A 48,302-nucleotide genomic window follows, 5' to 3' on the forward strand; every position below is an offset into this window, starting at 1 on the left:
CTACATCCGCGAGGACTTCTCCCCGCTCCGCGCGGAGTACGACGCCTACTGCCGCTGGGTCGCGGACCAGCTCGACACCCTGCGGTGGGGCCGCCGCGTCACGAGCGTCGACGAGCAGCCCGACGGGACGTACGTCGTGACCTCGCGACGCGGTGCCGACGGGGCCGTCGAGACCTGGCACGCCCGTCACGTCGTGCTGGGGGTGGGTACAGAGCCGCGCCTCCCCGAGCCGCTGCAGCAGCTCGCCGGCCCGGGCGACGCCCGGGGTCCGGTCGTGCACAGCGCCGACTACCTGGCGGCCCGCGCCCGCCTGCGCGCCGCCGACTCGGTGACGATCGTCGGCAGCGGGCAGTCGGCCGCCGAGATCTACCGCGACCTGCTCGACACGACCCGCGTCGGTGACCGCCCCGGGCACCGGCTCGACTGGGTCACCCGCTCGCCTCGGTTCTTCCCGATGGAGTACACGAAGCTCACGCTCGAGCTCACGAGCCCCGAGTACACCGACCACTTCCACTCGCTGCCGCGCGAGACCCGCGACCGGCTGGGCCGCGAGCAGCGCAGCCTCTACAAGGGCATCAGCGGCGACCTCGTCGACGACGTGTACGACACGCTCTACCGGCTGAGCGTCGACGGGCCGGTCGACTCGACCCTGCTGACCGAGACCGAGCTCGTCGACGCCCGGTGGGTCGACGCCGACGGGCAGATCGAGCTGACGGTGCGGCACGCGCAGCTCGGGACCACGGCCACCCGCCGCACGGACGCGCTCGTCGTCGCGACGGGCTACGTCGCCCGGGTGCCGTCCTTCCTCGACGCGCTCGGCGACCGCGTCGACCGTGACGACCTCGGCCGCCTGGCCGTGGCGCGGGACTACTCGATCGACGGCGGCCGGGGGCGGCTGTTCGTCCAGAACGCCGAGGAGCACACCCACGGCCTCACCGCCCCCGACCTCGGCTTCGGCGCCTGGCGGAACTCGAGCATCATCGCCTCGATCACCGGCCGCGAGCCCTACCCGCTCGAGCGCCGCATCGCCTTCCAGACCTTCGGCCAGCCGACGCCTGCCCCCGCCCCGACGCCGACCTCCGTCCCGGCCTCCGCCCCCGCCCCCGCCCCCGGCTGTGCAATTCGCGACGAGTCCGGCGCGCAGGACTCCTCCGGAGCGGAAGTGAGCGGCGTGTCGCCCCGCGACGGTCGGGATTTGCACGCCCCGGACCGGGACGGCGGTCGGGTTCGGCCCGGCAGCCGCCCGCCCGAACCGAGACCGGCACCGGCACCGACACCGACACCGACCGAGGAGGCGCGGGTCACCCGATGAGCACCACCCACGACCCCGAGGCGCTCGCGCCCGCAGCAGAGCCCGCAGCCCCGCCCGCCCCCGGCCACCCCGGCCACCCTGACAAAGCGACGGACGTGGCGTTCTCGCGCCGCGCCTCCTGCGGTCTCGTCACGATCGAGCCGTTCGCCGCCGACCCCTACGCCGTCTGCCTGCGTCGATGGCTGGCGCACCCGGCGTCGGCCGCCTGGCAGATGGCGGGCCTGAGCACCGACGAGGTGCGCGCGTACCTGGCCGCGATCGACGCCGACCCGCACCAGCAGGCCTGGCTCGGGCGGGTCGACGGCGAGCCGACGTTCTTCGTCGAGACCTACGACCCGGCCGAGATGCTGCTCACCGAGGTGCACGACGCCGAGCCGGGCGACGTGGGCATGCACCTGCTCGTCGCCCCGCCGCGGGGGCAGCGGGTGCACGGGCTGACCAGCGCGGTCATGGCGAGCGTCGTCGACTTCGTCTTCGAGATCGAGCAGGCCCGGCGGATCGTCGTCGAGCCCGACGTGGCCAACGACCGCATCGCGGCGAAGAACGACGAGGTGGGGTTCCGGGCGCTCGGCGAGGTCGAGCTGCCCGACAAGACGGCTCGACTCTCGGTGCTGACGCGACACGACCGGGCCGCGTCGCACCTCGCCCCCGGCCCGATGGTGTGGGCGCATCACCACCTCGTGGCCAAGGCGCTGAGCGAGTTCGCCCACGAGCGGCTGATCGCCCCGGTGGCCGACGGCACCGCCCCCGACCACGCCGCCGCTGACGACGAGACCGCCGCGACCGACGCCCCCTGGCGGGTCGAGCTCGACCACGACGGCCACCGGGTCGACTACCGCTTCGTCGCGCGCCGACAGGCCCTCGAGCACTGGGCGATCGACGAGACGACGGTCACGCGCACGGTCGACGGCAATCCCGAGCCCCTCGACGCCCTCGCGCTGATCGTCGAGCTCGACGACCTGCTCGGCATCCCCGAGTCGCTCCTCGCCACCTACCTCGAGGAGGTCTCGTCGACCCTGGCGAGCGCCGCCTACAAGCGTCACCGGGGCGGTCCGACCGCCGAGCAGTTGACCACCGCGGACTTCCAGACCGTCGAGGCCGCGATGACCGAGGGGCACCCGGGCTTCGTCGCGAACAACGGGCGCATCGGTCTCGGACTCGACGAGTTCCACGCCTTCGCCCCCGAGGCCGCGGCACCCGTGCGACTGGTCTGGCTCGCCGCCCGGCGGTCGGCGACCCACCTGGCGCTCGGCGCGGGACTCGACGAGCGATCGCTGTGGCAGGCCGAGCTGGGCCCCGAGACCGTCGCCCGGTTCGACGCGACCCTCGCAGCGAAGGGCCTCGACCCGGCCGGGTTCCACTACCTGCCGGTCCACCCGTGGCAGTGGCAGCACCGCGTCGCGATCTCGTTCGCTCCGGACGTCGCCCGGCGCGACCTCGTGCTGCTCGGCGAGGGCGACGACACGTACCAGGCGCAGCAGTCGATCCGCACCTTCGCGAACCGCAGCCGGCCCGACCGGCACTACGTCAAGACGGCGCTGGCGATCCAGAACATGGGCTTCGTCCGCGGTCTGTCGCCGGCCTACATGAGGCCGACGACCGCGATCAACGACTGGGTGCACGACCTCGTGCGCACCGACGCGACCCTGCAGGAGGCGCGGTTCCGGGTCCTGAGGGAGCGCGCCTCCGTCGGCTACACCGGTGACGTCTACCACCGGACGACGACCTCGTCGCCGCACCGCAAGATGATCGCGGCGCTCTGGCGCGAGAGCCCGGTGCCGCTGGTCGGACCGGGCGAGCGGCTCGCCACCATGGCGGCGCTGCTGCACCGCGACGGTGCCGGCGACGCCCTCGCCTCGGCCCTCGTGAAGGCCTCCGGGGCATCGGCCGAGGCCTGGCTGCGGTCGTACCTGCACGCGTACCTGCGCCCGGTCGTGCACTGCCTGCGGGCGCACGACCTGGCGTTCATGCCGCACGGCGAGAACGTCATCCTCGTGCTCGAGGGCTGCGTGCCGGCGGCGGCGTTCATGAAGGACATCGGCGAGGAGATCGTCGTCGTCGCCCCGCGCGAGGTGCCCGAGGCCGTCCGGCGGACCGTGCACCCGGTCGACGACCGCGAGAAGGCGTTGGCGGTGTTCACCGACGTGTTCGACGGGGTGTTCCGCCATCTGGCCGCCATCCTCGACGGCGACGGCGTGCTGCCCGCGGCCCGGTTCTGGGCGCTCGTGGCCGAGTGCGTCGACCGGCACGCCGACGAACACCCGGACCTGCCGGGGGCGGTCGACCTGCGGGCGGCGCGCTTCGACCACTCGTGCCTCAACCGACTGCAGCTTCGGGACACCCGGCAGATGGTCGACCTCGCGGCGCAGTCGTCGTCGCTGATCTACGCCGGGACGCTGGCGAACCCGATCGCACGATAGCGCGGCGGCGTCCCCGGGGCGGAAGCGGTCGGGCCGCCTCCGCCCCTGGGAGGGGGTGGTGGCCGTTTCACGGTCGGCCACCACCCGAGGCCGCGTCGAGCCACGGGCCGCGCGGGGCCGCCGCCGGTCACAGGGGGGAACCACCGGCAGCGGGTCGAGCCGCTCGACCGACGGTACCGCCGTCGAGTTGCTCTGATGTCAAGATACTCGTCGAGCAAGGGGATGGCAACGAGAACTGGCTGGGCATTCGCTGCGCATCACCGGGTGATGCTGTCGCTGCGCATCACCGGGTGATTCGAACCTCGTACAACTCACTCGGCGAGGTATCCTGGACGTCCGCGGCGTCCTCCGCCGCGCCTCCTCGTCTTCGCTCCGTCCTCGCGTCGCCGTCCCGCCAGCAGAGAGCCCGCCATGTCCGACGTCTCGCCCCAGCCGCCCGCCGGTTCCCCTCCGCCCCTCGACGACGAGGGCCAGCTCGACGTGACCCTCGTGCTCACGGCCTACGCGTCGCTGCAACGACAGGGCGAGCGCGTGCAGAAGGTCGTCGCCGACCACTTCGGCATGGGCACCACCGACCTCCGCTGCCTGACCTTCATCGCGACCGACCACGACACGACCCCCAAGCGCGCCGCCGAGTTCCTCGAGCTGTCGACCGGGGCGACCACGAGCCTGGTCGACCGTCTCGAGAGCGGCGGGTACATCACGCGCCAGCCGCACCCCTCCGACCGACGGAGCGTGCTGCTCGAACTGGCCCCGGCCGGCCGTGAGGCGATCGACCAGATCCACGACTTCTACCGCCGCGCGTTCCGCGACGCGGTCGACCCGAACCACCTCGACTTCCTCGCCGCGGCGATGCGGGCGATCGGCGACTCGCTGACGCGCGCCGCGGCCGGCGACGACGTCGTCGCCTGAGCGACCACCACCGGGGCGGACCAGCACCGGGTCGAACCACCGCCAGATCGAACCACCGATGGGGCGTCGAACCACGCATGTCGGTGGTTCGACGCCACTTCGGTGGTTCGGCGCCGCTTGGATGATCCGCGCGACCCGCACAGGCGCCAGCGGCCGGTCGTAGGGTGGGCCGATGACCCCCTCGGACGTCCTCGTCGAAGCCTTCTCGCGCCTCCCCGCCATCGCTGTCCGGGCGGTGGCTGACCTCTCGGTCGACGACCTCGCCTGGCGCCCCGACGACGAGGCGAACACGATCGCCTGGCTCGTCTGGCACACCGCCCGCGGGCAGGACGTCCAGATCGCCGACCTCGCCGCCTCCGACCAGGTCTGGACGGCCGACGGCTGGGCCGAGTCGTTCGCGCTGCCGTTCTCGCCTGCCGAGATGGGCTACGGCATGTCGCCGGCCGACGTGGCCGCGGTGCGGGTCGACGCCGAGCTGTTGATCGGCTACCTCGAGGCCGTCACGCTGCGGACGCGCGGCTATCTGGACGACCTCGACGGGGCCTCGTACGACGACGTGGTCGACGAGGCGTGGGACCCTCCCGTCACGGCCGGAGCCCGCCTCGTCAGCATCCTGAACGACTGCGTGCAGCACCTCGGCCAGGCCTCCTACGTGCGCGGCCTGCTCGACCGCCGCTGACCTCGCCTGCTGCTGCCGCCCGCCGCGCCGAAACCCCAGGAACTCGCCCAGACCCCCGTGCGCGCATGGGTGTCTCGGCGACTTCCTGGGGTCTCACGAGCGCAGGAGGCGCGGGTTCAGTCCTCGAGGGACGGCGGCAAGTCGGCCGGCACCGCGAAACCGAGCCGCGCGGCCAGCTCGTCGAGTTCGGCCCGGCGGGCCTCGTACTCGGCGGCGAAGATCGGGCCGACGACGGCGTTCGCGTGTGCCCAGCTGCCGTCGGACGTCGCCTCGCTCGACAACTCGATCGACGTGAGCGCGGATCGCGTCGCCACGCAGGCTCTGGCGAGGTCCACGACGTCCGCCACGGGGGCCTGCCCGGCTCGCGCCCACCGCCGCACCTCGCTGGGTACGTACTCGAGGGCGCCGCGAGCCGAGGCTCGCGAGAGGCGACCGGCTCGGATCTTCCCTCGACGCCCGCGCCCTCCGATCCACCGGACGAGCACACGGATGCCCGCGTACGCCGCCGAACCCGCCGCCGCGCCACCGAGTGCCGGCGCGACGAAGGACGGGGGCTCCCGCCAGCCCACCACGCTCCAGGAGAGCCACACCGCGACGTTGGCCGCGAGCGCGACGGCGAGCCCGAGGGCTGCACGCCGGCCCGTCGACCGGTCCGAGACGAATGCCCGGCGACGCACGATCTCGGCGGCGACGTCAGCGGGGATCATGGGGTCGACGATGAGGTAGTGACTCTCCTGTGCCCCTCGGACGACGCTCACGAACTCCATCACGCCGTGACCACCCTCTCGAGCACGGAATCGGGGTCGAAGCCGAGAGGATCGGCGACGACCCGGAGGGCGTCGACGGCCTCGCGCATAGCCTCGTCGAGTGCGACGAGGGCGCGGCCGTCCCCCCGTCGATCGAGTGGCAGATCACGCATCGGATCGGCCTCTCCGCGATGTTGCAACTCGCCGTCGAGGTCGACCCACCCCTCGAGGAGGTCCTCGACGGTCCACGAGGCCGTCAACAGCTCGACGTACAGAGACACCGCCTCGTTCAACCGCCACACATCGTCGACAGGCGTATCGTCGGTCGCCCAGGTCAGCACGGCGGCGTCCACCTCGACGACGCCGACGGTCGTGACCGACACCGGCAGGTCGGGGGTCGTCACCGTCCCGACACCCCAGGCCGCGAACCCCGCGACGACGAGCAGGGCGACCCCACCGACGACGAAGACGGTCCCTTCCGCCAACGGCTCGGTCAGCCCGGCCGCCTCGAGGACGACGACGAGCCCCCCTGTCCCCGCCAGGACCACGAACACGAACGCGAACAGCGGCGCGTACCGGACCACCCTTCGCACCGGCCCCACGTTCGTCCCCGCGTTCCGCCGCCGCAGCTCGGCCACCGCCGCGTCGGCCGCCGCCGCGTCGAGCGACGGGTCGACCACGTGCCACCGCCACCGGTTCTCCAGGCGCACGCGCATCAAGCCGGGGCGGTCACGGGTCGGGGGCACATCGAGAGACTAGGGGGCGCGAGGCCTACAAGCCGCCTCCCCGTCCACGCGACGTCCGCGGCCGGCCGGCACCGCGCCTCCTCGCCTCGCCTGCCTGCCTGCCTGGCACGGCGGCCGCACGACGAAGAACCCCGTTCCGAACGATGAACCCAGAGTTGCGGGGTTCTTCGTTCGGAACGGGGTTCGAGACCAGGAGGCGCGGTGCGCGCCCCGGGGAGCGCTCGCTACGCCTGCACGCCCGCGAGCTCGTCGATCAGGCGGTCGCCCGAGCGGGCCTCGATCATCTCGGCGTCGATCTCGGCGCGGTCGAGCAGCTCTTCCATGCGACGGCGGCGCTGGCGCGTGATGAGCGTGACGACGGTGCCCTCCTTGCCGGCGCGGCCGGTGCGGCCTGAGCGGTGCATGTAGGTCTTGTACTCGTCGGGCATGTCGGCCTGGACGACGAGCTCGATGTCGTCGACGTGGATGCCGCGGGCGGCGACGTCGGTGGCGACGAGCACGTTGACCTTGCCGCTGGTGAGCAGCTGCAGGTTGCGCGTGCGGCGGGCCTGGTTCAGGTCGCCGTGCAGGCTCGTCGAGCGGATGCCGGCGTCCTCGAGCTGGTCGGCGAGCTGCTCGGCGAAGGCGCGGGTGCGGGCGAAGACCAGGGTCTTGCCACCGCCCGAGGCGAGCTGCTCGATGACCGCGGTCTTGTCGCGCTGCTCGATCAGCAGCACGCGGTGGTCGATCGTGGCGCTGGCCTGGTCCTCGCCGGCGACCTCGTGCACGGCCGGGTCGACCAGGAACTCGTCGACGAGCTTCGCCACGCCCTTGTCGAGGGTCGCGCTGAAGAGCAGCTTCTGGGCGCGGGCGCCGTCCGGGCGGACCGTGGCGGTCTCGCGGATGATGCGCTGCACCGGCTCGAGGAACCCGAGGTCGCACATGTGGTCGGCCTCGTCGAGCACGGTCACGACGACCTCGCTGAGGTCGAGACGACCCTGGTCGATGAGGTCCTCGATGCGGCCGGGGGTGCCGATCACGATGTCGACGCCGCGGTTGAGCGCACCGACCTGACGCTGCTGGGGCACGCCGCCGTAGACCTGCGTGGTGAACAGGCCGACCGAACGGGCGATGGGCTGCACGGTGCGGTCGATCTGCATCGCGAGCTCACGGGTCGGGGCGAGGATCAGCGCGCGGGGCTTGCGGCCCATCTTGCGGTTCTTCGCGCCGTTGTTCTCCATCAGCTTCTCGACCAGCGGGGCGCCGAAGGCGATCGTCTTGCCCGAGCCCGTGCGGCCACGGCCGAGCACGTCGCGACCGGCGAGCACGTCGGGGATCGTCGCCGCCTGGATCGCGAACGGAGCCGCGGCACCCATCGAGGCCAGCTGGCGCTCGATGTTGTCACCGAGGCCCAGGTCGCCGAAGCTCACGCCCTCGACGTCGGCCGCGGTGACGACCTCGGCCTTGAGCTTCTCGAGCTTGACGTCGTCCTCGGGCGAGTAGTGCGTCGCCGCGTCGCGCTTCGGGTAGAAGTCGCTCGACCGGTCGCCGACACGGGCCGGGCGGTCGCCGCGGTCGTTGCGGTCGAAGCTGCGCGGGGCGCGGTCGTCACGAGCGGGGCGGTCGCTGCGGTCGAAGCTGCGTGCCGGGCGGGCGTCGCGGTCGAAACCACCGGAGGCGCGGCCACCGCGCTCGGGACGGTCACCGTACGAGCGCTGGGGGCGGTCGTCACGCGAGCGGTCGTCACGGGCCGGACGGGCGTCGCGGTCGTACGAACGCGGGGCGCGGTCGTCGCGAGCCGGGCGGTCGCTGCGGTCGTAGCTGCGGGGAGCGCGGTCGTCGCGAGCCGGGCGGTCGGAGCGGTCGTACGAACGGGGAGCACGATCGTCACGGGCCGGACGGTCGGAGCGGTCGTAGCTGCGAGGGCCGCGGTCGTCGCTGCGGGGGGCGCGGTCGTCGCGGGCGGGGCGGTCCGAACGGTCCCACGAGCGGGGTCCGCGGTCGGAGCCACGGGCGGCGTCGCGGCCACCGTCACGGCCGTATCCCCGGGCGGCCTCACGGCCACCGTCGCGGCCGAAACGGGGCGCCGCGTCGCGGCCACGCTCGCCGTTGCGGCTGTCGAAGTCGCGGTTGCCGAAGCGGTTGCCACCGGCCGGCTTCTCGCGGGGCTCCCAGTTGGGGCGACGGTCCTCGGAACGGGCGGCGCCGGGGGCACGGTTGCCACCGCCGTCGCGGGTGCCGAACTCGCGGCGTCCGCGGTCGGCACGCTCGCTGGCGTCCCAGCGCTTCTTGGCGGCCGGGGCTCCGACCTCGTCGGCGCGGTGGCCGCGGTGCTTGGGGCTCTTCGATCCGGCCTTGGGTGCACCACCGGTGCGGTCGGTGCGCGGGCGTGAGTTGTCGTAAGGAGACATGGAGGAGTTCTTTCCGGGCTTGTCAGAGATGACGCGAAGAAATACCCGGGCAGCCATTGACCAGGACCGTTCACAATCGTGAATTCATCCCGTCGTGACTCGACGGGAATCCGGCCCACAAGACTTACAAACCCTCGTGCTGTTCAAAGCTGTGCACATCGGCACCCGCAGGTGCCGATGTGCTCGCGCCACAGGCGCGGTGTCTTGAGCCGACCCACCCACGATACCCGAGCCTCCCCCGAACCGGAAGCCCCGCCTCCTCGGGTCGATCGGTGACCGGAGCCCCGCCGCCCCGGCTCGATCGGTGAGCGAAGCCTGCGCTACACGGCAGCACGGCAGCACGGCAGCACGGCAGCACGGGCGAGTTCGTGCCGGACGGGCCGGCGCGTCGGCCCGTCGAGCACGGACTCGCCCGCCTTCCGACACGTGTCGACGCCGAATCCGGCACGCGGGCCGTCGTCACACCCGGGTGGCAGCCTGCTCGGCAGCCTCCGCCGCCCGCCGGTCGGCCCGACGTTCGCCGATGCGCTCGAACAGGTAGTAGATGACCGGCAAGACCACGAGCGTCAGCAGGGTGGACGACACGAGCCCGCCGATGACGACGATGGCGAGTGGCTGCGAGATGAAGCCGCCGTGCCCGGTCACGCCGAGCGCCATCGGGGTGAGCGCGAAGATCGTGGCCGCCGCCGTCATGAGGATCGGCCGCAACCGGCGCGACGCCCCCTCGAGCAGGGCCTCGCGCACCCTCAGCCCCTTCTCGCGGTACTGGTTGACCAGGTCGATCAGCACGATGGCGTTGGTCACGACGATGCCGACGAGCATGAGCACGCCGATCAGCGACGCGACGCCGAGGGGCACGCCCGAGGCCAGCTGCAGCAGGATCGCCCCGGTCGCGGCGAACGGGATCGACACGAGCAGCAGCAACGGCTGGATCAGGCTGCGGAACGTCGCCACCATGACGATGTAGACGATCAGGATGGCGATCAGCACGGCGAGACCGAGCTGCGAGAACGCGTTGGCCTGGTCGGCCGTCGCCCCGCCGATCGTGGCGTCGGTGCCGTCGGGCAGCTCGACCGCGGCCACGGCGTCCGACACCTCGGTGCCCGCGGCCGAGAGGTCGTCGCCCGACGGCGTGATCGTCACGGTCGCCGAACGCACCGCGTCGGTCGTCGTGACCGAGGTCGGGCCGGTCGTCTGCTCGACCGTGGCGATGGAGTCGAGTCGCACGGGTCCGGTCGGGCTCGGCAGCTCGAGGGCCTTGAGCTCGTCGAGGGTCGCCGGCGGCGTCGGGTCGACCGTGTAGACGTCGACCGAGCTGTCGTCGATCTCGAGCGACCCCACCCGGAAGGGCTGGATCGCCTGCGACACGATGCCGCCCACGGCGACCTCGCTGTAGCCGAGCGCCGCGGCGGCGGCACGGTCGACCTGCACGCCGATGACCGGCTGGGCCGCCTGCAGGTTCGAGCTGGCCTCGGCGGTGCCGGGAAGTCCCTGCACCTTCTTCAGCACCGCATCCGTCGCGGTCTGCAGACTGTCGGGGTCGGGTGCCGTGACGTCGACGGTGATGTCGTTGCTCGTGCCGAACCCGCTCGACGCCGAGACCTCGATCTCGCCGGCATCGGTGACGTCGTCCAGCTGCGAGCGGACGTCGGCCTGCAGGGCGTCCTGGTCGGCGCTCTCGTCGGTCGTGATCGAGTAGGTGACCGTGCTGTCGCCCGAGCCGCCGAGGAAGCTCGCGATCGACGTGCCGCTCGAGCCGATGGTCAGCTGCACCGTCTCGATGCCGTCGACGCCCTCGAGCACCTGCTCGACCCGGTCGGCGGCGTCGGACTGCGTCTGCAGGCTCGACGCGGGCGGCAGGGTCTGCGTGACGGTGAACGTGTTCTGCCCGCTAGCCCCGAGGAAGTTCGTCTTCATGAAGGGGATGACGGCGCCCGTGCCCACCAGGATCAGCAGTGCCACGAGGATCGTCACGACCGGACGCTTCAGGGTGCCCCGCAGCACGGGGACGTAGGCGCGACGCAGGCGGTCGAGCGGCCGGGTGTCGGACGGGTCGGAGGCGCGGGTCGTCAACGACTCGGTCGTCGCCCCCTCGACGGCGGCGGCCTCGCCGCCCGGAGCGTGCTTGTGGGCCTTCGGCGCCCGGAGGAACCAGTAGGCCAGCACCGGCACGATCGTGAGCGCGACGAACAACGACGCGACGAGCGCGATGGTCACCGTCAGGGCGAACGGCCGGAACAGCTCGCCGGTGATGTTGCCGACGAACGCCAGCGGGAGGAACACCACGACGGTCGTGACCGTCGAGGCGGTGATGGCGCCCGCCACCTCGCGCACGCCGACCTTGATCGCCTCGAGCCGGTCGACGCCCGCGGTGAGGTGCCGCTTGATGTTCTCGATGACGACGATCGAGTCGTCGACCACGCGGCCGATGGCGATCGTCAACGCGCCCAGGGTCAGGATGTTGAGCGTGTAGTTCGCGGCCTGGAGCCCGATGAACGTGATCAGCACGCTCGTCGGGATGCTGATCGCCGTGACGATGGTCGACCGGATCGACAGCAGGAAGATCAGGATGACGATCACGGCGAACACGAGGCCGAGCAGCCCCTCTTCGGCGAGCGCGTCGATCGACTGCTGGATGAACGGCGCCTGGTCGAACACCACCGTGAGCTCCACGCCGTCACCCAGGTCGGAGGCGAGGCTCGGGATGGCGTCGCGGACGGTCTGCGAGACGTCGACGGTGTTGGCGTCGAGGGTCTTGGTGATGGCGACCGTCAGGGCGTCCTGCCCGTCGACCCGGCTGATCGAGGTGACAGGGGCACCGGTCAGCTGCACGTCGGCGACGTCGCCGATCGTGGCGGCCGAGGTGCCGCCGAGCAGCGGCAGGGCGCGGATCTCGTCGACGCTGGTGAGTCGTTGACCCGCCTGGATGGACAGGGTCTTGCCGTCCTGCGTGATGGTGCCGCCGGGGATGAGCGTGCCGTTGGCGTCGAGGGCGTCCTGGAAGGCGGCGGTCGTCAGCCCCGCGGCGGTGAGCGCCGTCTGGTCGGGCGAGATGGTGACGCGCTGGCCGGCGTCGCCGTAGATCGAGGCCTCGCGGACGCCGTCGAGCTTCTGCAGGTCGGGCACCGTGACGGTGGTCAGCCGGTCGACGAGGGCCTGCGAGTCCGCGGAGTCGTAGCCGGTGACGGCGATCTGGATGACCGGCAGGTCGTCGAGGCTGCCCGTGACGACCTGGGTGTCGACCGAGTCGGGCAGCGAGAGCCGGTTGATCGCCGACTGGATCTTCTGCTCGGCCGAGTCGAGGTCGGTGCCGTAGGTGAACTCGGCCGAGACCGTGCTCTGCGAGGTGCTCGAGGTCGCCGAGGTGCCCTCGAGGCCGGGGATGATCTGGACGGCCTGCTCGATCGGGGTCGAGACGTCCTCGTTCACGACCTCGGGCGTGGCACCCGGGTACGAGCTGACGATCGCGATCTGCGGGAACTGCACGTTGGGCGCGAGCTCCTGCTTGAGCGAGGTGAGGGCGATGCCACCGAAGACGGCGACGACGATGGTGACGAGGGCGATCAGCGCGCGGTTGCGCAGGCTGAAGACGGACAGCAGATGCACGGTGCTCCGGTGGTGAGAGGGAGAGCGGAGGAGGCGCGGTGAACGACGTGCACCGCGCCTCCATTGTCACCAGCCTCTCTGGGAACTGGCGGCGCTTTCTTACACGCTGTGCAGAACCCCGGCCGGTCGCCGAGGTGTGGACGAGCCGCCGTTCTCCCCTCAGACCACCTCGGCCAGCAGCGGCGAGGCCGGCACCTGCACCCCGTCGACCCCGTCCCACGCCGCGCGCAGGGCCGCGAGCGCGCGGTCGGTGTCGCTGTCGGCGTACGAGAACGGCACGCGCAGGAACCGCTCGAACGCCCCGTCGATGCCGAACACCGGACCGGCGGCGAGCAGCAGCCCCTCGCGGCGGGCGGCGAGGGTGAGCTGCGAGCTGACCGGCGCTCCGAGTCCGACCCAGGTGGTGAGCCCGCCCGCCGGCGACGGCACCTGCCAGGACGGGAACGCCTCGCGCAGGCCGTGGACGACGCGGTCGCGACCTCGTCTCAGGTGGCCGGCCCGCGCCTCCAGCACGCGGTCGAAGTCGCCGAGCAACTCGGCGACCACCAGCTGCTCGAGTACGGGCGTGCCCAGGTCGCCCGCCGAGCGGGCGCGCACGAGCCGGTCGACGAGCGGGCGTTCGGCGCGGATCCACCCGATGCGCAGGCCGCCCCAGAGCGACTTGCCGACCGAGCCGATCGTGACGGCCCGTCCGTACGCGGCCATCGGCAGGGGCCGCTCGACGCGCGAGCCCGGACCCACCCCGTCGATCGCCATCTCGGCCATGGTCTCGTCGGCGATCACCACGGTGCCCTCGTCCGCTGCCGCCTCGAGCACCCGCACCCGCTGGTCGGCGGGCATCGTCGCGCCCGTGGGGTTGTGGAAGTCGGGCATCAGGTAGGCCACCGGCGGGCTGGTGCGACGCAGGGTCTGCATCAGTGCCGCTTCGTCCCAGCCGTCGTCGACGGTCACGCTGACCGGCACGAGGCGGGCGCCGGCCCCGCGGAGGGCCTCGAAGGCGTGCGGGTAGCCGGGCGCCTCGACGACGGCCCGGTCACCGCGCGAGACCAGCACGCGGGCGAGCAGCGCGATCGCGTGCTGCGCCCCGAGGGTGACGACGATCTGCTCGGCGCTCGTCTCGAGTCCGCGCCGTCGATACCGTTCGGCGACGGCCTCGCGCAGCACGGGCCGCCCGACCGGGTCGTAGCCCGGGTCGTCGAGGTAGGCCCCGAGCCGACCCGCCGCCCGCTGGGCCGCCTCGGCGATGCCGTCGACCGCGGGCAGGGCCGCCTTCGTCAGGTCGAGCAGCCCCTCGGTCGTCGTCGGGCGCGGCACCGAGGCACGGGCCGGCAGGCGCACGACGCTGCCACTGCCACGCACGCTGTCGACGTGCCCCGAGTCGCGGAGGGCGGCATAGGCCGCGGCCACGGTCGTCCGGCTGACCCCGAGGTGCGCGCAGAGGTCACGTTCGGACGGCAGGCGCGTGCCGACCGGCAGCCGCCCGTCGAGCACGAGCAGGCGGATGCGGTCGGCGAGCGCCAGGTAGCCGGGAGCCGAGGAGGCGCGCCACGAGTCGAGCAGCACCCCGAGCGCTCGCGACGAGACGGTGGTGGCACCGTGGTCGAGGTTGGTCACGCGGCCACCCTAGGCCGATTGGACCCTTGCCACCAGGCCAGTCGGGCGATTGGATCGACCTCATGCTCCTCTCGCGTCGCCTGCTGCAGTTGTTCGTCGGCCTCACCGCCTACGGCTTCGCCATCGCCGTCATGATCCGCGCCGGCATCGGCGTCGCCCCCTGGGACGTGCTCTCGCAGGGGCTCGTCCGGCACACCGGGCTGACGTTCGGCACCGTCACGTTCGTCACGAGCTTGGTCGTGCTGCTGCTCTGGATACCCCTGCGCCAGCGCCCCCGCTTCGGCACGATCGCCAACACGCTGATGATCGGCCCGGTCGCCGACCTCGGCCTGCGCGTGCTGCCGCAACAGACCGAGTGGTGGGCGCAGGGCCTGACCTTCGCGGGTGGTCTGCTGTTGCTCGCCGTCGCGAGCGGCCTCTACATCGGGGCCGACTTCGGGCCGGGCCCGCGTGACGGTCTCATGCTCGGCCTGCACGCCCGACTGGGTTGGCGGGTGGGCGTCGCCCGCACCGTCATCGAGCTCACGGTCCTGGCCGCGGGCTGGCTGCTCGGCGGCCAGGTCGGCATCGGCACGGCCGCCGAGGCTCTGCTGATCGGCCCGCTCGTGGCGATCACGTTGCCGCTCTTCGCCCGGCGCCGGGTGGCGACCTCCGTCGTGGTCCCGGCCCGCGCCTCCTCACCCGCCTGACGCCGCGCCGGTACGAATCAGTTCGGACGGACCCACGCTGACCGGGAATAAACCGCCCGCGAGCGAAGTTGACACGCCCTCGCACGGGAGTAGAGTCGCCGCTCGTGACCAACGACACCCGGTCGCCGAAGCGTTGGCTGATCGGTGAACCCCTGCCCTCGGAGAAGCTCGAGGGGCAGCTGCTGCCGAAGCACCTCGCACTGCCGATCTTCGCCAGCGACCCGCTCAGCTCGGTGGCCTACGCGCCGCAAGAACTGCTGATGATCCTGCTGATCGGCGGCCTCGGGTTCCTCACGCTCGCGCCGTGGGTCGCCGTCGCGGTGGTCGTCCTGCTGCTGGTCGTGGTCGCCTCGTACCGCCAGTTGATCAAGGCGTACCCGTCGGGCGGCGGCGACTACGAGGTCGCCCACAAGAACCTCGGCGAGAAGGCCGGGCTCGTGGTCGCCTCGGCGCTGCTCGTCGACTACGTCATGACCGTGGCCGTGTCGGTCGCCTCGGGCGTCGACAACATCATCTCGGCCGTGCCCGAACTGGCACCGGTGCGGGTCGAGCTCGCCGTCTTCTTCGTCGTCCTGCTGGCGGCCGTCAACCTGCGCGGCGTGCGCGAGTCGAGCAAGGCCTTCGCGATCCCCACCTACCTCTTCGTGTCGAGCGTCTTCGTCATGATCGTGATCGCCCTCGTGCGCACCGCTCTCGGCGACCCGCCCGTCGCCGAGAGCGCCGACTACACGGTGCAGGCCGACCAGCTCACGCAGGCGGCGTTCATCCTGCTGCTGCTGCGCGCGTTCTCGAGCGGGTGCTCGGCCCTGACCGGCGTCGAGGCCATCGCGAACGGCGTGCCCGCGTTCCGCCGCCCGAAGGTGCAGAACGCCCAGAAGACCCTCGTGCTGATGGGCAGCATCGCCATCGTCCTGTTCGCCGGCCTCGTCGCCGTCGCCCTGATCGCGAAGGTGCACTACGCCGAGAACGCCTGCGACCTGCAAGGGTTCGTCGACTGTGCCACCACGCCGCAGCGCAGCCTGATCGCGCAGATCGCGAGCGCGGTGTTCGGCGGGGCCCTGTTCGGCATCCCGTTCTACGTGATCCAGGCCTGCACGGCGGCGGTGCTACTGCTGGCGGCGAACACGGCGTTCAACGGGTTCCCGCTGCTCGGTTCGATCCTGGCCCGCGACCAGTACGCCCCCAAGGCCCTCAACACGCGCGGCGACCGACTGATCTACTCGAACGGCGTGATCGTGCTGGCGCTGGTGGCCTGCGCCATCCTGCTCGTGTACCAGGCCAGCGTCACGGGGCTCATCCAGCTGTACATCATCGGCGTCTTCGTGTCGTTCACGCTCGGTCAGACCGGCATGGTCGTGCACTGGACCCGCATGCTGCGCGAGGGCTGCGCCGACCGGGGTGCCGTGTACCGGGCTCGCGGCATCAACGCGTTCGGTGCCCTGCTGACCGCGTCGGTGCTCATCGTCGTGACGGTGACCAAGTTCACGCACGGCGCCTGGCTCGTGTTCGTCATCATGCCGATCCTGTTCGTGCTGATGCTCGGCGTGAACCGCTACTACCGCGACGTGCTGGTCGAGATCGAACCCGATGCCACGACGCAGTTCGGCTCGCACGGCGACCACGCCATCGTGCTGGTCGGCACGATGCAGAAGCCCGTGTTGAAGGCCCTCGACTACGCCATCGCCGCGCGGCACGAGTCGCTCGAGGCGATCCACGTGGGCATCGACGACGAGGCCACTGCGCTGCTGCAACGCCAGTGGGCCGAGCAGGACATCGAGGTGCCGCTGCGCATCGTCGCCTCGCCGTACCGCGACATCAGCATGCCGCTGATCAAGTACATCAAGGCCCACCGCGAAGAGCACGGCAGCGAGGTCGTGACGGTCTACACGCCGATCTACATCGTCGGCCACTGGTGGGAGGCCGCGCTGCACAACCACAAGAGCCGCCGCATCCGTCAGAAGCTCATGCTCGTGCACGGCGTGACGATCTCGCTCGTGCCGTGGCTGCTCGACTCGTCCGAGGTGCTCTACGGGCGTCGTTCGCGGCCGATCCCCGGCCAGGACCGCCGTGGCGAGCCCATCCGCCCCCGCCCGGTGCCGCGCCGCGTGCTCGAACCCGCCGGTCGCCGATCCGGTGCCGCCGGAGGCGCTCTGGGCGCCGACGCGGGCCCCGACGGCCGCGCCGGAGCAGCTCTCGAAGGAGGCGCGATGCAACGAGGCCTGGACGTCCAGCCCGCGCAGACCGGCTCGGCCGGCTCGAAGCCCGGACCGAAGCAGACCCCGCGCGCACCGGGTTCGGCCACGGGCAATCGCGGAGGTGGCGCCGCCGCCCGCAAGGCCCGCTCGGCCGCCCGCAACTCGACCGGCACCTCCCCCCGCAAGAAGAAGTAGCCGCACCTCGGGGCGCCTCAGCGCCAGATCGTGTGCGGCCGTAGCAGGCGGTGCCGCGGCTCGCTGTCGTCGAGCAGCAGCGACAGCACGGCCCCCGCGACCTCGACGAGCGGCTGCTCGACGCTCGACAGCCCGAGCGCCGAGGCGACCGGGGTGTCGTCGTAGCCCACGACCGGCACCGTCGAGCCGAGCACGACCGACGCCCCGAGCGCGAGGGTGTCGCTCGCGCACACGACGGCGTCCACCGTGACTCCTGCGGCGAGCGCCGCGCGCACGGCGGCCGATGCGAGCGGCACCGAGTCCTCGACGGCCAGGTCGAGCGCGTCGATCGAGGCCGGGTCGAGCGTGCCCCGCGACCCGAGGGCGTCACGCCACCCGCGCCTCCTGTCGTCCCCGGCGCCCGACCCCTCGGGCCAGCCGAGGAAGGCCACGTGGGTCGCGCCGCGCCCCAGCAGGTCGTCGGTCGCCGAGGCCACGCCGGCCCGGCCGTCGACGTCGACCCAGCGGTGCTGCGGGTCGCCCATGTCGTCGAGCCCCCAGGGCCGGCCGAAGGTGACGAAGTCGGCACCGGCGTCGATCAGCCACTCGGTGCGCGGGTCGTCGAAGAAGGTCGAGGTGAGCACGAAGCCGTCGACGTCGGCGCCGTCGAGCAGGCGGCGGAACTGGGCGATCTCGTCGTCGGGCCCGGCCGCGGTGTACAGCAGGATGCGGTGGTCGAGGGCGTCGGCCTGTTCGGTGACGGCGTGCAGGAAGCGGTCGAGCACCGCGCCCGAGATGCCGTTCTGCACGGGGTCGAGCCGGATGCCGATGGTCGAGCTCTTGCGGGTGCGCAGCCTCCTCGCCGACGCGTGCGGGCGGTAGCCGAGGTCGGCGATGGCCCGCTCGACGCGACCCCGCGTGTCGGGGCGCACGATGTCGGGCGCGTTGAGCACGTTCGAGACGGTCTGCCGAGACACTCCGGCGACCGAGGCGACGTCGCTGACGGTCGGGAGGCGCGGTGCGGGCACCCGAGTCATCTCGCCCTCCGCCCCGGCGCCGGTCGGCGGCCTCCGGTCACGTTACCCCAGGGCTCGGGCGCCCCCCGGCGGCTCCCAGCACCCTGGTCTTGACACCCGCCGGGCGGCCTGCTTACTCTGACCTCACGGATTTGATCGATCAAATAGATCGTCCGCCCCGCTCCACCCGGCACCTCACCCCGACCCGACCACAGCACCCGCACCATCGCAACGACGCGACGAGAGGCCCACCATGCGACGACGCACGACCCGCCTGGCGGCAGCAGCCGCCCTCACGACCATCACCGCCCTGGGCCTCACGGCCTGCGGCTCCGGTTTCAGCGAGGGGTCGGGCGCCGCGAGCGACGGCGCCCTCACCAGCAGCGACGACTCGCTGACGGTGCTGATCGGCTCGAGCGGCGACGCCGAGACGAAGGCCGTCACCGACGCCGTCGCGAGCTGGTCCGACGACTCGGGCACCGGCGCCGAGGTCAGCGTGGCCTCCGACCTGCCGCAGCAGCTCAGCCAGGGCTTCGCCTCGGGCAAGCCGGCCGACGTGTTCTACGTGTCGACCGACACGCTCGCGGGCTTCGCCGGCAACGGCAGCCTGCTGGCCTACGGAGACCAGCTCGCCAACAAGGGCGACTTCTTCCCGACCCTCGTCGACAGCTTCACGCTCGACGACCAGTTCTACTGCGCACCGAAGGACTTCTCGACCCTCGGCCTGATCATCAACACCGACATGTGGGCCGCGGCCGGCCTGACCGACGCCGACGTCCCGACCGACTGGGACTCGCTGAAGGCGGTCGCCGCGAAGCTCACGACGGCCGACCACGTGGGCCTGGCCTTCAGCCCCGAGTACGCCCGGGTGGGCGCGTTCATGGCGCAGGCCGGCGGCGCGGTGACCAACGCCGACGGCACCGAGGCGACGCTCGACTCGTCCGAGAACGTCGAGGCGCTGACCTACGTGAAAGACCTGCTGACCAGCGGCGACGCCGCGTTCTCGAGCGACCTCGGCGCGGGCTGGGGTGGCGAGGCCTTCGGCACGGGCAAGGCGGCGATGACCATCGAGGGCAACTGGATCACCGGCGCACTCACCAACGACTACCCCGACGTGTCGTACCAGGTGGCCGAGCTGCCCGCCGGCCCCGGCGGCCAGGGCACGTTGCAGTTCACCAACTGCTGGGGCATCGCCGCCGACAGCCCCAACCAGCAGGCCGCCGTCGACCTCGTCGAGCAGCTGACGAGCACCGACCAGCAGCTCGCCTTCGCCGACGCGTTCGGCGTCATGCCCTCGATCCAGTCGGCCGCCGACACCTGGAAGTCCGACAACCCCGACCAGGCCGCGTTCCTCGACTCGGTCGAGTTCGCCCAGGGCACGCCCACGCAGGACGGCTCCGCCGCCGTGATCAGCGACTTCAACTCGCAGCTCTCCGGCCTGAAGGACGGCGACCCGAAGACGATCCTCGAGTCCGCGCAGAAGAACTTCGAAGCGATCCTCCAGTAGCCCTCGGGGCACCGCGCCTCCCCCGGCGCGGTGCCTCGCGCTCCCCGACCGAGACAGCGCACGAAAGGCAGTCCCCATGACCGCGATCTCGACCAAGCCCCCCCGCCGGCGCAGCGCCGTCTCGCGCGGCGAGGGCCTCTCGGGCTGGTTATTCGTCTCGCCCGTGCTGATCGTCCTCGGCCTCTTCCTGGCCGTGCCCGTGCTGATGGCCCTCTGGGTCAGCGTCTCGGACTGGACCGGCCGGGGCTCCCCCTTCGCGGCCGGCGTCGGCTTCGTCGGGGCGCAGAACTACCGAGACCTGCTCGGCGGCGGCGGCCTGGCCGAGCGCGACTTCGGCCTGAGCCTGCGCAACAACGCCTGGTACGTGATCCTCGTCGTGCCGATCCAGACCGCCGTGGCCCTGCTGCTCGCCGTGCTGGTGAACCGCCAGGTGCTGCGCGGCCGCGGGTTCTTCCGCACCGCCTTCTACTTCCCGTCGGTGACCAGCTCGGTCGCCATCACCGTCCTGTGGCTGTTCCTGTTCTCGCAGAGCGGCGCGGTGAACAAGCTGCTCTCGTTCGTCGGCATCACCGGGCCCGCGTGGTTCAACGACGCCAGCGGCGTGCTGCACAACCTGCTCGCCGTCGTCGGCGTCACGCAGCCCCCGGCCCTGCTGGCCGACCACACCGCCCTCGGCGTCAGCTGGTGGGACTGGCTGGCCGGGCCGTCGGTCGCGATGTCCGCGTTCATCCTGATGGCCGTCTTCACCACCAGCGGCACGTTCATGCTGCTCTTCCTGGCGGCCCTGCAGAACCTCGGCGGCGACGTGCAAGAGGCCGCGATGATGGACGGCGCGAGCGGCTGGCAGCGCTTCTGGCGCATCACGCTGCCGCAACTGCGACCGACGCTCTTCACCGTGCTCACCCTCGGCCTCATCGGCACCTGGCAGGTCTTCGACCAGATCTACACCGGCACCCAGGGTGGCCCGCAGAAGACCACGCTGACCCCCGCCTACCTCTCGTACACCTCGGCGTTCGGCGAACAAGAGTGGGGCCGCGGCGCGGCCATCGCCTTCGTGCTGTTCGTCATCATCGTCGCGTTGACGATCCTGCAGCGCATCGTGCTGCGCGAACGGGCCGTGTCGAAGAGACGCACCCGGCTCTACACGACAGGAGTCGAGCGATGACCACGACCGCACCGATCGCCGACCGGGCGAACCCCTCCTCGCCGGTCGCGCGTCCCCCGGCCTCGCCGCGACCCGTCGGCCGTGAGCCCCGCAGCACGCGACGCGTCGCCGGCACCTCGGTGCTCTACGCCGTGCTGATCGTCATCGCGGCGATCTACATCCTGCCGTTCCTGATCAACGTGGCGACGTCGTTCAAGACCGACCCCGAGGCGGCCTCCGACCCGCTGGCGTTGATCCCGATCACGCCGACGGTCGCCGCCTACCGCCAGTTGTTCCTCAACAGCGACTTCCCGACCTGGTTCCAGAACTCGGCGATCGTGACGATCGTGGTGACGCTCGGGCGGGTGTTCTTCAACTCGCTGGCCGGCTACGCCCTCGCGCGGCTGCAGTTCCGCGGGCGCAACGTCATCTTCGTGCTGCTGATCGGCGTGATGGCGGTGCCGACGGTCGTGCTGCTGATCCCGAAGTTCCTGGTCATCAACCAGCTCGGCATGTACGACTCGTACTCGGGCATGATCGTGCCGCTGCTGACCGACGCCGCCGGGGTCTTCATCATGAAGAACTTCTTCGAGTCGATCCCCCGCAGCGTCGAAGAGCAGGCCCGCATCGACGGCGCCGGCACCTTCCGGGTCTTCTGGTCGATCGTGCTGCCGATGGCCCGGCCCGCGCTCGTGACGATCATCATCCTGTCGTTCCAGGGGTCGTGGAACGAACTCTCGCACTTCATCGTGTCGACCCAGTCGCCCGAGCTGACCACCCTGACCAAGGGCGTGGCGAGCCTCGCCTCCGGGCAGCTCAGCCAGGGGTCGCAGTACCCGATCAAGCTCGCGGCCGCGGCGGTGATGACCATCCCGGTCGCGATCGTCTTCTTCGTGTTCCAGCGCCGCATCATGAACGCCAGCGCCGGGGCCGTCAAAGAGTGACCCGCACCGCGACCCCCACCCCGTCGCACCCCACGCCCGCCACCCGGAGCCCCAGGAGCCCCCGATGACCCAGACCTCCCCCCTCGACTCCGACCACGCCGAGCGGTCGACCCCGACCCCCGGCCTCCAGCCCTTCCTCGCCGCTGAGACGGTCGTCCTGCGGGCTCCGGCCCAGGCCTGGTCGGCCGCCGACGGCTCGATGGGGGCGGCGACGATCCACGGCGTCTACCTCGGCGACGTGCGCCTCGTCGCCGGGCACGGCATCACGGTCGACGGCCTCGTGCCCGAGCACGTGGCCACGGTGCCCCTCGGTGCCTCGGCCGTCCGGTTCGAGTCGCTGCTGCGCGGCCTCGACGACGCCGGAGCCGACCCCGACGTCCGCCTGAGCTCGCTCCGCGACGTCACGACGACGGGCGTCCACGAACGCCACACGATCACCTCCCGGCTGGGCCGCGAGCTCACGGTCACCGTCGCGGCGACCCTCCGGCCGGACGCCTCCGCCATGGACCACGTCAAGGCCGGCATCGCGGGTGAGCCCGTGCGTGACGTGACGCTCGCGGTCGACGGCACCCGCGCCTCCTGGCGGGCCGAGGGCGTGCTCGTCGACCTCGAGACCCGAGGAGGCGCGGTGCGGGCGACCCCCGCCGGTCTCGTCGTCGAGTGGGTCGCCGTCGTGCCCGCCCGGGGTTCCGTGACGGTCGGACTCGACCTCGTCGCGACCGCCCCCGACGCCGTGGTCCGGGGCGTGCGCACGCCGCTGCACTGGGCCGACCTCGACCCGGCACCGCGCGACGACCGGCTCGCCCGCTGGGTCGACCGGGCCCGCGACGACCTGGCGGCGCTCCGCTTGACCACGACGACGTCGCCCGACGACGTCTTCTACGCCGCCGGGGCGCCCTGGTTCTTCACGCTCTTCGGTCGGGACTCGCTCTGGGCCGCCCGATTCACCCTGCCCCTCGACCTGACGGTCGCGGCCGGCACGCTGCGGGTTCTGGCCGGCCTGCAGGGCACGCGGCACGTGCCCGAGACGGCCGAGCAACCCGGCAAGATCATGCACGAGCTGCGCCAGCAGACGTTGACGATCCCCGGTGAGGGCGTCAGCCTGCCCCCGCTCTACTACGGCACCGTCGACGCGACGGCACTTTGGGTCTGCCTGCTGCACGACGCGTGGCGCTGGGGCCTGCCGGCCGCCGAGGTCGAGGCGCTGCTGCCGCACCTCGAGGCGGCCCTGGCCTGGATGCGCGACTCGGGCGACAGCGACGGCGACCTGCTGCTCGAGTACGTCGACGAGACCGGGCACGGCCTGGCGAACCAGGGCTGGAAGGACTCCGGCGACAGCGTCCAGTGGCGCGACGGCACCCTCGCCGAGGGGCCGATCGCGCTCTGCGAGGTGCAGGCCTACGCTTACGAGGCGGCCGTGCACGGGGCCGACCTGCTCGACGCCTTCGGTCGGGCGGGCGGCGACGCGTGGCGCGACTGGGCGGGGCGCCTGCGCGACCGGTTCCGCGCCTCCTTCTGGGTCGACGACGCCGCGGGCGCCTACCCGGCGATCGCCCTCGACGCGGCCAAGCGGCCGGTCGACACGGTCACGAGCAACCTCGGGCACCTGCTCGGCACCGGACTGCTCGACCCCGACGAGGAGGCGCTGGTCGCCCGCCGCCTCGTCTCACCCGAGCTGTCCAGCGGCTTCGGGCTGCGCACGATGTCCACCGACAGCGCCGGCTACTGGCCCCTGAGCTACCACGGGGGCAGCGTCTGGAGCCACGACACGGCCATCGCGATCCAGGGTCTCGCCCGAGCGGGGTTCCCCGCCGAGGCGGCCCGGCTCGCCGAAGGGCTGCTGTCCGCGGCGCCGGCCTTCGACCACCGCATGCCCGAGCTGCACTCGGGCGACTCGTCCCGCGAGGTGCCGTCGCCCGTGCCCTACCCCGCCTCGTGCCGCCCCCAGGCCTGGTCCGCCGCGGCCGCCGTCGCCGTCTGGTCGGCCACGCACGACGTCCACCCGCCCCGCCGCCCGTGACCCGGGCCGGGCGCCGCCCTCACCCCCGGCGTTCGGCGTCGCTCTCCGACAGCCGCGCGACGACCTGTCGGGCGATGGCGCGCCCCGCACGGTTCGCCCCGATGGTGGAGGCCTGCGGCCCGTAGCCGGCGAAGAAGAGCCGCGGGTCGCGCGTCGACGCGCCGCCTTCGACGCTCACCCCTCCGTCGGCCGACCGCAGCCCGAGCGGAGCCAGGTGTCGCAACTCGGGCCGGAACCCGGTCGCCCAGACGATGGCATCCGCGTGGGCGAAGGTGCCGTCGGCCCAGCGCACCCCGTTCGGTTCGACCGACGCGAACATCGGCCGTTCGACCAGCACGCCGCGCTCGATGCCCGACACGAAGCGCCGGGTGCGCGGGACGCCCGTGCCGCTGACGATGCTCGGCAGCGCCTGTCCCGCCCGGGCCGCGCGATCCTGGGCCGCCACGGCGGCGACGGCCGACTCGACGTCGAGCTCGCCCTGGTCGAGCCAGTCGACCGGTCGGCGCGTCACCCACGTCGTCGAGGCCGCGATGCCGTCGAGTTCGAGCACGAAGCCGATCGCGCTCGTTCCGCCGCCGACCACGACCACGTCGAGCCCCTCGAGCTCGGACGCCGCCCGGTAGTCGGAGGTGTGCAGCTGCCGCCCGAGGAACGTGTCGCGCCCCGGGTACCACGGCACGAACGGAGCACCCCAGGTACCGGTCGCGTTCACGACGACCTCGGCCCGCACCGATCCCGAGATCGGCACCGAGGCGGCCTCCGAGCCGAGGCCCGAGGAGGCGCGCCCCGCCCACCGCACCGAGAAGCCGTCCTCCAGCCCGGTCACCGCGGTCACCTCGACCGGGCGCCGCACGTCGAGCCCGAGTGCGTCCTCGTACCGGGCGTACTGGTCGGCGACGACGTCACGCGCCGGGGCCGACCGGTCGGCGTCGGCGAACCCCAGCCCCAGCCCGGCCATGCCCGGCAGATCGTGCACGCGGTGCGCGGCACCCAGCCGCAGGCTCTCCCAGCGGTGCTGCCACGCGCCTCCGGTACCGGGCCCCCGGTCGAGCACGACGAGGTCGCGTCCCACCTCGAGCCCGAGCCGTCGCAGGTACCACGAGACCGACAACCCGGCCTGGCCCGCACCGATCACGAGGACCCGCGTCCGCTCGCCTTCGCCCCCAGGAGTCATCCCGACCATCATGCCCGTCCGGGGCGGCAGCCGGGGCTAGGGGTACATGATAAGATCGGTCCAGTTTTTCAACAGCATCCTGTCGGCAGTTCCCGGGTCGTCCGACACCGTTTCCGGGCCGAGTTCAGAGGGGGTCACGCATGGGGCGCGGCCGTCAAAAAGCCAAGCACACCAAGGTCGCCAGAGAGCTGAAGTACTTCAGCCCTGACACCAACTACGGTGCACTCGAAAAAGAGTTGGCGACGAAGAACGACTCCGGCGACGAATACGTCGACAAATGGGCCGACGACTTCGACGACGAATACGACACCGGGCACGACCAGAACAAGAGCGCCTGAGGCCGGTCGGCTGATGACCTCGTCACCCTCGTCCCTCGTGTGGGAGCAGGTCGTCGTCGACTCGAGCGACCCGGCACGGCTCGCACGCTGGTGGGCGGATGCCCTCGGTTGGGTGGTCGTCTCGTCCGACGACGACGAACCCGAGATCCGTCCGACGCCCGACACGCTGCCCGGGCTGCTCTTCGTGAGCGTCCCCGAAGCCAAGACGGCCAAGAACCGTCTGCACCTCGACTTCCGCCCGAGCCCGGTCGACGGTCAGAGCCGCGAAGCGACGCAGGCCGACGAGGTCGCGCGGCTCGAGTCGCTCGGGGCCGTCCGCGCGCAGGTCGGGCAAGACGACTCCGACGTGTCGTGGGTGGTCCTCGCCGACCCCGAGGGCAACGAGTTCTGCGTCCTCTGAGCCCGCACGACGCACTCCACACGACGACGGCCCCTCGATCTCGAGGGGCCGTCGTCGTGTGTCGCCGCTCGGTCGGGTGACCGCCCGGCAGGAGGCGCGGGTCAGCCGCCGACGAGCGTCGCGACCGCGGGCAGCAGCCCCACGACCAGCAGCAGGATCATGCCGCCGGCCGTGAGAGCGGCGACCTTGCGCCCGCCGGTGACGGGTGACGCGGTCGACCGCAGCGGCGCCGGCTCGGCGGGGACCCGGCTGACCCGGGCGCTGCGCGGGGCGGCGACCGCCGTGCGCGAGACAGAGGGGAGGGGGATGCGGGTGGTGCTCATGGGTCGACTCCTTCGTCGTCCGGTCTGACGTCGTCGTCAGCACGCCCGGCACGGGCGTGCGTTCATCGTACGTCCGACTCCCGGGCGACGCCACGCGACGTGACGGGCGATCAGCCCGCGTAGGACCCGACGAGCCGCACCGCGCCTCCGTCGACGCCCTTGGCACCCTGTTCGAACCCGGCGAGATCGCGCTGCCCCGTCGAGACGGTGCCGACGGGCCAGGTCGCGATGCCGTCGGCCTCGAGGGCCGAGGTGACCGCGTCGGCCTGGGACGCGGCGACGACGGCGATCATGCCGATGCCGAGGTTCCAGGTGCCCTCGCTCGACTCGAGGGTCGAGCCGGCCAGGTCGCTCAGCACCCGGAAGACGGGCAGCGGCGACCAGGTCGAGCGGTCGACCTCGGTCCACGACCCGCGGGGGAGCACGCGAGCGAGGTTGGCCGCGATGCCGCCCCCGGTGACGTGGCTGAGCGAGTGGATCGCGCCGTCGAGCGAGGGGTCGTCGAGGATGCGCAGCAGGGGTGACGTGTAGAGCCGCGTCGGTTCGAGCAGGGCCTCGCCGACGGTGCCCGAGAACTCGGGCAGGGTGTCGTCGTAGCCGAGGTCGCGCGACGCGAGGATGTGCCGGACGAGCGAGAAGCCGTTCGAGTGCACGCCCGACGAGGCGAGGGCGAGCACGACGTCGCCGTCGCCGACGAGGTGCGGGCCGAGCTGGCGCCCCGACTCGACCGCACCGACAGCGGCGCCCGCCACGTCGTAGTCGTCGGGCCCGAGCAGGCCGGGGTGCTCGGCCGTCTCTCCGCCGACGAGGGCGGTGCCCGTCTCGCTGCAGGCGCGGGCGATGCCCTCGACGATCGAGGCGATGCGGGCCGGCACCACGCGGCCGCAGGCGATGTAGTCGGTCATGATCAGCGGCCGGGCACCGACGACGACGATGTCGTCGACGACCATGCCCACCAGGTCTTGCCCGATCGTGTCGTGCTTGTCGAGCGCCTGCGCGATCGCGACCTTCGTGCCGACGCCGTCGGTCGACGTGGCCAGCAACGGCTTGTCGAAGTCCTTGAGGAACGACACGTCGAACAGCCCGGCGAACCCGCCCACGCCGCCGACGACGCCGGGGCTGTGCGTGGCACTGACGGCCGCCTTCATCAGCTCGACCGCCCGGTCGCCGGCGGCCGTGTCGACCCCCGCTGCGGCGTAGGAGGCGCTGGTCGAGTGGGCAGAGGAGGTCGCCATTCGTTCATCCGTTCGGTGTCGCTCTAGACTGTCGCGGTAACCCCAACTCTACGGTCTGGAGCCAGATCCGCATGTGCGGCATCGTCGGTCTCGTCGCGCACGAGCCAGCAAATCAACTCGTCTACGATTCGCTCCTCCTCTTGCAGCACCGGGGGCAGGACAGCGCCGGCATCGCCACCGCCGAGGGCGGCATCTTCCACGTGCACAAGACCAAGGGGCAGGTTCGCGAGGGCTTCCGCACCCGCGACATGCGTGCCCTGCTCGGCAACATGGGCCTCGGCCACGTGCGCTACGCCACCAAGGGCGCGGCCAGCAACGAGCAAGAGGCGCAGCCGTTCTACGTGAACGCGCCCTACGGCATCGTGCTGATCCACAACGGCAACCTGACGAACACGCGCGAGCTCACCAGCGAGCTCTTCCACGTCGACCGCCGTCACCTCAACACCAACAGCGACACCGAGCTGCTGGTCAACGTGCTCGCGCACGAGCTGCAAGAGCAGGTCAACGGCAGCGAGCTCGACCCCGAGCAGATCTTCGCGGCGGTCACCCGCGTGCACGACCGGGTGCAGGGCTCGTACGCGGCGATCGCCATGATCGCCGGCCACGGACTGCTGGCTTTCCGCGACCCGTTCGGCATCCGGCCGCTGGTGCTCGGTCGCCGTCTCGCCGCCGACGGCGTCCGCGAAGAATGGATCACCGCCTCCGAGTCGCTGGTGCTCGAGTCCGGCGGGTACGAGATCGTCCGCGACGTCGCCCCCGGCGAGGCCGTCTTCATCTCGCTCGACGGGCAGATGGTGTCGAAGCAGTGCCACGCCAGCCCGCGCCTCATCCCCTGTTCGTTCGAGTACGTCTACCTGGCCCGCCCCGACTCGATCATGAACGGCATCTCGGTCTACGATGCCCGCCTGCGCCTCGGCAACCGACTGGCCGACACGATCGCCGCGCACTCTCCGATCGGCGACATCGACGTCGTCATGCCGATCCCCGACTCGTCACGCCCCGCGGCCATGCAGGTCGCCCAGAAGCTCGGCATCGAGTACCGCGAGGGCTTCTACAAGAACCGCTACGTCGGCCGCACGTTCATCATGCCGGGGCAGGCCGAGCGCAAGCGGTCGGTGCGCCAGAAGCTCAACGCGATGTCGAGCGAGTTCAAGGGCAAGAACATCCTGATCGTCGACGACTCGATCGTCCGCGGCACGACCTCGCGCGAGATCGTCGAGATGGCCCGGGCAGCCGGCGCGAACAAGGTGACGTTCACCTCGGCCGCTCCCCCGGTGCGCTTCCCTCACGTGTACGGCATCAACATGCCGTCCCGGCACGAGCTGGTCGCCCACGACCGGAAGATCCCCGAGATCGCGCGCGAGCTGGGTGCCGACCACCTCATCTACCAAGAGGTCGCCGACATGCAGGCCGCCATCACCGAGGGCAGCGACGTCACCGAGCTCGAGATGAGCTGCTTCACGGGCGACTACGTCACCGGCACGGTCAGCCCCGAGTACCTCGCCTGGGTCGAGGCCAACCAGCTCAGCTGAGCCGGCGCGTCCGTCGGCACCCGCGCCTCCTGCGCTGTGCGCCGCCCGCACGCCCGTCGCCACCCGCACCTCGCCCCCGCTTCCACCCCCTGGGGGAGGCGCGGTGTCGGCAGGCGTCCCTAGGCTGGGGGCCATGAGCGACGTCGGCATGCCCCGCCCCGAACCGACCGCGACGCCTCCGGCGTCCGCGCTGCAGATCACCGGCCTGCGCAAGGCGTTCGGCGACAAGGTCGCCGTCGACGGCATCGACCTGACCGTGCCGACGGGCTCGTTCTTCGGCCTCGTCGGCCCGAACGGCGCCGGCAAGACGACCACGCTTTCGATGGCGACCGGGCTGCTGCGTCCCGACGCGGGCCGCATCGAGGTGCTCGGCGTCGACGTCTGGTCCGACCCGACGCACGCCAAGTCACTCGTGGGCGTGCTGAGCGACGGCATCTCGCTCTTCGACCGCCTCACCGGCGAGCAGCTCGTCACCTACCACGGCCTGCTCAACGGCATGAGCCGCGAGACGACGGCGCAGCGGGTCGGCGACCTGCTCGACCTGCTCGACCTGCGTTCGGCCGGCGGCACGCTCGTCGTCGACTACTCCGCGGGCATGACCAAGAAGGTGGCGCTCGCCTGCGCGCTGGTCCATGCGCCGCGCCTCCTCGTCCTCGACGAGCCGTTCGAGTCGGTCGACCCGATCTCGGCCGCCAACATCCGCGACATCCTCCACGGTTACACGCAGAACGGCGGCACGGTCATCGTGTCGAGCCACTCGATGGACCTCGTCCAGCGCATGTGCGACCACGTCGCCGTCATCGCGGCCGGGCGCGTGCTCGCGGCCGGCACGACCGACGATGTGCGGGCCGGCTCCACCCTCGAAGACCGCTTCGTCGAACTCGTCGGCGGTCGCCAGCACAACGAGGGGCCGTCGTGGTTGCGCACCTCCTGAGCCTGCGCTGGCGGGTGCTGCTGAACGGCTTCAAGCGCAGCACCTGGCAGATCGTCGCCGCGGTCATCGGCGGGCTCTACGGTCTCGGCGTGCTCGCCGCGGTCGTCGCCGGCCTCGTCGCCCTCTCGTTCGCGCCCGAGCGCTGGGCCTGGACGGCCGGCGTGCTCGGTGGCTCGCTCGCGGTCGTCGGCTGGGTCGTCGTGCCGTTCGTCGCCCGGGGCTACGACCAGACCCTCAGCGTCTCGAAGCTGCGCCAGTTCCCCTTGCCCGCCGACCGCCTCCTCGTCGCGCTGTTCGTCGCGGGGCTGCTGGGCATCCCGGGCATCGTCACGCTCGTCGCCGCCCTCGCGACGACCTTCAGCTGGCTGCAGCACCCGCTGTCCGCCGTCCTCGCCCCGTTCTGCGGGCTGCTCGGTGTCTTCGTCTGCGTCGCGGCGTCCCGCGCGGTCGAGACCGCCACCAGTGCGCTGGGCGCCAAGCGTCGCTACCGCGAGCTGATGAGCGTCGCGATCTTCGTGCCCCTCATCCTGGCCGGGCCCCTGATCGGCCTGGTCGGCCAGGGCCTCAGCTCGCTCGGCGACGACCTGCCCCGCGTCGCCCACGCGCTGTCGTGGAGCCCGCTCGGCGCAGCCTGGTCGATCCCAGGCGACGTCGCCCTCGGCCGGCCGGGCGAGGCAGCCCTCAAGGCCCTCATCGCCGTGGCCACCCTGGGTGTCCTCCTGCTGATCTGGCGACGGGGCCTGGCGACGGCGCTCGTGGCGCCCCCGGCCGTCACGGCCACCGCGGCGTCCAAGGGTCTCGGGTTCTTCGCGCGCTTCCCCGCGACGCCGACCGGTGCGGTCGCCGCCCGCACGGCCGTGTACTGGCTGCGCGACCCGCGGTACGGCGGGTCGCTGATCGTCGTCCCCCTGATGCCGGTCCTGGCGATCTTCCTGTCGTTCTCCCTCGACACGACCTGGCCGCTGTACGCCATCGGCCCGGCCGTGGCCGCCCTGCTCGCCATCACGCTGGCCGCCGACGTCTCGTACGACGGCACGGCCTTCGCCGCCCACCTGTCGACCGGGCTCGCGGGTTCCGCCGACCGCGCCGGCCGCGTCCTGACGCTCGGGTTGTTCGCGGTGCCCTCGGTCGTGCTCGCCACGCTCGTCCCCCTGGCGGTGGTCGGGCGGCTCGACGTGGCCCCCGCGCTGCTCGGTGTCGGCCTCGGCCTCTTGTTCACGGGGTTCGGGGTGTCGAGCGTGGCCTCGGCGCTCTACCTCATGCCCGTGCCGGCGGCGGGCGAGAGCCCGTTCAAGTCGCCTCCCGGGGCCAACGTCACCTCGGCCCTGGGCCTCTACGCTTCGTGGGCGATAGTATTCGTGCTGGCACTGCCCGAGCTCGTGCTCGGCGTCGTGGCGCTGGTGCAGGGGTCGGTGCTGCTGGGGCTGCTGACGCTCGTCGTCGGCGTCGCCCTCGGGGCCGTCCTGATGGTCGTCGGCATCCGACGCGGCGGACGCCTGCTCGACGCCCGAGGGCCCGAGCTGCTCACCCGGTTGCGGCGGGCTCGCGGAGCCTGACCCCGGCCGTCGGCCCGGACGTGCTCCCGACGTCGATCGGGGTCGGCCCTGAAACGTCGGTCGCGGACGCGATCAGTGGGACGACGTCGACGTCAGACGCGGTCGGAGTCGCCGTCGGTCACCTGACGGGGCGGGGCGTCGGCCTCGTCGACCGGCACCTCGAGCCGTTCGCGTTCGACCTGGACGCGCTTCGCCCCCCGGCTGGTCACCCGCTCGGCGATGATGGCGACGACGCAGCCGACGGCCCCGCCGATCGTGAGCCCCCAGAGCGAGATGTACCCGTAGGTCTGCGCCACGCCCTCGCCCGAGTCGAACGGGAAGAGCGAGGTGACGATCAGCGACACGACGACCCCGAGCGCCGCGCCCATGATCAGGAAGACGGGCACCTTGGGCGCTCGGCGCACGGTGACCTCGTCGCGTTCGACGATCGACTCGGCGGGGCGTTCGACGGAGGGCTCGAGGACGGGCTCGGGTCGCTGCTGGTCGTCGGGTGCGTTCGTCACCCGCCCATCATCCCAGAGGAGGCCGACCAGCGCCGACGCCCGTCTCGACGTCGAGCATGGACCGCCGAGGAGGCGCGGGTCAGCCCCGCTGCCAGGCGATCGGCACGTAGCCGGTCAGGTCCGCCCTGCTGCCGGAGGCCGACACGAGCGCCCCGGCCCGCGCCTCCTGCCAGCTGAGGTCGCCGGTGGCGAGTCGCACGAAGGTGGCGGCGTCGGTCTCGACGACGTTGGGCGGCGTGCCGCGCGTGTGGCTGAGGCCCTCGCGGAACTGCACGGCGCCGAACGGCGGCACGCGGACCTCGACCGTGGCCCCGGGTTCGCCGTCGGCGAGCACCTGCAGCAACCAGCGGACGGCCATGGCGGTCACCGGTCGCGGTGCGGTCTGGTCGGCGGCGAGCGCCATCCGCACCTCGCCCACGGCGGCCGATCCCGCCGCGTCGTCGATCCGTGCCCTGGCCATGCGCCCACGCTACCCGCGCCTCCTCGTCCCGCACCGCGCCTCCCCGTCCCCGTCCCCGTCCCCGTCCCGTCCCCGTCCCGTCCCCGTCCCGTCCCGTCCCGTCCCCGTCCCGTCCCGTCCCGTCCCCGTCCCCGTCCCGCTCGAGCACATCCCGACCGCCCAGAGCGTCCCCGACGGGCCGAACCCGACATCCGCCCCCCGACACTCCGCTCACCTCCGCCCTCCCGCGGCGTGGCGCAGCCCACCGGTCGCGAATTGCACACCCCCGCCCCGGACTCGGCACCGCAGCGCGGCCGCCACCCCGGACTCGGCACCGCGGCACACCCTCGGTAGGCTGTGGCCCGTGCGAATCCTCGTCCTCGGTTCCGGTGCTCGCGAGCACGCCATCATCACCGCTCTGCTGCGCGAAGACGCGGGCCACGAGATCGTCGCGGCCCCCGGCAACGCGGGCATCGCCGACCAGGTCGGCATCGTGCACCTCGACCCCTCGAACGGCGCCGTCGTCACCGAGTACGCGCTCGAGAACGACGTCGAGCTGGTCGTCGTCGGCCCCGAGGCCCCGCTGGTCGCCGGGGTCGCCGACGCCCTCCGCACCCGGGGCATCCCGGTCTTCGGTCCCGGCAAGAAGGCCGCGGCACTCGAGGGCAGCAAGACCTTCGCGAAGCGCATCATGGACGAAGCCGGCGTGCCCACCGGGCGGGCCACGCGCGTGGGCACCCTCGACGAGGCCGTCGCGGTGCTCGACGACTTCGGCTCCCCCTACGTCGTCAAGGCCGACGGGTTGGCGGCCGGCAAGGGCGTCCTCGTCTCGGACGACCGCGACGCGGCGGTCGAGCACACCACCTACTGGTTGCAGCACGGGCCCGTCCTCGTCGAGGAGTTCCTCGAGGGGCCCGAGGTCTCGCTGTTCTTCCTCAGCGACGGTCACACGGTCGTGCCGCTCAGTCCGGCGCAGGACTACAAGCGCCTGCTCGACGGCGACGCCGGCCCCAACACCGGCGGAATGGGCGCCTACTCGCCGCTGCCCTGGCTGGCCGACCGCTTCGGCAGCGAGAAGGACTTCGTCGACGAGGTGCTCGACACCATCGCCACCCCGACGGTGCGGCAGCTCGAGTCCGAGGGCACGCCGTTCATCGGCCTCCTCTACGCCGGGCTCATCCTCACCGAGCAGGGCGTGCGCGTCATCGAGTTCAACGCCCGCTTCGGCGACCCCGAGACGCAGGTCGTCCTGCCCCGTCTGATCACGCCGCTCAGCGGGCTGCTGCTCGCGGCGGCGACCGGGTCGCTCGGCAACCACGAGTCGCCGCGCTTCTCGTCCGACGTCGCCGTGACGGTGGTCCTCGCCAGCGAGGGCTATCCCGAGGGCGCCGTCAGCGGTCGGCCGCTGCACGGGCTCGACGACGCGACCGCCGTGGCCGGCGTCCACGTGGCCCACGCCGCGACCGCCCGTCTCGACGACCGGCTCATCGCCACCGGCGGGCGCGTGCTCAGCGTCGTGGCGGAGGGGTCCGACTTCACCGAGGCCCGGGGTCGGGTCTACGAGGCCCTCGCCCGCATCGAGTTCGAGGGCGGCCAGTACCGTCACGACATCGCCGAGCGGGTCGCCCGATGACCGCCCCCGACGGCACCACGACCCCGGCCGACGCGACGGCAGGAGGCGCGGCTCGCCAGACCACGCCCGTCACGCCGGGCACCCCCGGCCACCTCGACGGCTGGACGCCCGTGTACTCGGGCAAGGTCCGCGACCTCTACGTCCCGGCGCCGGTGGCCGGCTCGGTCGGCGACGCCGCCACCCTCGAGGACACCGAGCACGTGCTGGTCGTCGCGAGCGACCGGGTCAGCGCCTTCGACCAGGTGCTCGAGCCCGGCATCCCGGGCAAGGGCGCCCTGCTCACGCAGCTCAGCCTCTGGTGGTTCGCGCAGCTCGCCACCGTGCCGAACCACCTCGTCGACCCGACCACCGCCTCCGTCTCGTTGCCCGCTCAGGTCCGTGACCGCGCGATGCTCGTGAAGCCGCTCGACATGTTCCCCGTCGAGTGCGTCGTCCGCGGGTACCTGGTCGGCAGCGGGTGGGCCGAGTACCGCGAGCAGGGCACGGTCTGCGGCATCCCGCTGCCCGAGGGGCTGTCGAACGGCGACCGGCTGCCCGAACCGATCTACACCCCGGCGTACAAGGCGCCGCTCGGCGAGCACGACGAGAACATCTCGTTCGAGCGCACCGTCGAACTGGTCGGCGCCGAGACCGCGGCGGCCCTGCGCGACCGGTCGCTCGAGATCTACCGTCTGGCGTCCGACGTGGCCGAGGCCCGCGGGGTCATCCTCGCCGACACGAAGTTCGAGTTCGGCGCCGACCGGGCCACGGGCGAGATCACCCTCGGCGACGAGGTGCTCACGAGCGACAGCAGCCGCTTCTGGGACGCCGAGGTCTACGCCTGGGGCAACCGCACCCAGAGCTTCGACAAGCAGATCGTCCGTGACTGGCTCTCCGCGCACTGGGACGGCACGGGCGAGGCCCCCGCGCTGCCCGACGACATCGTCGCCCGCACGGCCGCCCGCTACCGCGAGCTGATCGAGCGCCTCACCGCCCGCTGACCCGGGCCCACACCATGAACCCCGTTCCGGACGATGAACCCCCTCCTCTCGGGGTTCATTGTCCGGAACGGGGTTCCTCGCGTGCCGAGGGTGACGACCTCGTGTCGGCCGGGAATGCCCGACACGGCCGACGGGTTCATGTCGATGACACGTCACCGATCAGGTGACCACCCGATCCGACCGAGGGCAGCCATGACCGACACCTCCGCGACCGACGCGACCCGCGCCTCCTCGTCAGACCTGCTCGCCGCCGACACCGGCATGGGGGCGGTCACCCTCCGGGTCGCCGACCTCGACGCGATGACCGCGTACTACCGCGACGCGGTCACCCTGACGGTGCTGGCCGCCGAACCCGCCGCGGGCCGCGTGGTCCTCGGCCGAGGAGCGACCCCGATCGTCATCCTCGAGCACGCGCCCGAGCTGAGGCACGCGGGCCCGCGCGAGGCCGGCCTGTTCCACACCGCGATCCTGTTCGAGACCGAGGCCGACCTCGCCGCCGCGGTCTACAGCGTCGCGACCCGTCACCCCGGCACGTTCACCGGCAGCGCCGACCACCTCGTCAGCAAGGCCTTCTACTTCACCGACCCCGAGGGCAACGGCATCGAGCTCTACTGGGACCGTCGACGCTCCGAGTGGTCCTGGACGCACGGCCAGGTCGACATGGCGACCCTCGCCCTCGACCCGAACGCCTTCGTGCAGCAGAACGTCACCGAGGAGGCGCTGGCCGGCTCGGCGTCCCGTCCCGCCACGGTCGGCCACGTCCACCTGAGCGTGGGCGACGTCGAGTCGGCCCACCGGTTCTACGTCGAGCAGCTCGGCTTCGAGACGACGACGCGCTTCGGGCCGCAGGCCCTCTTCGTCAGCGCGGGCGGCTACCACCACCACATGGCGATGAACACCTGGAACAGCGCCGGGGCCGGGCGCCGCCAGCTGGGGTTGGGGCTCGGCCTGGTGCGCATCGAGGTGCCGACGGCCGACGACCTGGGCGCCCTCGGCGAGCGCCTCGGCCACCACGGCGTCGCCACCCGCGACGACGGGCGGATGCTGGGGTTCGACGATCCCTGGCTCAACCAGATCCAGGTGTCCGTGCGACCGCAGTCGACCTGAGCCTCGGTCGCAGGCCGAACCGGTCGATACGGTGGGGACCATGCCTGCAGCCGAGTCCCCCACCTTCTCCACGACCCGCGAGGGCGACCTCACGCTCGATGACCACGAGGCGATCGCGGCGATGCTCGCCCGGGCCTTCCCGAGCTACGACCACTGGTACGCCGGGGCTCGCAGCTGGGCGGGCATGCAGCCCGAGCTGCGGGTCGTCGCGCGTCAGGGCGACGTCGTGGTGGCGCACGCCGGCCTGCGTCGCCAGTTCGTGACCGTCGGCGACGCCGATCTGCTCGTCACCGCGGTCGGCATGGTCGCCGTCTCGCCGACCGTCCAGGGCACCGGCCTCGGCGGCGAACTGCTCCGTCAGGTCGACGCGGCACTGACGTCGCTCGACAGCGGCTTCGGGGTGCTCGAGACCGGAGACGACGTGCAGGGCTTCTACCGACGCGGCGGCTGGCTGCCGCTCGACGGCCTCACGGCGCACTACACGGCGTTCAGCGCCGACGGCGCCGGCGTCCTCGTCACCCAGGACCACGGCTGGCTGCTCCGTGAGGGCACGCGCACCCTGGCCGACTGGCCCCAGGGCGAGTTGCACTGGAACGGTCAGATGGTCTGACCCGGGCGGCACCCGGGACCCCGCGAACCCGGAACGCCGAGGAGGCGCGGTGACCGACGAACGGTCACCGCGCCTCCCGCGGTCTGTCGCGACTTCCGGCTACGCCGGGATGCCGACCTCGGCCGGGTCCTCGTTCGAGCCGGGAGCCTCGGGCTCGACGCCCTTGCGGACGCGCAAGCCCAGGGTGGGGTCGACGTTGGTCCAGTACTCGTAGACGCGCTCGCGCAGGGCGGGCTGGGTGACCTTCGAGACGTGGCCCACGATGTTCTGCACCAGGCGGTCGCGCTCCTCGTCGTTCAGCACCTCGCGGACGAGCGTGCCGGCCTGGCCGAAGTCGTCGTCCTCGGGGTGCAGCGTCACGGACGAGCGGACGAGCTCGCCGTCGCTCTCCCAACCGCCGGTGTCACCCGCGGCCCGCGGGTCCGCCGCCGGGCCGCCCACCGAGTTCGGTGCGTAGACCGGAGCCGTCGCCTCGCTGAAGTGGTACCGCGCGGCGCCGTCCTTCGAGTACGAGTGCACCTCGGTCTTGGGCGTGTTCACCGGCAGCTGCTGGTGATTGACGCCGATGCGGTAGCGGTGGGCGTCCGCGTAGCTGAAGATGCGCGCGAGCAGCATCTTGTCGGGGCTGGTCGCGATGCCGGGGACGAAGTTCGACGGGGCGAACGCGGCCTGCTCGATCTGCGCGAAGTAGTTCTCGGGGTTGCGGTTCAGCGTCATGGTGCCGACCTCGATGAGCGGGTAGTCCGCGTGCGGCCACACCTTCGTCAGGTCGAACGGGTTGAAACGGTACGTGGCCGCCTCGTCGTAGGGCATGACCTGCACCGACAGCGTCCAGGTCGGGAAGTCGCCACGGTCGATCGCCTCGGAGAGGTCGCGGATGTGGAAGTCGGCGTCCTCGCCCGCGATGCGGTCGGCGTCGTCCTGCGTGAGGATCTTGTTGCCCTGGTTCGTCTTAAAGTGGTACTTGACCCAGAAGCGCTCGCCCTCGGCGTTGATCCACTGGTACGTGTGCGAGCCGAAGCCGTCCATGTTGCGCCACGAGGCGGGGAGGCCTCGGTCACCCATCAGCCAGGTGACCTGGTGGGCAGACTCGGGCGACAGCGTCCAGAAGTCCCACTGCATGTCGTGGTCGCGCAGGTGCGAGCCGGGCAGGCGCTTCTGCGAGTGGATGAAGTCGGGGAACTTCATGCCGTCACGGATGAAGAAGACGGGCGTGTTGTTGCCCACAAGGTCGTAGTTGCCCTCGCTCGTGTAGAACTTCAGCGCGAAACCGCGGGGGTCGCGCCACGTGTCGGGGCTGCCCTGCTCACCGGCGACGGTCGAGAAACGGGCGAGCAGCTCGGTCTCGACACCGGGCTGGAAGAGCGCGGCGCGCGTGTAACGCGAGACGTCGGCCGTGGTGACGAACGTGCCGAAGGCTCCGCCGCCCTTGGCGTGGACGATGCGCTCGGGCACCTTCTCACGGTTGAAGTTGGCCAGCTTCTCGACCAGCTTGTGGTCGTGCAGGACGATCGGGCCGTCGGCGCCGACCGACTGCGAGAACTCGTCGCTGGCGGCGGGGGCGCCGTTGTCAGTGGTGGTGATCTTCTTGGCGTCGGTCATGTGTCCTCTTTCGTTCGTGGTTCGTCGTCGTGTGAGATCAGGGGGCGGGCGGGTCAGGCCACCGGGACGGCCGCGTCCGCGCGGTCGGACGAGGAGGCGCGGCTCGCCTGGTCGCCCTCCGCACCGTCGGCCTCGGCCGCTCGACAGGCCGGGCACAGACCCCAGAAGGTCACCTCGGCGGTCTGCACGAGGTATCCCGAGTCGTGCGAGGGGGTGAGGCAGGGGGCGTGGCCGACGACGCAGTCCACGTCGGCGACCGAGCCGCACACCCCGCAGACCACGTGGTGGTGGTTGTCGCCCGTCCTCAGCTCGTAGAGCGCTGCCGAGCCCGCTGGTTCGATGCGACGCACCAGCCCCGCGCCGGTCAGCGCGTTGAGGACGCCGTAGACCGCCTGCACCGACGTGCCGGGCAGGTCGAGGGCGACCCGGGCGAAGACCTGCTCGGCGGCCGCGTGGGGCGACGGCTCGAGGGCGCGCAACACGGCGAGCCGGGGCTCGGTCACGCGCAACCCGGCGGAGCGCAGTGCTTCGCGGGGGTCGTCGGTCGGATGGGTCATGCATCAAGTGAACCACTCTTTTGATCAGATCAAAACAATCCGGGCCACCTCGGAGGACGTTCCCTGGTTCGGACGCGCCGCACCTGTGGACAACCACACCCGAGCGGCCCCGGGTCGCTACCGTCGTCGACATGAGCACCGCCGCCACGACACCGCCGTCCGTCGTCGTCCCCCCGGGCCGCGACCTCGTGGTGGATCTCGCCCGCGTCTTCTGCGTCCTGCTGGTCGTCGCGATCCACGTGATGATGGCCGGTGTCGCCGTCGACGCGACGGGCGCCGTCGTGGCGAACCGTCCCCTGCAAGAGCAGTCCTGGTTCCCGCTCTCGACGTGGGCCGGGCAGATCATGCCGCTCTTCTTCGTGGTGGGCGGGTTCGCCAGCGCCACGGCCTGGGCCGGGGCACGGCGTCGCGGCGCCGACGCCGGCGACTTCGTCCGCGGTCGCCTCCTGCGCCTCGCCCGCCCCGCGAGCGCGGTCTTCGTCGTCCTCGCGATCGCCCTCGCCGTCGCGACCCTGCTCGGCGTCGATCCCGAACTGCTCGACGTCGTGGCGACCGGCGTGGGCTCGCCGTTCTGGTTCCTCGCCGCCTACGGCATCACGCAGCTGCTCGTGCCGGTGATGGCCCGCCTGCACGCGACCCGCCCGTGGGCGACGCTGTCCGTCCTGGTCGTCGCCGCGGTCCTGGTCGACGCGGTGCGGTACGGCACCGGCGTCACGGCCGTCGGGCTCCTCAACCTCGCCTTCGTGTGGCTCTTCGTGCAGCAGCTCGGCTTCGCCTACGCCGACGGGCTGTTCCGTCGGACCCCTCGGGCCGTGCTGCTCGTCGTCGCCGTCGTGGCGTACGCCTCGCTGGTCCCGCTGACGACGGCCGGGCCGTGGTCGGACGACATGCTGAGCAACCTCAATCCGCCGACGGTGCCGCTCATGGTGCTCGGGGTGGCGCAGATCTGCGTCCTGTCGCTCCTGCACCCCGTCCTGGCGCGTCTCATGTCCACGTCGGCGGCCCGCGCCGTCGTGTTCGCCGTCGGCAGCCGCGGCATGACCATCTACCTCTGGCACCTCCCGCTGTTGATCGCCGTGCTCGGGGTCCTCTTGGCCGTGGGCGGGCCGCTCCCCCAACCCTCGACCGCCACCTGGTGGTGGACGCGCCTCCCGATCTGGGCCCTCGTCATCGGGCTGACCTGCCTGGTCTCGCTGGCGACGGCCCGGTTCGAGCTGCCGCCGCGAGCGTTCGCCGAGGGGCGGCGCCGCGCCTCCTGGTGGTCGATCGGGGTGGCGGCGGTGCTCGCCATCGGGCCGCCGTTCGACGTGATGCACGAGGGCCTCGACCTGCGCAACGCGATCGCGGGCGCGATCTGCCTGCCCCTGGCCGTCTGGCTGCTCGGCCGGTCGCGCCCCGACGTCGACCCGGAGTCCGCCCCGCGGGCCGCCGCCGACAGACCCGCGGACGCAGCCCACACGGGGTAGACGCCCGGCCGACGGGGGGCTCGGCCGGGCGTCCGGCGGTCTCGGAGCGGATCAGGAACCCCGGGACCGGACGCGGAACAGAAGGCCCGATCACGAGGCCCGCGCTCTGTCCGCTGAGAACACTCTGCGGCGCGAACCAATGATCCGGCTGACAGGTGGCCCGCATTCCGCTGACCATCGCCGCGACGGTCGATGCGTCCACGACGACGGCACCACCAGGAGGCGCGCGCGGCTGCCGTAGACTCGTCGCGTCCACCCGTTGACGCCTCTGCAGGAGTAAACCAGTGCCCACAATCGTCGTCGAGGTCATGCCCAAGGCTGAACTGCTCGACCCCCAGGGCAAGGCCGTCGCCGGTGCCCTCTCCCGTCTCGGCAAAGGGGCGTTCACCGACGTCCGCATCGGCAAGCGCTTCGAGGTCACGGTCGAGGGCGAGGTGACCGACGCCGTCCTCGCGGACGTCCGCGAGCTCGCCGACGACATGTTCTCGAACTCGGTCATCGAGGACGTCGTCTCGATCACCGTCGCCGACGCTCCCGCCGCCCTCTGATGCGCGTCGGCGTCGTCACCTTCCCCGGCTCCCTCGACGACCGTGACGCGCAGCGCGCGGTCCGACTCGCGGGCGGCGAGCCCGTCGCCCTCTGGCACGGCGACCACGACCTGAAGGGCGTCGAGGCGATCATCCTGCCCGGCGGCTTCAGCTACGGCGACTACCTGCGTGCCGGCGCGATCGCCTCCTTCTCGCCGATCATGGCCGACGTGGTCGACGCCGCGAACGCGGGAATGCCCGTCCTCGGCATCTGCAACGGCTTCCAGATGCTCGCCGAGGCCCGCCTGATCCCGGGGGCGCACACCCGCAACGCGCACCAGCAGTTCATCCGCCGCGACCAGCGTCTCGTCGTCGAGAACGCCCGCACCGACTGGACGAACGGCTTCACCGAGGGTCAAGAGATCACCATCCCCCTCAAGAACGCGGACGGGCGCTTCATCGCCGACGCCGAGACCATCAAGCGCATCGAGGGCGAGGGGCAGGTGGCCTTCCGCTACGTCGGCGTGAACCCGAACGGGTCGATGGACGACATCGCCGGCGTCACCAATGCGCGCGGCAACGTCGTCGGCCTCATGCCGCACCCCGAGCACGCCGTCGAAGAGGGCTTCGGCCCCGACACCCCCGCCGCGATGTCGAGCGGCGTCGACGGCCTGACCTTCTTCACGTCCGTTCTCGAGAGGGCCCTCGCCAAGTGACCGACCAGACCGACCGCGCCCCGCACGACGCCGAGATGATCGACGTCCGCCCCGAGGGTCACGTGCCCGACACCGTGGCGAACGCCGCGGCGACGCCTGATCGCGAGCAGCCCTACGGCGCCCTCGGCCTGAAGGCCGACGAGTACGCGAAGATCCGCGAGATCCTGGGGCGTCGCCCCACGAGCGGTGAGCTCGCCATGTACTCGGTCATGTGGAGCGAGCACTGCTCCTACAAGTCGAGCAAGATCTACCTCCGGCAGTTCGGCCAGAAGGTCTCGCCCGCCATGAAGAAGAACCTCATGGTCGGCATGGGCGAGAACGCCGGAGTGGTCGACGTGGGGGGCGGCTGGGCCGTCACCTTCAAGGTCGAGTCGCACAACCACCCGAGCTACATCGAGCCGTTCCAGGGGGCGGCCACCGGCGTGGGCGGCATCGTCCGCGACATCATCTCGATGGGTGCCCGCCCCGTCGCGGTCATGGACCAGCTGCGCTTCGGCGACATCGACGCGGCGGACACGGCCCGCGTGGTCGACGGCGTCGTGGGTGGCATCAGCTTCTACGCCAACTGCCTCGGCCTGCCCAACATCGGCGGCGAGACCTACTTCGACGCCGTCTACCAGGGCAATCCCCTGGTCAACGCACTGGCCGTGGGCGTCCTGCGCCACGAAGACCTCCACCTGGCCAACGCCCGGGGCGTGGGCAACAAGGTGGTCCTGTTCGGTGCGCGCACCGGCGGTGACGGCATCGGCGGCGCCTCCATCCTCGCCTCCGACACGTTCTCGTCCGGCGGGCCCACCAAGCGTCCTGCCGTCCAGGTCGGCGACCCGTTCGCCGAGAAGGTGCTCATCGAGTGCTGCCTCGAGCTGTTCCGCGACGAACTGGTCGAGGGCATCCAAGACCTCGGTGCAGCCGGCATCAGCTGCGCCACGTCCGAGCTCGCCTCGAACGGCGACGGCGGCATGTTCATCGAACTCGACAACGTCCTGCTGCGCGACCCGTCGCTCACCGCCGAAGAGATCCTGATGAGCGAGAGCCAAGAACGCATGATGGCCGTCGTGCGTCCCGAGAAGCTCGACGCGTTCCTCGCGGTCGTGGCGAAGTGGGACGTCGAGACGAGCGTGCTCGGCGAGGTCACCGACACCGGCCGTCTCGTCATCAACTGGCACGGCGAAGAGATCGTCAACGTCGAGCCCCGCACGGTCGCCGTCGACGGCCCGGTGTACGAGCGCCCCGTCGCCTACCCCACCTGGATCGACGCCCTGCAGGCCGACAGCGCCTCGTCGCTGCCCCGCCCCACGGGCAACGCCGTCCTGCGCGAGCAGTTCCTCGAACTGCTCGGCTCGCCCAACCTGGCCGACAAGAGCTGGGTCACGAACCAGTACGACACCTACGTGCTGGGCAACACCGCGCTCAGCTTCCCCGACGACGGAGGCATGATCCGCGTCGACGAAGAGACCGGTCTCGGCTTCGCGATCGCGACCGACGCCAACGGGCGCTACTGCCAGCTCGATCCCAAGCAGGGTGCTCGCCTGGCGCTGGCCGAGGCGTACCGCAACGTCGCCGTGACCGGTGCCGTGCCCGCCGCCGTGACCGACTGCCTGAACTTCGGCAGCCCGGAGGACCCCGAGGTCATGTGGCAGTTCTCGCAGGCCGTCGAGGGACTGGCCGACGGGTGCCTCGAACTCGAGATCCCGGTCACCGGCGGCAACGTGTCGTTCTACAACCAGACCGGCACGCGTCCGATCCACCCCACTCCCGTGGTGGGCGTCCTCGGCGTGATAGACGACGTCGCCAAGCGCATCCCGTCCGGCTGGCAGGACGAAGGCGACAACATCTACCTGCTCGGCACCACGGCGCTCGAGCTCGACGGATCGGCCTGGGCCGGCGTGGTCCACGACCACCTCGGTGGACGCCCGCCGGCGGTCGACCTCGCGGCCGAGGCGCAGCTCGCGCAGCTCCTGCACGCCGGTGGCGACCAGTCGTTGATCGCGGCGGCCCACGACCTGAGCGACGGCGGCCTGGCACAGGCGCTGGCCGAGGCCGTGCTGCGCTTCGGAGTCGGTGCTCGCGTCTGGCTGGGTGAGATCATCGAGCGGGACGGCATCGACGTCGCGACCGCCCTCTTCAGCGAGTCGACCGGTCGCGTGATCGTCTCGGTGCCCCGCGAGGACGACGTCCGCTTCCGCGGCCTCTGCGAGGGCCGTGGCTACCCGGTGGCCCGCATCGGCGTGACCGACGGCGAGTCGGGGTCGCTCGAGGTACAGGACGTCTTCACGGTGTCCATCGACGAGCTGCGCAGCACCCACCGTGGCACTCTGCCGGCCCGCTTCGGAGCCACCATCGGCGACTAGTCACCATCCTGCGACGACTCGAAGGCCCTCACCACAGGTGAGGGCCTTCGAGTTCGTGGGAGGCAGAACCCCAGGGCCCCGCATCTTCTGCATGTAAAATGTCTCATATGCAGACCCCGACCCCGTCCCCTGAGGCGTCCTTCCGTGATCGCGAACGCTTCTCGGGCATCCAGGGCCTCCGGTTCGTGGCAGCCCTCCTGGTGGTCGTCACCCACACCGTGTTCTACGCCCACGAACGACTCGACCCCTCGTTCCGCCCGTGGAGCTACGGATCGGTCGGGGTGGACGTCTTCTTCGCGATCAGTGGGTTCGTCATGATGCACACCGTCCGTCGCCTCGAGGGCACGCCGCGGGCCTGGGCCATCTTCGCGCGTCGCCGACTCGATCGCATCGTCCCGCTCTACTGGCTCGCGACGACCCTCAAGGTGCTGACGTTGGTACTCGTCCCTTCGGCCGTGCTGCACGCCACCCTCGAGCCGGCCAACACGCTCGGGTCGTACTTCTTCATCCCGACCCGCAACGCCGAAGGCAACATCGAACCCGTCCTCGGCGTCGGCTGGACCCTCGTCTTCGAGTGTGCGTTCTACGCCCTCGTGGCCCTGTGCCTGGCCCTCAGACTCAGAGTCCTGCCCACCGTCGGAGCGGTGCTCGTCACCTGCTCGGCGCTGTGGTGGGCCTTCGACGCCGCACGCCCGGCATGGGCGGTCTATTTCGACCCCATCGTCCTGTTCTTCCTCATCGGCATGGTGATCGCCGAGCTGACGCGTCCCGCCCGCCGTGGCTGGTTGTGGGCCGTGCTCGCGGTCTCCCTGGTGGCCCTGGCGGTCGTGCTCGCCACGTCCGTCGGAGACGGGGGCTTCGGGCGCAACGCACCAGCCCGATTCGCGGGCGTCACGGCTGTCGTGGCGGCGACGGTGCTGGCCGAAGGTCCCCTTCGCCGCGTGACGCCGACCTGGGTGCTCACCGGCGGTGCCGCGTCGTACGCGCTCTACCTGTTCCACCCCTTGGTGGCCCCGGCCGTGCCCGAGCTCTTCGCGCGCCTGGGTTGGATCGACGGCTGGCTGTCGGTCGCCGTGTCGGTTCCACTCCTGGTGGCCTTGTCGTTCGTCATCCACCGTCGCGTCGAGCGCCCCATCGCCAGGGTTCTCGCCCGACGAGGACGCGGCCCACGGCGCCCACTCGGCTCCGAGTCAGAAGAGCCCCAACCGGCCTAGCTGCTGACGCCCGACGGCACACCGACCACTCCGCCCGAGGCGCGAGGCGCGACGCGCGACGCGGGGACGATCGCGTTCGGCGAAGCCGAGAACGCCGTCGGAGGCGGACAGACAGGCCCGAACAGCAATTCCCCCGGGCCACAGGGCCGTCACGATGGCGTTCGGCGAAGCCGAACACGTCGCCGGAGGCGGACAGACAGGCCCGAACAGCAATTCCCCCGGGCCGAAAGGCCAGGGGGAACAAAGTTGCTGGGGTACCTGGACTCGAACCAAGAACAACTGAACCAGAATCAGTCGTGTTGCCAATTACACCATACCCCAATGATGACAACCGTCAGGTCTACATCACTGTCGGCCCATCATCTGGACCGACGTCTACTGTACAGCATCTGCCAGGTGTTCGAGGCCACCGATGAGGTCCCGGTTGATCACGGCAGCGACACGGGCGCCGTCGCCGGCGGCAACGATGAGTTGCTGGGGGCCGGGCGCGGTGCTCTCGCCGGCGGCGTACAGCCCGGGAACCGACGTGCGACCATGGTCGTCCACGACGAGCAGTCCGTCGCCGTCCAGGTCGGCCCCCGTCGCCGAGACGTAGTCCAGCGCAGCCGACCACTCCGGGCGGACGAAGCCACCGGCCCGAGGCACGACCGTGCCGTCCTCGAGCACGACGCCACGCATGCCGTCACGATCGCCGTCGATGCTCATGACGCGACGACGATCCACGGTGATCCCCCGGGCGGCCAACGCAGCCTCGTCCGCCGAGGTCACCACGTCCGAACCGTGCGTGAAGACGATGAGGTCGTCGGTCCACTGCGAGAGCAACAGGGCGCGGTCGACGAGGTCGGGGTGCTCACCGATCAGGGCGAGCGGCTGGTCACGCTTGTCGTACCCGTCGCACTCGATGCAGCTGTGGACGTACGTGCCGTAGAACGCTCGGAGTTGGGCGATCTCAGGCAGGGTCTCGCTCAGCCCCGTCGTCACCAGCACGGTCCCTGCCAGCGCGGACGACTCCTGCCCACGGAACGCGCACGAAATCTCGAACCCGCCGTCGACCGGGACGACGTTCGTCGCCAGGGTCTGCCGGTGTTCGGCCCCCTCGTACCCCAGGAACTCGTCGCGTCCGAGCTTGCGGAGCTCGAGCGGCGAGATGCCGTCGCGGGTGAGGTACCCGTGCGAGAGCAGCGTGGCGGAGTTCCGCGGCCGGTTGCTGTCGATCAGCACGACGCGTCGGCGGGCGCGGACGAGGTTGAGCGCGGCGCTCAACCCTGCGGGGCCGCCCCCGATGACAGCGACGTCGTAGCGCTCGGTCATGAGCGGTCGGCGAGAGCCGAGAGTCGGGCAAGGGTCGACTCGCGGCCGAGGATCTCCATCGACTCGAACAACGGCGGACTCACGCGACGCCCGGACAGCGCCACCCGCAACGGGCCGTAGGCCACGCGGGGCTTGAGGCCGAGTCCGTCGACGAGCGCCTCCTTGAGGACCGCCTGGATCGACTCGTGCGTCCAGTCGGCCAGGCCCTCGAGGGCAGCCAAGGAGGCGCGCAGCACCTCGGTGGACCGCTCGCCCAGCGAGGCCAGCGCGTCGTCCTCGTGGACCAGGTCGTCGTCGGCGACGAACAAGAAGCCGAGCATGCCACGAGCCTCGGACAGGAGGGTCATGCGTTCTTGGACGAGGGGCGCCGCCTGCACGAGCACGGCACGCTCGGCCTCCGTCGGCGGAACGCTGACGACCCCGTCGAGGTAGGGCAGCAGTCGCTCGGTGAAGTCCCCAACGGACAGCAGTCGGATGTGGTCGCCGTTGATCGACTCGGCCTTCTTCACGTCGAACCGCGCGGGGTTCGGGTTCACGTCGACGACGTCGAACGCCGCGACCATCTCGTCGATCGAGAACACGTCCCGATCGTGAGTCAAGGACCACCCCAGGAGCGCCAGGTAGTTGACGAGGCCCTCGGGGATGAAGCCGCGGTCTCGGTGGTGGAACAGGTTGGACTCGGGATCGCGCTTCGAGAGCTTCTTGTTGCCGTCACCCATGACATAGGGCAGATGGCCGAACCGAGGGACGAACGTGGTGATGCCGAGCTCGACCAGCGCCTCGTAGAGGGCGATCTGGCGGGGAGTGGACGAGAGGAGGTCCTCACCGCGCAGGACGTGGGTGATGCCCATCAGAGCATCGTCCAGCGGGTTCACGAAAGTGTAGAGAGGCACTCCGTTCGGTCGGACGACGACGAAGTCGCTGAACGATCCCGCCGGGAACGTGATCTCACCACGGACGAGGTCGTCGAAGCTGAGGTCGCGGTCGGGCACTCGCAACCGGAGCGCCGGCTGACGCCCCTCGGCTCGGAACGCCGCACGTTGCTCGTCGCTCAGCTCACGCTCGAAGTTGTCGTAACCCTGCTTGGGGTCTCGACCGTTGGCGATGTTGCGAGCCTCGATCTCCTCACCCGTGGCGAAACTCTCGTAGAGAAGCCCCCGCTCGAGCAGCTGATCGATGACCCCGCGATAAATGTCGTGGCGCTGAGACTGACGGTAGGGGCCATGAGGCCCACCCGCGTCGACGCCCTCGTCCCAATCGATCTTGAGCCAGCGCAGGCCGTCGAGGATCTGCTCGTAGCTCTCTTCGCTGTCTCGGGCCGCATCGGTGTCTTCGATGCGGAAAACGAGCTTGCCACCCGTGTGTCGGGCGTAGGCCCAGTTGAAGAGGGCGGTGCGGATGAGGCCGACATGCGGCGTTCCGGTGGGCGAGGGGCAGAACCGCACGCGCACGTCGGTGCCGGTGGCGGTGGAGAAGGGAGCTGACATCGCTGACGATCTTACCGGGGTTGGTGGGTGGGTCAGTGTTAAACGCAGAAAGGCCCCTTCCGAGGAAGGGGCCTTTCTGGTGTTTCGTGTGCTGTTCGCACTAAAAGGAGTCCGGCGGTGTCCTACTCTCCCACAAGGTCCCCCTTGCAGTACCATCGGCGCTGAGAGTCTTAGCTTCCGGGTTCGGAATGTG

39 protein-coding genes, 1 tRNA gene and 1 rRNA gene (1 of these 41 cut by a window edge) are annotated in these 48,302 nt (G+C 71.5%); 24 read left to right on the forward strand and 17 right to left on the reverse strand.

The features are described 5' to 3' along the window. The 4 genes from ASG28_RS15445 to ASG28_RS15460 all read left to right on the forward strand — a co-directional run. Window positions 1-1,312, forward strand: partial view of a lysine N(6)-hydroxylase/L-ornithine N(5)-oxygenase family protein gene (locus ASG28_RS15445; protein ID WP_082454816.1) — the 3' portion only. 326 nt of this gene lie to the left of the window's left edge; only the last 1,312 of its 1,638 coding nucleotides appear in the window; its start codon lies off the left edge, out of view; its stop codon occupies window positions 1,310-1,312. Continuing rightward, window positions 1,309-3,732 (forward strand): GNAT family N-acetyltransferase, encoded by a 2,424-nt coding sequence (locus ASG28_RS15450; protein WP_082454817.1) that lies wholly within the window; start codon window positions 1,309-1,311, stop codon window positions 3,730-3,732. The genes ASG28_RS15445 and ASG28_RS15450 overlap by 4 nt, the downstream gene beginning before the upstream one ends. A gap of 411 nt (window positions 3,733-4,143) precedes the next feature. Next, window positions 4,144-4,644 (forward strand): MarR family winged helix-turn-helix transcriptional regulator, encoded by a 501-nt coding sequence (locus tag ASG28_RS15455; RefSeq protein WP_055978086.1) that lies wholly within the window; start codon window positions 4,144-4,146, stop codon window positions 4,642-4,644. A gap of 172 nt (window positions 4,645-4,816) precedes the next feature. After that, window positions 4,817-5,323 carry a mycothiol transferase gene (locus ASG28_RS15460; protein ID WP_043594550.1) on the forward strand — a complete coding sequence of 169 codons (507 nt, stop codon included), beginning with the start codon at window positions 4,817-4,819 and terminating at the stop codon, window positions 5,321-5,323. 116 nt (window positions 5,324-5,439) lie between these two features. Here the strand turns inward: ASG28_RS15460 and ASG28_RS15465 are convergent, their stop codons facing one another. From ASG28_RS15465 to yczR, 5 genes are all read right to left on the reverse strand, one after another. After that, window positions 5,440-6,030: a hypothetical protein gene (locus ASG28_RS15465; RefSeq protein ID WP_157485810.1), complete on the reverse strand. Its 591-nt coding sequence runs from the start codon at window positions 6,028-6,030 to the stop codon at window positions 5,440-5,442. A 59-nt stretch (window positions 6,031-6,089) separates the two neighbouring features. After that, entirely contained in the window at window positions 6,090-6,815 is a 726-nt protein-coding gene (locus ASG28_RS15470; protein WP_157485811.1) for a hypothetical protein, read from the reverse strand. 224 nt (window positions 6,816-7,039) lie between these two features. Next, window positions 7,040-9,205 carry a DEAD/DEAH box helicase gene (locus tag ASG28_RS15475; RefSeq protein WP_055978091.1) on the reverse strand — a complete coding sequence of 722 codons (2,166 nt, stop codon included), beginning with the start codon at window positions 9,203-9,205 and terminating at the stop codon, window positions 7,040-7,042. Window positions 9,206-9,664: 459 nt separating this feature from the next. Beyond that, entirely contained in the window at window positions 9,665-12,811 is a 3,147-nt protein-coding gene (locus tag ASG28_RS15480) for an efflux RND transporter permease subunit (protein WP_055978093.1), read from the reverse strand. 159 nt (window positions 12,812-12,970) lie between these two features. Next, complete coding sequence (gene yczR / locus ASG28_RS15485) at window positions 12,971-14,425, reverse strand: MocR-like transcription factor YczR (RefSeq protein ID WP_055978095.1); 1,455 nt, start codon at window positions 14,423-14,425, stop codon at window positions 12,971-12,973. A 62-nt stretch (window positions 14,426-14,487) separates the two neighbouring features. Here yczR and yczE point away from each other — a divergent pair, with 62 nt between their 5' ends. Beyond that, window positions 14,488-15,114, forward strand: coding sequence for a membrane protein YczE (gene yczE, locus ASG28_RS15490; RefSeq protein WP_055978096.1), 627 nt, complete (start codon window positions 14,488-14,490; stop codon window positions 15,112-15,114). 104 nt (window positions 15,115-15,218) lie between these two features. Beyond that, window positions 15,219-17,504, forward strand: a complete 2,286-nt coding sequence (locus ASG28_RS15495) for an APC family permease (protein ID WP_082454818.1) — start codon at window positions 15,219-15,221, stop codon at window positions 17,502-17,504. A gap of 17 nt (window positions 17,505-17,521) precedes the next feature. Here the strand turns inward: ASG28_RS15495 and ASG28_RS15500 are convergent, their stop codons facing one another. After that, window positions 17,522-18,520: a LacI family DNA-binding transcriptional regulator gene (locus tag ASG28_RS15500; RefSeq protein WP_055978098.1), complete on the reverse strand. Its 999-nt coding sequence runs from the start codon at window positions 18,518-18,520 to the stop codon at window positions 17,522-17,524. Window positions 18,521-18,752: 232 nt separating this feature from the next. Between ASG28_RS15500 and ASG28_RS15505 the strand changes: the two genes are divergently transcribed. The 4 genes from ASG28_RS15505 to ASG28_RS15520 all read left to right on the forward strand — a co-directional run bounded on the left by ASG28_RS15505 (window position 18,753) and on the right by ASG28_RS15520 (window position 24,114). Further along, window positions 18,753-20,006 carry a sugar ABC transporter substrate-binding protein gene (locus tag ASG28_RS15505; RefSeq protein WP_055978100.1) on the forward strand — a complete coding sequence of 418 codons (1,254 nt, stop codon included), beginning with the start codon at window positions 18,753-18,755 and terminating at the stop codon, window positions 20,004-20,006. Window positions 20,007-20,082: 76 nt separating this feature from the next. Beyond that, window positions 20,083-21,171 carry a carbohydrate ABC transporter permease gene (locus tag ASG28_RS15510; protein WP_055978102.1) on the forward strand — a complete coding sequence of 363 codons (1,089 nt, stop codon included), beginning with the start codon at window positions 20,083-20,085 and terminating at the stop codon, window positions 21,169-21,171. Then, complete coding sequence (locus ASG28_RS15515; protein WP_055978103.1) at window positions 21,168-22,094, forward strand: carbohydrate ABC transporter permease; 927 nt, start codon at window positions 21,168-21,170, stop codon at window positions 22,092-22,094. Before ASG28_RS15510 ends, ASG28_RS15515 begins: the two co-directional genes overlap by 4 nt. 64 nt (window positions 22,095-22,158) lie before the next feature. Continuing rightward, window positions 22,159-24,114, forward strand: coding sequence for a glycogen debranching N-terminal domain-containing protein (locus ASG28_RS15520; protein ID WP_055978106.1), 1,956 nt, complete (start codon window positions 22,159-22,161; stop codon window positions 24,112-24,114). A gap of 19 nt (window positions 24,115-24,133) precedes the next feature. Here the strand turns inward: ASG28_RS15520 and ASG28_RS15525 are convergent, their stop codons facing one another. Next, window positions 24,134-25,288, reverse strand: a complete 1,155-nt coding sequence (locus ASG28_RS15525; RefSeq protein WP_055978189.1) for an NAD(P)-binding domain-containing protein — start codon at window positions 25,286-25,288, stop codon at window positions 24,134-24,136. Window positions 25,289-25,428: 140 nt separating this feature from the next. Here ASG28_RS15525 and ASG28_RS16235 point away from each other — a divergent pair, with 140 nt between their 5' ends. Both ASG28_RS16235 and ASG28_RS15530 read left to right on the forward strand, forming a co-directional pair. Continuing rightward, window positions 25,429-25,626 carry a DUF3073 domain-containing protein gene (locus ASG28_RS16235; protein ID WP_054147370.1) on the forward strand — a complete coding sequence of 66 codons (198 nt, stop codon included), beginning with the start codon at window positions 25,429-25,431 and terminating at the stop codon, window positions 25,624-25,626. Window positions 25,627-25,639: 13 nt separating this feature from the next. After that, window positions 25,640-26,026: a VOC family protein gene (locus ASG28_RS15530; RefSeq protein WP_055978108.1), complete on the forward strand. Its 387-nt coding sequence runs from the start codon at window positions 25,640-25,642 to the stop codon at window positions 26,024-26,026. A gap of 101 nt (window positions 26,027-26,127) precedes the next feature. Here the strand turns inward: ASG28_RS15530 and ASG28_RS15535 are convergent, their stop codons facing one another. Both ASG28_RS15535 and purM read right to left on the reverse strand, forming a co-directional pair. Beyond that, window positions 26,128-26,349 carry a hypothetical protein gene (locus ASG28_RS15535; protein ID WP_055978111.1) on the reverse strand — a complete coding sequence of 74 codons (222 nt, stop codon included), beginning with the start codon at window positions 26,347-26,349 and terminating at the stop codon, window positions 26,128-26,130. Window positions 26,350-26,459: 110 nt separating this feature from the next. Continuing rightward, complete coding sequence (gene purM, locus ASG28_RS15540) at window positions 26,460-27,584, reverse strand: phosphoribosylformylglycinamidine cyclo-ligase (protein WP_055978112.1); 1,125 nt, start codon at window positions 27,582-27,584, stop codon at window positions 26,460-26,462. 71 nt (window positions 27,585-27,655) lie between these two features. Between purM and purF the strand changes: the two genes are divergently transcribed. The 3 genes from purF (at window position 27,656) to ASG28_RS15555 (ending at window position 31,606) form a co-directional block, all read left to right on the forward strand. Continuing rightward, window positions 27,656-29,116 (forward strand): amidophosphoribosyltransferase, encoded by a 1,461-nt coding sequence (gene purF, locus ASG28_RS15545; protein WP_055978114.1) that lies wholly within the window; start codon window positions 27,656-27,658, stop codon window positions 29,114-29,116. A gap of 133 nt (window positions 29,117-29,249) precedes the next feature. Then, on the forward strand, window positions 29,250-30,050 hold the full coding sequence (locus ASG28_RS15550) for an ABC transporter ATP-binding protein (RefSeq protein WP_235477952.1): 801 nt from the start codon (window positions 29,250-29,252) through the stop codon (window positions 30,048-30,050). Continuing rightward, entirely contained in the window at window positions 30,032-31,606 is a 1,575-nt protein-coding gene (locus tag ASG28_RS15555; RefSeq protein ID WP_055978116.1) for a hypothetical protein, read from the forward strand. The genes ASG28_RS15550 and ASG28_RS15555 overlap by 19 nt, the downstream gene beginning before the upstream one ends. Before the next feature lie 92 nt (window positions 31,607-31,698). On the opposite strand, the gene ASG28_RS15560 is transcribed toward ASG28_RS15555, so the two are convergent. Together ASG28_RS15560 and ASG28_RS15565 are read right to left on the reverse strand one after the other, a co-directional pair. Then, window positions 31,699-32,109 (reverse strand): hypothetical protein, encoded by a 411-nt coding sequence (locus ASG28_RS15560; protein ID WP_055978117.1) that lies wholly within the window; start codon window positions 32,107-32,109, stop codon window positions 31,699-31,701. 79 nt (window positions 32,110-32,188) lie between these two features. After that, a complete protein-coding gene (locus ASG28_RS15565) occupies window positions 32,189-32,569 on the reverse strand; it encodes a sterol carrier family protein (RefSeq protein WP_055978119.1) in 381 nt (126 codons plus the stop codon). A 343-nt stretch (window positions 32,570-32,912) separates the two neighbouring features. Between ASG28_RS15565 and purD the strand changes: the two genes are divergently transcribed. The 4 genes from purD to ASG28_RS15585 all read left to right on the forward strand — a co-directional run bounded on the left by purD (window position 32,913) and on the right by ASG28_RS15585 (window position 36,878). Next, window positions 32,913-34,181, forward strand: coding sequence for a phosphoribosylamine--glycine ligase (purD, locus tag ASG28_RS15570; RefSeq protein ID WP_055978121.1), 1,269 nt, complete (start codon window positions 32,913-32,915; stop codon window positions 34,179-34,181). Further along, entirely contained in the window at window positions 34,178-35,161 is a 984-nt protein-coding gene (locus ASG28_RS15575) for a phosphoribosylaminoimidazolesuccinocarboxamide synthase (protein ID WP_082454820.1), read from the forward strand. Before purD ends, ASG28_RS15575 begins: the two co-directional genes overlap by 4 nt. A gap of 192 nt (window positions 35,162-35,353) precedes the next feature. Next, window positions 35,354-36,268 carry a VOC family protein gene (locus ASG28_RS15580; protein ID WP_055978195.1) on the forward strand — a complete coding sequence of 305 codons (915 nt, stop codon included), beginning with the start codon at window positions 35,354-35,356 and terminating at the stop codon, window positions 36,266-36,268. Between the two features lie 40 nt (window positions 36,269-36,308). Further along, window positions 36,309-36,878: a GNAT family N-acetyltransferase gene (locus ASG28_RS15585; protein WP_055978123.1), complete on the forward strand. Its 570-nt coding sequence runs from the start codon at window positions 36,309-36,311 to the stop codon at window positions 36,876-36,878. Window positions 36,879-36,977: 99 nt separating this feature from the next. Here the strand turns inward: ASG28_RS15585 and ASG28_RS15590 are convergent, their stop codons facing one another. Beyond that, window positions 36,978-38,480, reverse strand: coding sequence for a catalase (locus tag ASG28_RS15590; protein WP_055978125.1), 1,503 nt, complete (start codon window positions 38,478-38,480; stop codon window positions 36,978-36,980). Window positions 38,481-38,533: 53 nt separating this feature from the next. Continuing rightward, the gene (locus tag ASG28_RS15595) at window positions 38,534-39,037 is read right to left on the reverse strand and encodes a Fur family transcriptional regulator (protein WP_082454821.1); all 504 of its coding nucleotides are present in this window, start codon (window positions 39,035-39,037) and stop codon (window positions 38,534-38,536) included. 131 nt (window positions 39,038-39,168) lie between these two features. On the opposite strand from ASG28_RS15595, the gene ASG28_RS15600 reads away from it, so the two are divergent. The 5 genes from ASG28_RS15600 (at window position 39,169) to ASG28_RS15620 (ending at window position 45,311) form a co-directional block, all read left to right on the forward strand. Then, entirely contained in the window at window positions 39,169-40,503 is a 1,335-nt protein-coding gene (locus ASG28_RS15600; RefSeq protein ID WP_055978127.1) for an acyltransferase family protein, read from the forward strand. Window positions 40,504-40,787: 284 nt separating this feature from the next. Further along, window positions 40,788-41,051, forward strand: a complete 264-nt coding sequence (gene purS, locus ASG28_RS15605) for a phosphoribosylformylglycinamidine synthase subunit PurS (protein WP_043597439.1) — start codon at window positions 40,788-40,790, stop codon at window positions 41,049-41,051. Then, complete coding sequence (gene purQ / locus ASG28_RS15610; protein WP_054144901.1) at window positions 41,051-41,746, forward strand: phosphoribosylformylglycinamidine synthase subunit PurQ; 696 nt, start codon at window positions 41,051-41,053, stop codon at window positions 41,744-41,746. Before purS ends, purQ begins: the two co-directional genes overlap by 1 nt. A gap of 35 nt (window positions 41,747-41,781) precedes the next feature. Beyond that, window positions 41,782-44,097 carry a phosphoribosylformylglycinamidine synthase subunit PurL gene (gene purL / locus ASG28_RS15615; protein ID WP_055978197.1) on the forward strand — a complete coding sequence of 772 codons (2,316 nt, stop codon included), beginning with the start codon at window positions 41,782-41,784 and terminating at the stop codon, window positions 44,095-44,097. 107 nt (window positions 44,098-44,204) lie between these two features. Beyond that, on the forward strand, window positions 44,205-45,311 hold the full coding sequence (locus ASG28_RS15620) for an acyltransferase family protein (protein WP_055978129.1): 1,107 nt from the start codon (window positions 44,205-44,207) through the stop codon (window positions 45,309-45,311). A gap of 249 nt (window positions 45,312-45,560) precedes the next feature. On the opposite strand, the gene ASG28_RS15625 is transcribed toward ASG28_RS15620, so the two are convergent. The 4 genes from ASG28_RS15625 to rrf form a co-directional block, all read right to left on the reverse strand. After that, window positions 45,561-45,632 (reverse strand) — tRNA-Gln (locus ASG28_RS15625). Between the two features lie 54 nt (window positions 45,633-45,686). Next, a complete protein-coding gene (locus tag ASG28_RS15630) occupies window positions 45,687-46,622 on the reverse strand; it encodes an NAD(P)/FAD-dependent oxidoreductase (RefSeq protein WP_055978131.1) in 936 nt (311 codons plus the stop codon). Further along, on the reverse strand, window positions 46,619-48,109 hold the full coding sequence (gltX, locus tag ASG28_RS15635) for a glutamate--tRNA ligase (protein WP_055978133.1): 1,491 nt from the start codon (window positions 48,107-48,109) through the stop codon (window positions 46,619-46,621). The genes ASG28_RS15630 and gltX overlap by 4 nt, the downstream gene beginning before the upstream one ends. A 109-nt stretch (window positions 48,110-48,218) precedes the next feature. Then, window positions 48,219-48,302, reverse strand: a 5S ribosomal RNA gene (gene rrf, locus ASG28_RS15640); the annotation flags it as partial.

Source organism: Frigoribacterium sp. Leaf415 (assembly GCF_001424645.1).
Classification (GTDB): Bacteria; Actinomycetota; Actinomycetes; order Actinomycetales; family Microbacteriaceae; genus Frigoribacterium.

What these genes read in the sequence shown, in the direction of transcription:
- ASG28_RS15450 (WP_082454817.1), top strand. Translation starts at nt 1,309, where the DNA reads ATGAGCACCACCCACGACCCCGAGGCGCTCGCGCCCGCAGCAGAGCCC.
- ASG28_RS15455 (WP_055978086.1), top strand. Translation starts at nt 4,144, where the DNA reads ATGTCCGACGTCTCGCCCCAGCCGCCCGCCGGTTCCCCTCCGCCCCTC.
- ASG28_RS15460 (WP_043594550.1), top strand. Translation starts at nt 4,817, where the DNA reads ATGACCCCCTCGGACGTCCTCGTCGAAGCCTTCTCGCGCCTCCCCGCC.
- ASG28_RS15465 (WP_157485810.1), bottom strand. Translation starts at nt 6,030, where the DNA reads ATGATCCCCGCTGACGTCGCCGCCGAGATCGTGCGTCGCCGGGCATTC.
- ASG28_RS15475 (WP_055978091.1), bottom strand. Translation starts at nt 9,205, where the DNA reads ATGTCTCCTTACGACAACTCACGCCCGCGCACCGACCGCACCGGTGGT.
- yczE (WP_055978096.1), top strand. Translation starts at nt 14,488, where the DNA reads ATGCTCCTCTCGCGTCGCCTGCTGCAGTTGTTCGTCGGCCTCACCGCC.
- ASG28_RS15500 (WP_055978098.1), bottom strand. Translation starts at nt 18,520, where the DNA reads ATGACTCGGGTGCCCGCACCGCGCCTCCCGACCGTCAGCGACGTCGCC.
- ASG28_RS15505 (WP_055978100.1), top strand. Translation starts at nt 18,753, where the DNA reads ATGCGACGACGCACGACCCGCCTGGCGGCAGCAGCCGCCCTCACGACC.
- ASG28_RS15510 (WP_055978102.1), top strand. Translation starts at nt 20,083, where the DNA reads ATGACCGCGATCTCGACCAAGCCCCCCCGCCGGCGCAGCGCCGTCTCG.
- ASG28_RS15515 (WP_055978103.1), top strand. Translation starts at nt 21,168, where the DNA reads ATGACCACGACCGCACCGATCGCCGACCGGGCGAACCCCTCCTCGCCG.
- ASG28_RS15520 (WP_055978106.1), top strand. Translation starts at nt 22,159, where the DNA reads ATGACCCAGACCTCCCCCCTCGACTCCGACCACGCCGAGCGGTCGACC.
- ASG28_RS15525 (WP_055978189.1), bottom strand. Translation starts at nt 25,288, where the DNA reads ATGACTCCTGGGGGCGAAGGCGAGCGGACGCGGGTCCTCGTGATCGGT.
- ASG28_RS16235 (WP_054147370.1), top strand. Translation starts at nt 25,429, where the DNA reads ATGGGGCGCGGCCGTCAAAAAGCCAAGCACACCAAGGTCGCCAGAGAG.
- ASG28_RS15530 (WP_055978108.1), top strand. Translation starts at nt 25,640, where the DNA reads ATGACCTCGTCACCCTCGTCCCTCGTGTGGGAGCAGGTCGTCGTCGAC.
- ASG28_RS15535 (WP_055978111.1), bottom strand. Translation starts at nt 26,349, where the DNA reads ATGAGCACCACCCGCATCCCCCTCCCCTCTGTCTCGCGCACGGCGGTC.
- purM (WP_055978112.1), bottom strand. Translation starts at nt 27,584, where the DNA reads ATGGCGACCTCCTCTGCCCACTCGACCAGCGCCTCCTACGCCGCAGCG.
- purF (WP_055978114.1), top strand. Translation starts at nt 27,656, where the DNA reads ATGTGCGGCATCGTCGGTCTCGTCGCGCACGAGCCAGCAAATCAACTC.
- ASG28_RS15550 (WP_235477952.1), top strand. Translation starts at nt 29,250, where the DNA reads ATGAGCGACGTCGGCATGCCCCGCCCCGAACCGACCGCGACGCCTCCG.
- ASG28_RS15565 (WP_055978119.1), bottom strand. Translation starts at nt 32,569, where the DNA reads ATGGCCAGGGCACGGATCGACGACGCGGCGGGATCGGCCGCCGTGGGC.
- ASG28_RS15575 (WP_082454820.1), top strand. Translation starts at nt 34,178, where the DNA reads ATGACCGCCCCCGACGGCACCACGACCCCGGCCGACGCGACGGCAGGA.
- ASG28_RS15580 (WP_055978195.1), top strand. Translation starts at nt 35,354, where the DNA reads ATGACCGACACCTCCGCGACCGACGCGACCCGCGCCTCCTCGTCAGAC.
- ASG28_RS15585 (WP_055978123.1), top strand. Translation starts at nt 36,309, where the DNA reads ATGCCTGCAGCCGAGTCCCCCACCTTCTCCACGACCCGCGAGGGCGAC.
- ASG28_RS15590 (WP_055978125.1), bottom strand. Translation starts at nt 38,480, where the DNA reads ATGACCGACGCCAAGAAGATCACCACCACTGACAACGGCGCCCCCGCC.
- ASG28_RS15595 (WP_082454821.1), bottom strand. Translation starts at nt 39,037, where the DNA reads ATGACCCATCCGACCGACGACCCCCGCGAAGCACTGCGCTCCGCCGGG.
- ASG28_RS15600 (WP_055978127.1), top strand. Translation starts at nt 39,169, where the DNA reads ATGAGCACCGCCGCCACGACACCGCCGTCCGTCGTCGTCCCCCCGGGC.
- purQ (WP_054144901.1), top strand. Translation starts at nt 41,051, where the DNA reads ATGCGCGTCGGCGTCGTCACCTTCCCCGGCTCCCTCGACGACCGTGAC.
- purL (WP_055978197.1), top strand. Translation starts at nt 41,782, where the DNA reads ATGATCGACGTCCGCCCCGAGGGTCACGTGCCCGACACCGTGGCGAAC.
- ASG28_RS15620 (WP_055978129.1), top strand. Translation starts at nt 44,205, where the DNA reads ATGCAGACCCCGACCCCGTCCCCTGAGGCGTCCTTCCGTGATCGCGAA.
- ASG28_RS15630 (WP_055978131.1), bottom strand. Translation starts at nt 46,622, where the DNA reads ATGACCGAGCGCTACGACGTCGCTGTCATCGGGGGCGGCCCCGCAGGG.
- gltX (WP_055978133.1), bottom strand. Translation starts at nt 48,109, where the DNA reads ATGTCAGCTCCCTTCTCCACCGCCACCGGCACCGACGTGCGCGTGCGG.